The sequence below is a fragment of the Shinella sp. AETb1-6 genome (assembly GCF_009826875.1).
GTDB lineage: Bacteria > Pseudomonadota > Alphaproteobacteria > Rhizobiales > Rhizobiaceae > Shinella > Shinella sumterensis.
Genome location: NZ_WUMM01000005.1, coordinates 288,358 through 345,250, shown reverse-complemented (window position 1 = coordinate 345,250; position 56,893 = coordinate 288,358). Strand labels below are relative to the sequence as shown.

53 protein-coding genes and 1 pseudogene (2 of these 54 running past the window's edge) are annotated in these 56,893 nt (G+C 65.0%); 37 read left to right on the top strand and 17 right to left on the bottom strand.

Going from position 1 to position 56,893, the window contains the following annotated elements; all coding sequences use genetic code 11:
• The 5 genes from GR158_RS11475 to GR158_RS11455 all read left to right on the top strand — a co-directional run.
• Positions 1–693: the final stretch of a sugar ABC transporter ATP-binding protein gene (locus GR158_RS11475; protein WP_160871182.1), read on the top strand. The gene continues 801 nt to the left of window position 1, outside the view; the window shows 693 of its 1,494 coding nt (coding positions 802–1,494); the start codon falls outside the window, past its left edge; it ends in the stop codon at positions 691–693.
• Complete coding sequence (locus tag GR158_RS11470; protein ID WP_160871181.1) at positions 686–1,687, top strand: ABC transporter permease; 1,002 nt, start codon at positions 686–688, stop codon at positions 1,685–1,687. The genes GR158_RS11475 and GR158_RS11470 overlap by 8 nt, the downstream gene beginning before the upstream one ends.
• Before the next feature lie 29 nt (positions 1,688–1,716).
• Complete coding sequence (gene deoC / locus GR158_RS11465) at positions 1,717–2,670, top strand: deoxyribose-phosphate aldolase (protein ID WP_160871180.1); 954 nt, start codon at positions 1,717–1,719, stop codon at positions 2,668–2,670.
• Positions 2,671–2,679: 9 nt separating this feature from the next.
• Positions 2,680–5,061: an aldehyde dehydrogenase family protein gene (locus GR158_RS11460; protein WP_160871179.1), complete on the top strand. Its 2,382-nt coding sequence runs from the start codon at positions 2,680–2,682 to the stop codon at positions 5,059–5,061.
• A gap of 183 nt (positions 5,062–5,244) precedes the next feature.
• Complete coding sequence (locus GR158_RS11455; protein ID WP_160871178.1) at positions 5,245–6,090, top strand: amidohydrolase; 846 nt, start codon at positions 5,245–5,247, stop codon at positions 6,088–6,090.
• Positions 6,091–6,109: 19 nt separating this feature from the next.
• Here GR158_RS11455 and GR158_RS25130 read toward each other — a convergent pair whose 3' ends face one another.
• Together GR158_RS25130 and GR158_RS11450 are read right to left on the bottom strand one after the other, a co-directional pair.
• On the bottom strand, positions 6,110–6,274 hold the full coding sequence (locus GR158_RS25130) for a hypothetical protein (protein WP_202402243.1): 165 nt from the start codon (positions 6,272–6,274) through the stop codon (positions 6,110–6,112).
• 78 nt (positions 6,275–6,352) lie between these two features.
• Positions 6,353–7,039, bottom strand: coding sequence for a GntR family transcriptional regulator (locus GR158_RS11450; protein ID WP_134650968.1), 687 nt, complete (start codon positions 7,037–7,039; stop codon positions 6,353–6,355).
• A 258-nt stretch (positions 7,040–7,297) separates the two neighbouring features.
• On the opposite strand from GR158_RS11450, the gene GR158_RS11445 reads away from it, so the two are divergent.
• The 6 genes from GR158_RS11445 to GR158_RS11420 all read left to right on the top strand — a co-directional run bounded on the left by GR158_RS11445 (position 7,298) and on the right by GR158_RS11420 (position 14,138).
• Positions 7,298–8,398 carry an ABC transporter ATP-binding protein gene (locus GR158_RS11445; protein WP_134650969.1) on the top strand — a complete coding sequence of 367 codons (1,101 nt, stop codon included), beginning with the start codon at positions 7,298–7,300 and terminating at the stop codon, positions 8,396–8,398.
• A 1-nt stretch (position 8,399) separates the two neighbouring features.
• A complete protein-coding gene (locus GR158_RS11440; protein ID WP_160871177.1) occupies positions 8,400–9,323 on the top strand; it encodes an ABC transporter permease in 924 nt (307 codons plus the stop codon).
• Complete coding sequence (locus GR158_RS11435) at positions 9,316–10,119, top strand: ABC transporter permease (protein ID WP_134650971.1); 804 nt, start codon at positions 9,316–9,318, stop codon at positions 10,117–10,119. The genes GR158_RS11440 and GR158_RS11435 overlap by 8 nt, the downstream gene beginning before the upstream one ends.
• 36 nt (positions 10,120–10,155) lie before the next feature.
• Positions 10,156–11,196, top strand: a complete 1,041-nt coding sequence (locus GR158_RS11430; protein ID WP_160871176.1) for an extracellular solute-binding protein — start codon at positions 10,156–10,158, stop codon at positions 11,194–11,196.
• 71 nt (positions 11,197–11,267) lie between these two features.
• Entirely contained in the window at positions 11,268–12,449 is a 1,182-nt protein-coding gene (locus GR158_RS11425; protein ID WP_160871175.1) for a serine hydrolase, read from the top strand.
• 18 nt (positions 12,450–12,467) lie between these two features.
• Positions 12,468–14,138 (top strand): amidohydrolase, encoded by a 1,671-nt coding sequence (locus GR158_RS11420; protein ID WP_160871174.1) that lies wholly within the window; start codon positions 12,468–12,470, stop codon positions 14,136–14,138.
• Positions 14,139–14,778: 640 nt separating this feature from the next.
• Here the strand turns inward: GR158_RS11420 and GR158_RS11415 are convergent.
• From GR158_RS11415 to speB, 6 genes are all read right to left on the bottom strand, one after another.
• Positions 14,779–15,561, bottom strand: coding sequence for a carbon-nitrogen hydrolase family protein (locus GR158_RS11415; RefSeq protein ID WP_160871173.1), 783 nt, complete (start codon positions 15,559–15,561; stop codon positions 14,779–14,781).
• A 4-nt stretch (positions 15,562–15,565) separates the two neighbouring features.
• Positions 15,566–16,369: an ABC transporter permease gene (locus GR158_RS11410; protein WP_134650976.1), complete on the bottom strand. Its 804-nt coding sequence runs from the start codon at positions 16,367–16,369 to the stop codon at positions 15,566–15,568.
• Positions 16,366–17,220: an ABC transporter permease gene (locus tag GR158_RS11405; protein ID WP_160871172.1), complete on the bottom strand. Its 855-nt coding sequence runs from the start codon at positions 17,218–17,220 to the stop codon at positions 16,366–16,368. The genes GR158_RS11410 and GR158_RS11405 overlap by 4 nt, the downstream gene beginning before the upstream one ends.
• Complete coding sequence (locus GR158_RS11400; protein WP_134650978.1) at positions 17,217–18,251, bottom strand: ABC transporter ATP-binding protein; 1,035 nt, start codon at positions 18,249–18,251, stop codon at positions 17,217–17,219. Before GR158_RS11400 ends, GR158_RS11405 begins: the two co-directional genes overlap by 4 nt.
• A 93-nt stretch (positions 18,252–18,344) precedes the next feature.
• Positions 18,345–19,433, bottom strand: coding sequence for a PotD/PotF family extracellular solute-binding protein (locus tag GR158_RS11395; RefSeq protein WP_160871171.1), 1,089 nt, complete (start codon positions 19,431–19,433; stop codon positions 18,345–18,347).
• 69 nt (positions 19,434–19,502) lie between these two features.
• Complete coding sequence (gene speB / locus GR158_RS11390) at positions 19,503–20,555, bottom strand: agmatinase (protein WP_134650979.1); 1,053 nt, start codon at positions 20,553–20,555, stop codon at positions 19,503–19,505.
• A 172-nt stretch (positions 20,556–20,727) separates the two neighbouring features.
• On the opposite strand from speB, the gene gcvA reads away from it, so the two are divergent.
• The 7 genes from gcvA (at position 20,728) to GR158_RS11355 (ending at position 28,816) form a co-directional block, all read left to right on the top strand.
• Positions 20,728–21,744: a transcriptional regulator GcvA gene (gene gcvA, locus GR158_RS11385; protein WP_160871170.1), complete on the top strand. Its 1,017-nt coding sequence runs from the start codon at positions 20,728–20,730 to the stop codon at positions 21,742–21,744.
• A 16-nt stretch (positions 21,745–21,760) separates the two neighbouring features.
• Complete coding sequence (locus GR158_RS11380; protein WP_160871169.1) at positions 21,761–22,939, top strand: aminotransferase; 1,179 nt, start codon at positions 21,761–21,763, stop codon at positions 22,937–22,939.
• A gap of 52 nt (positions 22,940–22,991) precedes the next feature.
• Complete coding sequence (locus GR158_RS11375) at positions 22,992–23,204, top strand: heavy-metal-associated domain-containing protein (protein WP_160871168.1); 213 nt, start codon at positions 22,992–22,994, stop codon at positions 23,202–23,204.
• 72 nt (positions 23,205–23,276) lie between these two features.
• On the top strand, positions 23,277–25,763 hold the full coding sequence (locus GR158_RS11370) for a heavy metal translocating P-type ATPase (RefSeq protein WP_160871167.1): 2,487 nt from the start codon (positions 23,277–23,279) through the stop codon (positions 25,761–25,763).
• Positions 25,760–26,170 (top strand): Cu(I)-responsive transcriptional regulator, encoded by a 411-nt coding sequence (cueR, locus tag GR158_RS11365; protein ID WP_134650984.1) that lies wholly within the window; start codon positions 25,760–25,762, stop codon positions 26,168–26,170. The genes GR158_RS11370 and cueR overlap by 4 nt, the downstream gene beginning before the upstream one ends.
• A 128-nt stretch (positions 26,171–26,298) precedes the next feature.
• On the top strand, positions 26,299–27,732 hold the full coding sequence (locus GR158_RS11360) for an aldehyde dehydrogenase family protein (RefSeq protein ID WP_134650985.1): 1,434 nt from the start codon (positions 26,299–26,301) through the stop codon (positions 27,730–27,732).
• Positions 27,733–27,937: 205 nt separating this feature from the next.
• Complete coding sequence (locus GR158_RS11355) at positions 27,938–28,816, top strand: DMT family transporter (protein ID WP_246665619.1); 879 nt, start codon at positions 27,938–27,940, stop codon at positions 28,814–28,816.
• Positions 28,817–28,822: 6 nt separating this feature from the next.
• Here the strand turns inward: GR158_RS11355 and GR158_RS11350 are convergent, their stop codons facing one another.
• Positions 28,823–30,607: an IlvD/Edd family dehydratase gene (locus GR158_RS11350; RefSeq protein ID WP_160871166.1), complete on the bottom strand. Its 1,785-nt coding sequence runs from the start codon at positions 30,605–30,607 to the stop codon at positions 28,823–28,825.
• Positions 30,608–30,765: 158 nt separating this feature from the next.
• Between GR158_RS11350 and GR158_RS11345 the strand changes: the two genes are divergently transcribed.
• On the top strand, positions 30,766–31,668 hold the full coding sequence (locus tag GR158_RS11345; protein ID WP_134650988.1) for a DMT family transporter: 903 nt from the start codon (positions 30,766–30,768) through the stop codon (positions 31,666–31,668).
• A 6-nt stretch (positions 31,669–31,674) separates the two neighbouring features.
• Here the strand turns inward: GR158_RS11345 and GR158_RS11340 are convergent, their stop codons facing one another.
• The 4 genes from GR158_RS11340 to GR158_RS11325 form a co-directional block, all read right to left on the bottom strand.
• Positions 31,675–32,055, bottom strand: a complete 381-nt coding sequence (locus GR158_RS11340; RefSeq protein ID WP_134650989.1) for a cytochrome c family protein — start codon at positions 32,053–32,055, stop codon at positions 31,675–31,677.
• A 112-nt stretch (positions 32,056–32,167) separates the two neighbouring features.
• Positions 32,168–33,739, bottom strand: a complete 1,572-nt coding sequence (locus GR158_RS11335; protein ID WP_134650990.1) for a GMC family oxidoreductase — start codon at positions 33,737–33,739, stop codon at positions 32,168–32,170.
• A 77-nt stretch (positions 33,740–33,816) separates the two neighbouring features.
• Positions 33,817–34,347 carry a gluconate 2-dehydrogenase subunit 3 family protein gene (locus GR158_RS11330; protein WP_160871165.1) on the bottom strand — a complete coding sequence of 177 codons (531 nt, stop codon included), beginning with the start codon at positions 34,345–34,347 and terminating at the stop codon, positions 33,817–33,819.
• A 57-nt stretch (positions 34,348–34,404) separates the two neighbouring features.
• Positions 34,405–34,800, bottom strand: coding sequence for a VOC family protein (locus GR158_RS11325; RefSeq protein WP_134650992.1), 396 nt, complete (start codon positions 34,798–34,800; stop codon positions 34,405–34,407).
• A gap of 212 nt (positions 34,801–35,012) precedes the next feature.
• Between GR158_RS11325 and GR158_RS11320 the strand changes: the two genes are divergently transcribed.
• Positions 35,013–35,321, top strand: a complete 309-nt coding sequence (locus tag GR158_RS11320) for a ribbon-helix-helix domain-containing protein (RefSeq protein ID WP_134650993.1) — start codon at positions 35,013–35,015, stop codon at positions 35,319–35,321.
• Between the two features lie 2 nt (positions 35,322–35,323).
• Here GR158_RS11320 and GR158_RS11315 read toward each other — a convergent pair whose 3' ends face one another.
• Entirely contained in the window at positions 35,324–36,139 is an 816-nt protein-coding gene (locus GR158_RS11315; protein ID WP_134650994.1) for a MerR family transcriptional regulator, read from the bottom strand.
• A 189-nt stretch (positions 36,140–36,328) separates the two neighbouring features.
• On the opposite strand from GR158_RS11315, the gene GR158_RS11310 reads away from it, so the two are divergent.
• Positions 36,329–37,603 (top strand): 4-aminobutyrate--2-oxoglutarate transaminase, encoded by a 1,275-nt coding sequence (locus GR158_RS11310; RefSeq protein ID WP_134650995.1) that lies wholly within the window; start codon positions 36,329–36,331, stop codon positions 37,601–37,603.
• A 91-nt stretch (positions 37,604–37,694) separates the two neighbouring features.
• On the top strand, positions 37,695–39,176 hold the full coding sequence (locus GR158_RS11305; protein ID WP_134650996.1) for an NAD-dependent succinate-semialdehyde dehydrogenase: 1,482 nt from the start codon (positions 37,695–37,697) through the stop codon (positions 39,174–39,176).
• Between the two features lie 34 nt (positions 39,177–39,210).
• Here GR158_RS11305 and GR158_RS11300 read toward each other — a convergent pair whose 3' ends face one another.
• The 3 genes from GR158_RS11300 to GR158_RS11290 all read right to left on the bottom strand — a co-directional run bounded on the left by GR158_RS11300 (position 39,211) and on the right by GR158_RS11290 (position 40,932).
• Positions 39,211–39,606 carry a type II toxin-antitoxin system VapC family toxin gene (locus GR158_RS11300; protein WP_160871164.1) on the bottom strand — a complete coding sequence of 132 codons (396 nt, stop codon included), beginning with the start codon at positions 39,604–39,606 and terminating at the stop codon, positions 39,211–39,213.
• Positions 39,606–39,845 carry a type II toxin-antitoxin system VapB family antitoxin gene (locus GR158_RS11295; RefSeq protein ID WP_160871163.1) on the bottom strand — a complete coding sequence of 80 codons (240 nt, stop codon included), beginning with the start codon at positions 39,843–39,845 and terminating at the stop codon, positions 39,606–39,608. The genes GR158_RS11300 and GR158_RS11295 overlap by 1 nt, the downstream gene beginning before the upstream one ends.
• A gap of 70 nt (positions 39,846–39,915) precedes the next feature.
• Complete coding sequence (locus tag GR158_RS11290) at positions 39,916–40,932, bottom strand: fumarylacetoacetate hydrolase family protein (protein WP_160871162.1); 1,017 nt, start codon at positions 40,930–40,932, stop codon at positions 39,916–39,918.
• A gap of 131 nt (positions 40,933–41,063) precedes the next feature.
• On the opposite strand from GR158_RS11290, the gene GR158_RS11285 reads away from it, so the two are divergent.
• The 15 genes and pseudogenes from GR158_RS11285 to GR158_RS11220 all read left to right on the top strand — a co-directional run.
• Positions 41,064–41,600 carry a DUF2585 domain-containing protein gene (locus GR158_RS11285; protein ID WP_230639974.1) on the top strand — a complete coding sequence of 179 codons (537 nt, stop codon included), beginning with the start codon at positions 41,064–41,066 and terminating at the stop codon, positions 41,598–41,600.
• A pseudogene (locus tag GR158_RS25625) lies at positions 41,573–41,674 on the top strand (helix-turn-helix domain-containing protein); the annotation flags it as partial. The gene GR158_RS11285 and the pseudogene GR158_RS25625, both read left to right, overlap by 28 nt.
• Positions 41,675–41,770: 96 nt before the next feature.
• Positions 41,771–42,064: a DUF6074 family protein gene (locus GR158_RS11280; protein ID WP_134650999.1), complete on the top strand. Its 294-nt coding sequence runs from the start codon at positions 41,771–41,773 to the stop codon at positions 42,062–42,064.
• 104 nt (positions 42,065–42,168) lie between these two features.
• Positions 42,169–42,669, top strand: a complete 501-nt coding sequence (locus GR158_RS11275) for a heme-degrading domain-containing protein (protein ID WP_202402242.1) — start codon at positions 42,169–42,171, stop codon at positions 42,667–42,669.
• A gap of 188 nt (positions 42,670–42,857) precedes the next feature.
• Positions 42,858–43,061 (top strand): hypothetical protein, encoded by a 204-nt coding sequence (locus tag GR158_RS11270; RefSeq protein ID WP_160871160.1) that lies wholly within the window; start codon positions 42,858–42,860, stop codon positions 43,059–43,061.
• A 153-nt stretch (positions 43,062–43,214) separates the two neighbouring features.
• Positions 43,215–44,099 (top strand): AraC family transcriptional regulator, encoded by an 885-nt coding sequence (locus tag GR158_RS11265; protein ID WP_134651002.1) that lies wholly within the window; start codon positions 43,215–43,217, stop codon positions 44,097–44,099.
• Between the two features lie 165 nt (positions 44,100–44,264).
• Positions 44,265–46,436: a TonB-dependent siderophore receptor gene (locus tag GR158_RS11260; protein ID WP_160871159.1), complete on the top strand. Its 2,172-nt coding sequence runs from the start codon at positions 44,265–44,267 to the stop codon at positions 46,434–46,436.
• 221 nt (positions 46,437–46,657) lie between these two features.
• The gene (locus GR158_RS11255) at positions 46,658–46,876 is read left to right on the top strand and encodes a hypothetical protein (protein WP_160871158.1); all 219 of its coding nucleotides are present in this window, start codon (positions 46,658–46,660) and stop codon (positions 46,874–46,876) included.
• 157 nt (positions 46,877–47,033) lie between these two features.
• Complete coding sequence (locus GR158_RS11250) at positions 47,034–48,359, top strand: GGDEF domain-containing protein (RefSeq protein WP_160871157.1); 1,326 nt, start codon at positions 47,034–47,036, stop codon at positions 48,357–48,359.
• An 84-nt stretch (positions 48,360–48,443) separates the two neighbouring features.
• Positions 48,444–49,343 carry a LysR substrate-binding domain-containing protein gene (locus tag GR158_RS11245; RefSeq protein ID WP_160871156.1) on the top strand — a complete coding sequence of 300 codons (900 nt, stop codon included), beginning with the start codon at positions 48,444–48,446 and terminating at the stop codon, positions 49,341–49,343.
• Positions 49,344–49,517: 174 nt separating this feature from the next.
• A complete protein-coding gene (gene aldA, locus GR158_RS11240; protein ID WP_160871155.1) occupies positions 49,518–50,942 on the top strand; it encodes an aldehyde dehydrogenase in 1,425 nt (474 codons plus the stop codon).
• A 33-nt stretch (positions 50,943–50,975) separates the two neighbouring features.
• Positions 50,976–52,193: a mandelate racemase/muconate lactonizing enzyme family protein gene (locus GR158_RS11235; protein WP_160871154.1), complete on the top strand. Its 1,218-nt coding sequence runs from the start codon at positions 50,976–50,978 to the stop codon at positions 52,191–52,193.
• 10 nt (positions 52,194–52,203) lie between these two features.
• Positions 52,204–53,817, top strand: a complete 1,614-nt coding sequence (locus GR158_RS11230; protein WP_160871153.1) for a GMC family oxidoreductase — start codon at positions 52,204–52,206, stop codon at positions 53,815–53,817.
• 132 nt (positions 53,818–53,949) lie between these two features.
• The gene (locus GR158_RS11225) at positions 53,950–55,446 is read left to right on the top strand and encodes an NAD-dependent succinate-semialdehyde dehydrogenase (protein ID WP_160871152.1); all 1,497 of its coding nucleotides are present in this window, start codon (positions 53,950–53,952) and stop codon (positions 55,444–55,446) included.
• Between the two features lie 144 nt (positions 55,447–55,590).
• A protein-coding gene (locus tag GR158_RS11220) for an aspartate aminotransferase family protein (protein ID WP_160871151.1) crosses the window boundary here: on the top strand, positions 55,591–56,893 show its 5' portion. The gene runs 71 nt beyond the window's last position; the window shows 1,303 of its 1,374 coding nt (coding positions 1–1,303); its start codon is at positions 55,591–55,593; the stop codon falls past the right edge of the window.

Sequence of the window (56,893 nt, the reverse complement as noted above, 5' to 3'; positions counted from 1 at the left end):
GCGAACGGCCTCGATATCCGCGATTTCGAACTGCGGCGCGGCGAGATCGCCGGCCTCACCGGGCTGAATGGCTCCGGCCGCACATCCTTCCTCAAGGCGCTGTTCGGGGCCGACGCGCACGAGGCGCGCATGTCGCTCTACGGCAAGCCCTACAAGGCAAAGACGCCACGCGATGCCATCGCCGCCGGCCTTGGTCTCGTGCCGGAGAGCCGCAAGACGGAAGGCCTCATCCTCGACGCGCCGATCTATCGCAACGCCACCCTGCCCGCCATGCAGGGGCAGTTCCTCGCGCGGCACGGCGAGCTCAAGGCGAAGACGGTGCCGGTGCTCAGGCAGCTTTCCACCAAATACGGCTCACCGGAGCAGAAGGTCATCCAGCTCTCGGGCGGCAACCAGCAGAAGGTCGTGCTGGCCAAGTGGATCATCAAGGGCGCCAGGCTTCTGCTGCTCGACGAACCCTCGCGCGGCCTCGACATCGGCGCCAAGGCCGATCTCTACCGGCTGGTCGATGAACTGGCCGCCGATGGGGCGGCCGTCATCGTCGCCTCGTCCGAGCTGGAGGAGCTTTACGCCGCCTGCGACACGATCTGGGTGTTCCATGAGGGGCGCAACATCGCCCGCTTCGACCCCGCCACCACCGATCAGGACACGATCCTGAAACATCAGATTCTCGGAGACCACCATCATGACTGATACTGTGACGGGCGTTGCGCCGGCACGCACTTCCGGGCGTCGCGTCGCCGATCTTCTGATCGAGTACAATTTCATCGCGATCTTCCTCGTCGTCGTCGCGATCGCCGCGATCCTGTCGCCGAACTTCCTGACCTCGACCAACATTGCCAACCTGTTTCAGCAGGCGGCCGTGGTCGGCGTCGTGGCCGTCGGCATGACCTTCGTCATCCTGACGGGCAATATCGATCTTTCCGTCGGGTCGGTCGTGGCGCTGTGCGGCATGCTCGTCGCCGTCTTGCTTGCCGGCGGCATGCCGATCGTGCCCGCACTGGCCATCACCATCCTGACCGGCGCACTTGCGGGCGCCGTCATCGGCCTCATCACCGCGCTGGCCGAGGTGCCGAGCTTCATCGTCTCGCTTGCCGGCCTCGTGTCGTTCCGCGGCATCACCTACCTGCTGACGGATGGCGTGCCCGTCTCCGGCCTGCCGCCATCCTTCGGCGCGATCTCCTCGACCATGGTCCCGGTGCTGCCCGGCCTGCAGGTCAGCTCGATGGGGCTCATCTTCGTCGTGCTGTGCATTGCCGCCGGCGCGCTGCTGCGCCTCACGGTGTTCGGCGAATCCGTCTATGCAACGGGCGGCAATGCGGAGGCGGCAAGACTTTCGGGTTTGCCGACCACCCGCATTCTCGTCCTCGTCTTCACGGTGTCCGGCGTCATGAGCGCGCTCGCCGGCATTCTCCTCACATCGCGCCTGCGCATCGGCCAGCCGACCGCCGCACAGGGGCTTGAACTTGACGCCATCGCAGCGGTGGTGCTTGGTGGCACATCGCTTTTTGGCGGGCGTGGCGGCGTGCTCGGCACTTTTTTTGCCGTCATGTTGCTGCAAGTGCTGCGCAATATCTTCAACCTGCTCGGGCTCGGTTCCTTCTACCAGATGACCGTGACGGGCCTGATCATCGTCGCGGCCATCCTTCTCAACCGCTTCATCGACATCCGCAGAGGCCGGGCATGAAACCGCAAGAAAAATCGCTGGAAACCACCATGACAGATCACTTCCCCCGGCCCGAGGGCACGCCGCTGACGCTCGACTGGTTCGAGACCCATTCGGTCAACCTGTCGGCCGCGCAGCGTCGTGCCGCGACCCTGCCCACCCGGCGCGCGGTCAAGAAGGAGTGGCAGGCGGCGTGGCTGCTGCGCGCAATCACCTGCATCGACCTCACGACGCTGGCGGGCGACGACACCGAAGGCCGCGTCCAGCGTCTCTGCGCCAAGGCGAAGGCACCGGTGCGCGCCGATATTCTCGAAGCGCTCGGCATCGAGCGCCTGACGGTCGGCGCGGTCTGCGTCTACCCGACGATGGTCGGCCATGCCGTGAAGGCGCTCGAAGGCAGCGGCATCCCGGTCGCCTCCGTCGCGACGGGGTTTCCCGCCGGCCTCACGCCCCTGCCGCTCAGGCTCGGCGAAATCCGCTACGCCGTCGAGCAGGGCGCCAAGGAAATCGACATCGTCATCACCCGCGAGCATGTGCTGCGCGGCAACTGGTCGGCACTCTATGACGAGATGCGCCAGATGCGGGAAGCCTGCGGCGACGCCCATATGAAGGCGATCCTCGCGACCGGCGACCTCAAGACGCTTTCCAACGTCTACAAGGCCTCGATGGTCGCGATGCAGGCAGGTTCGGATTTCATCAAGACCTCGACCGGCAAGGAAGACGTCAATGCCACGCTGCCGGTGTCGCTCACCATGGTGCGGGCGTTGCGCGATTATAAGGACCGCACCGGCCAGATGGTCGGCTTCAAGCCGGCCGGCGGGTTGAAGACTGCCAAGGATGCGATGAACTGGCTGATCCTCATGAAGGAGGAACTCGGCACGCGCTTCATGATGCCCGATCTCTTCCGCATCGGCGCGTCCTCCATGCTCGGCGACATCGAACGCCAGCTCGAACATCACATTACGGGCCGCTACTCGGCCGCCAACCGCCACGCGCTGGCCTGAGGTTAGACCATGCCTTCCATCAAGGACATTATGCAGACCATGGAATACGGCCCCGCTCCCGAAAGCAACGCAGAGGTCAAGGCCTGGCTTTCCGCCCGCTCCGCCGGCATCGGCCATTTCATCGACGGCAGGTTCACGAGCGCCGCCGGCGATCTCATCGATGTCGTCAACCCCGCGACGGAGGACGTCATCGGCCGTGTCGCCAAGGGCACCGCTGATGATGTGGATGCGGCGGTCGCGGCTGCGCGCGCGGCGTTCCCCGAATGGTCGGCGCTGCCGGGCCATGAGCGCGCGAAATATCTCTATGCCATCGCGCGCCACATCCAGAAGCGCGAGCGCTTCTTCTCCGTGCTGGAGACCATGGACAACGGCAAGACGATCCGCGAGACCCGCGATATCGATATCCCGCTCGTCGCGCGCCACTTCTACCATCATGCCGGCTGGGCCGAACTCGTCGCCGACGCGTTCCCGCAACACAGGCCGGTCGGCGTCTGCGGCCAGATCATTCCGTGGAACTTCCCGCTGCTGATGCTCGCCTGGAAGGTCGCGCCGGCGCTTGCGGCCGGCAACACGGTCGTGCTCAAGCCGGCCGACCTCACGCCGATGACCGCGCACGCCTTCGCCGAACTTCTCGTCGAGATCGGCCTGCCCGCCGGCGTCGTCAACATCGTCCAGGGCGACGGCGAGACGGGAGCCGCCATTGCCGGCCATCCGGATGTCGACAAGGTCGCCTTCACCGGCTCGACGGATGTCGGTCGTATCATCCGCCGCCAGATCGCCGGCTCGGGCAAGAAGCTCAGCCTGGAACTCGGCGGCAAGTCGCCCTTCATCGTGCTGGAGGATGCCGATCTCGATGCCGCGGTCGAAGGCGTCGTGGATGCGATCTGGTTCAACCAGGGCGAGGTCTGCTGCGCGGGCTCGCGGCTCCTCGTCCAGGAAGGCGTCGCGCCGCGCTTTTTCGACAAGCTGAAAGCCCGCATGGCGACGCTCCGCATCGGCGATCCGCTCGACAAGACGATGGACATGGGCGCCGTCGTCTCGATGAAGCAGCTTTCGCGCATCAAGACCCTTTTGAAGGCCGGTGAAGAGGAGGGCGCAACGCTCAATCTCGCTCCCGTGGCCCTGCCGGAAAAGGGCGCCTTCTGCACGCCGGGCTTCTTCACCGACAGCCATCCCGCCAACAGCGTGTCGCAGGTCGAGATCTTCGGCCCCGTGGCAACGACGCTCACCTTCCGCACGCTGGACGAGGCCGTCGCGCTCGCCAACGACACCCGCTACGGCCTGGCCGCCTCTCTCTGGTCGGAGAACGTCAACCGCGCCATCGAGCTCGCCGCGCGCGTCAAGACGGGCGTCGTGTGGATCAACGCCACCAACATGTTCGATGCCGCCGCCCCCTTCGGCGGTTATCGCGAAAGCGGCTATGGCCGTGAGGGCGGCCGCGCCGGCATGCTCGAATATCTCACCACCGGCTGGGACAAGCAGGGCAAGGTCCGCGCCGTCTCGGCCGCCCCCATCGATGTGGCCCCTGCCACGGGCAAGGCCGACCGCACGGCAATCGACGTGACGGCAAAGCTCTATATCGGCGGCAAGCAGGCGCGGCCGGACGGCGGCCAGAGCTACACGGTCTATGGCAAGGCAGGTGCGGCCATCGGCGAGGCCGGCCTCGCCAACCGCAAGGATGTGCGCAACGCCGTCGAAGCGGCAAACAAGGCGACCGCCTGGGGCGGCGTGACCGCGCATAACCGCGCGCAGGTGCTCTATTTCCTCGCCGAAAACCTCGAGCAGCGCCGCGATGAATTCGTGGCGGCACTCGCTGCAACGGGTGCCGTCGCGAAACCGGAAGAGGAGTTCGAGGCGGCGATCCGCCGGTGCTTCTGGTATGCCGCGCAGGCCGACAAGTTCGACGGCGCCGTGACCGCGACGAAATCGCAGCACGTGACGATGACGGTCAACGAGCCCTTTGGCACGATCGGCGTCGTGGCGCCCGACGAGGCGCCGCTTCTCGCCCTCCTCTCCTTGATCCTGCCGGCGATCACCATGGGCAACCGCGTCGTGGCCGTCGCCTCGCAGGCGCATCCGCTCATCGCCGCCCGCCTCTACCAGGTCTTCGAAACGTCGGACATTCCCGCCGGCGTCGTCAATCTGCTGACCGGCGAGCGCGATGTGCTGGCAAAGACGCTTGCCGAGCACGACGACGTGGCAGCACTCTGGTACTGCGGAAGTGAGGACGGCTCGCGCATGGTGGAAGTGGCGTCGGCCGGCAACCTCAAGCCGGTCTGGTCCGATCTCGGCCGCCTGCGCGACTGGCTGGATCCGCGCTTCGGCCAGGGCCAGGAGTATCTGCGCCGCGCCAGCCAGGTGAAGACGATCTGGCTGCCTTACGGCGAATGACCAAGACAGGCGGGGAGCGACAGCCTCCCCGCCCCGCCGTCCCCGATCTCGACTTTTGACACCCTGGACCCGCGGCATATCGCATCCGCACGACCTCCAGTGACCAGCGCATCCCCGGCTTAATTCGTATTTGAATGATCAATTCCTCTGTGGCAGTGTGGCCGCGCGGAGGAGGCACGCATCATGATCATCGATACCCACCTGCATCTCGTCTATCGGGACCGTCTGACCTATCCCTGGCTTGCCGACGTGCCGCCTCTCAACGCCGATTTTACCCACGATCTTTACGCCAGGGAGGCCCGGCGTCTCGGCATTGCGGCCTCGCTGCATATGGAAGTGGATGTCGCCGAGACGGACATCGCGCGGGAGACGGAGGTCATCGAGGCGCTCGCCACCGCTGCGGACAGCCTGCTCGTCGGCGCCATTGCCAGTTGCCGGCCGGAGCTGCCGGACTTTCCCGCCTATCTCGAGCGCGTGCGCGCCAACCCCTTCGTGCGCGGTTTCCGCCGCGTGCTGCATGTCGTGCCGGACGATGTGTCGGAAGGGGCCTTGTTCCGCGAAAACATCGCAAGGCTTTCCGGCAGCGGGCTCACCTTCGATCTCTGCGTCAAGCCGCACCAGATCGAACGGGCGATCGCCCTTGTCGATCTCGCGCCCGATGTCTCCTTCGTGCTGGATCATTGCGGCGTGCCGGACATCGCCGGCGGCGGGTACGATCTCTGGAAGGGCCCATTGTCGGAGATCGCCCGGCGCCCCAACGTCACGGTCAAACTGTCGGGGATTCCGGCCTATGGCGCGGAAAACTGGACGCTGGAGGACCTGAAACCCTATTTCGCCCACGTCGTGCGCTGCTTCGGCTTCGACCGCATGGTCTGGGGCAGCGACTGGCCGGTCTGCACGCTCGGCGGCGGCCTCTCAACCTGGATCGGCGCCACGCATGCGCTTCTGTCGGGCGTCAGCCTGCCGGAAAAGGCCGGGGTGCTCTCGGACAATGCGCGCCGCTTGTGGAAGATCAGCCCGCGAGCGTAGCGCCGGCTTGCCGCAGCGGTCAGAGCGTCTGCGGCGCGATGAACTGATAGTAGGCCCACGCCAGCACGATCACGGCAAGCACGGCGAGCCAGATGTGCCCGGCCTGGAGCCGTTGTTCGGCGGCGGGTTTCTTTTCCGGCTGCGGCTTGCGTCGTTCGAACTTCACTACATTGTCGTCGTCCAAGGCGTTTCCTCCCGATGGCAGCACCGCTGACTTACCGGTGCTTCGCCATGCAATGCAAGAGCGGTGTGGCTTGCTCGCCTAATCTGCCCTGCCGGTGATCGCCACACGTTCGAAATGCCCGCGGCCGAGATGGCCCGCACCGTCACGTATGTCGGCGGTGATGGCGGCCTTCAGCGCCTCGGCGTCCTGTCTTGTTATGGCCAACAGCGCTTCGGCGTGGCGATCGACCTGGTAGGTTTGGGAAAGGTTTTCGCCGGCCCGTCGCATGAAGGGGCCAAGACGCAGCCAGAGGGATTCGATCAGCGGCAGCATCACGGTGCCCGGGCGCGCCTCATACAGGGCGCGGTGGAAGGCGAAGTTGGCTTCCACCAGCCGGCGGAAATCGCCCGCGGCCAATGCCTCGTCCGCCTGTCGGTCGAAGGCACGCATACGGGCGAGCGCAGGCGGGTCTATAAAGGGCATCGCCCGTTCGGCGGCGCGCGTCTCCAGCGCGATGCGCGCCTCGAGCACCTCATCGAAACCGGCGGAATCGAGATCCGGTACGCGGACCCGGCGATTGTCGAGCAGTTCCAGCGCACCTTCGGAGACGAGCCGGTGCAGCGCTTCGCGCACCGGCATGGCGCTGACGCCAAGCATGTCGGCAAGGCCGTTGATCGTCACCGGTTCCCCCGGTTCGAAACCGCCTGTCATGATGCTGTGCCGCAGGACACGATACACCCACTGCTTGGCGGATTCGCTCTCTTCCCGCCGCTCGGAAACCAGCATGCCCTTACCCTCCCTGTGCGGGTCCGCCAATCTGTGCCAAAAGCCGACTCAGGGCTGAATTCTCGGTAGATTGCACGCAGAACTGATAATGTTGCGAAGCCGAAAATGACCCTTTACAGATTTGATCAAATTATGATTTGTTGTGATCATAAGCAAGACAAGCATATCACATAAGAGCCGTGATCGACGGTCAGACAATGGTAAGCCGGCGATCCGGACAGAGGAAGTCTCGGGTGTCGGTCGACGAACGGGGAACCGATGACTGAATCGCGAACGACTGCGGCGCATGGCGGTGCCATTGGCCTGCACGGTATCAAGAAATGGTTCGGAAACTTCCAGGCCGTGGACAATGTCACGCTGGATATCCGCCCCAATGAATTCTTCACGCTCCTCGGCCCGTCGGGATGCGGAAAGACCACGCTCCTGCGCATGATCGCCGGTTTCGAAATGCCGACCGAAGGGCAGGTCCTGCTCGACGGGTCGGATATTTCGGGGCTTCTGCCCAACCAGCGCCCGGTCAACACGGTCTTTCAGAACTACGCTCTCTTCCCGCACCTCACGGTCGCCGAGAATATCGGTTTCGGCCTCAAGATGCTGGGGCGGCCGAAGGCGGAGATAACCTCCGTCGTCAACGACATGCTGAAGCTCGTTCATCTCGACGGCCGTGGCCACAATCCGGTCACCCAGCTTTCCGGCGGCCAGCAGCAGCGTGTCGCCCTTGCCCGGGCATTGGCCCCGCGACCGAAGGTCCTCCTGCTCGACGAGCCGCTGTCGGCGCTCGATCTCAAGCTTCGCAAGTCGATGCAGATCGAGCTGAAGCGTCTTCAGCTGGAAACCGGCATCACCTTTGTCTTCGTCACCCACGACCAGGAAGAAGCGCTCACCATGTCGGACCGCATCGCGGTCATGTCGGCGGGAACGGTTCGTCAGGTCGGCTCGCCCTGGGATATCTACGACCGCCCGGCCGAGCGTTTCGTCGCCGACTTCATCGGCGAGACCAATTTCCTTTCGGCCGACGTCGTCTCCGTGGCGGATAACCGGGCGCGGGTGCGGCTCTCTTCCGGCGCCGAAATTTCCGCAAGCTTCCCCGCGGATGTGACGCCGAACGGCTCCGTCACCGTCGTGGTTCGGCCCGAACATGCCCGCGCGGGCGCGCCGACCGGCACGTCGGCGCTGCGGGGCGTCGTGCATGATATCGTCTATCTCGGCACCGATACGCATGTTCACGTGCGACTGGACGACGGCACCGCTTTCATGGTGCGCCAGCAGAATGCGCGCAGCGGCCATTGCGGCTTTTCCAAAGGCGATACGGTTGGCATCGACTTCAGCGACGACGTCGCTCAGATTCTGAGGGACTGAGATGAAGGGCGCAGAACAGGTCGCGATCGAGGCCAGGAAACAGGATATCCGCTCCCGCTGGCTCCTGAGCGCGCCGGCCCTTGTCATCATCTTCGTGGCGGCGATCGGGCCGCTCTTCGTGATGCTGCTCTACTCCTTCATGGTCAAGGGCGATTACGGGGATGTGAAGCCCTGGGAATTCTCGCTCGATGGCTGGACCTCGGTCTTCTTCCAGCGGGATATCTTCGACGATACGCTCGGACTGGCCGATGCGCATATTTCGATCATCTGGCGCTCCATCCAGCTGTCGTTCTTCACCACCATCCTCACCCTGATCCTCGGCTTCCCGACCGCCTATTTCATCGCGACACGGCCGCCGCATACCCGCGAAATCTGGGTATTCCTCGTCACCATCCCGTTCTGGACAAACCTTCTCATCCGCACCTTCGCCATGCAGCAGGTCATCCGCAACGAAGGCCTTCTCAACAATGCGCTGATATGGCTCGGCATCATCAAGAGCCCGCTGCAGATCATCTATACCGACACCGCCAACCTGCTCGGCATGACCTATGTCTATCTGCCGCTCATGGTGCTGCCGCTCTATGCCTCCATCGAGAAGCTGGATTTCCGGCTGGTCGAGGCAGGATACGATCTTTACGCGACACGTTTCCAGGTGCTGCGCAAGATCGTCATCCCGCTGGTGAAGCCCGGCATCATTGCAGGCTCGATCCTGGTCTTCATCCCCTCGCTCGGCGCCTATGTCATCCCGCGCGTTCTCGGCGGCGGCAAGAACATGATGCTCGGCAACCTGATCGAGATGCAGTTCGGCGCCGGCCGCAACTGGCCGCTCGGTGCGGCTATGTCGATCACGCTGATGATCATCGTGATGGTCGCTCTCATCGTCTATGTCCGCAACGCCTCGCGCGGAGGGTCCGGACATGTTTAGATCGCGTTTCGACATCAAGTCGCAGCCGGGCTTCGGCTTCATCACGCTTTTCACCTTCTTCGCGCTTTACCTGCCGATCGGCGCGCTGGTCGTCTATTCCTTCAACGACGCGGAATCGCTGTCGCAATGGGGCGGCTTTTCCGGGCGCTGGTTCGTGGCGGCATGGCAGAACTCCGCCGTACAGGACGCGGCGATCCGCTCGCTCATCATCGCGCTCTGGGCGGCAAGCCTCGCGACGGTCGCGGCGCTGATGGCGGCGCTCGCCACGACCCGCACCGCGCCCTATCGCGGGCAGACGCTGAAATACGCGATGATCAACCAGCCGCTGATGGTGCCGGAAATCGTCACCGCCGTTGCGCTGCTGATCGTCTTCTCGCGCATCAAGGTCTGGACCGGCTATTCCGGCCTCGGATACCTCGTCCTCGCGCACACCGCCTTCTGCATTCCCTTTGCCTATCTGCCGATCCGCGCCCGGCTGGAAAGCATGGACCTCACGCTGGAACGCGCGGCAGCCGACCTCTACGCCTCGCGCTGGCAAACCTTCCGTCATGTGACGCTGCCGCTCCTGCGGCCGGCCGTCATCGCCGGCTTCATGCTGGCCTTCGTCATTTCGCTTGATGACGTTGTGATTACCGAGTTTGTCAAATCGGGCGGGCAGGATACGCTGCCCACCTACATGCTGGGACAGCTTCGCCGTGAAACCACGCCCGAGATCAACGCGATCGCCACCGTGTTCCTCGCGCTTTCGACCGTGCTGGTCGTGATCTTCTTCTTCATCAACCGGAAAAAACAATAGCCAAATCCGACAGACCAACGACAGAGAGGAACAGACATGAAATCGAAATGGATCACCACGACGGCAATGGCTGCGGTCGCCGCCCTCGCCTTCGCCAACAGCGCATCGGCCGCAGGCGAACTCAACATCTACAACTGGGGTGACTATACGAGCCCCGAACTGATCAAGAAGTTCGAGAAAGAGTTCGACGTCAAGGTCACCGTGACCGACTACGATTCGAACGATACGGCGCTTGCCAAGGTCCGCGCCGGCGGCCACGGCTTCGACATCGTCGTTCCCTCGGCCAACTATGTCCAGATCTGGGTCAAGGAAGGCCTCATCGAGGAGGCCCGCCCGGACCAGATGGAGAACTTCAAGAACGTCGACCCGCGCTGGGTGGACGTTCCCTGGGATCCGGGTCGTCATTACACCGTTCCGTGGCAGTGGGGCCTGACCGGCATCGGCGTCAACACCGCGGTCTACAAGGGCGATATCAACACGTCCGCCATCTTCCTCGATCCGCCGCCGGAACTGGTCGGCAAGATCAACGTCGCACCGGAAATGAACGACGTGCTCTTCGCCGCGATCAAGTATTTCGGCGGCGACTGGTGCACCACCGACAAGGAAGTGCTGCGCAAGGTCCGCGACAAGCTGGTGGAAGCCAAGACCAAGTGGCTCGCCATGGATTACAGCGTCACCGAGAAGCTGCCCTCCGGCGACTATGCCGGCGTCTACTACTGGAACGGCGCCATCATGCGCTCGCGCCTGAAGAACCCCGATGTCAAGATGGGCTATCCGAAGGAGGGCTTCCCCTACTTCATGGACAGCGCAGCGCTTCTCAAGGACGCGAAGAACCCGGAAAACGCCAAGCTGTTCATGAACTTCATCATGGACCCGGAAAACGCCGCGATGATTTCGGCCTTCGCGAAATATGCCAACGGCATCAAGGGGTCGGACAAGTTCCTGCCGGAGGATATGAAGACCGCGCCGGAACTGGTCGTTCCGCCGGAATACGAGAAGGCCGGCGAGTTCCTGCTGAGCTGCGAGCCGGAGACGCAGCAGCTCTACACCCGGATCTGGACCGAACTGCAGAAGTAACGCGTCGCATGTAACAAGGACAGCCATATGCGGGAAGGCTTGACGCCTTCCCGCAGACCGGCGGCATTCTCATGATCAAGACCTTCAAGGAAACGCACGGCTTTGCCCGTGCCGATGTCACGCTCGCCAACTGGCGCACCACTCCCTACAGCCGCTGGACGTTCCAGAACGTGCGCGATTTCGTGCCGACGGCCGTGATCGCCGCTGAACTGGTCAGCGCGGAGCAGCCGCTTGTCAGCGATGCCTTCCTCGATGCGGCGATGGAGACGGGCCTTGCCGGGGCGGCCACCGCACGCGCCTTCCTCGATTTTGCCCATACCGACGCGTTCGTCCTGATGCGCCGGGGCGAGATCGTCGCTGAATATTACGCCCCGCATGCCGATCCCAACGCGCCGCACCTCGTGTTCTCGATTTCCAAGTCGCTGACGGCCGTCGTCTCCGGCATCCTTGAAGCCGAGGGCATCATCGATCCCGACCGCCCCGTCACGGACTACCTGCCCGAGGCAAAGGGCAGCGTTTATGGCGACTGCACCTATCGCGACGTGCTGGACATGCGCGTGAGCCTCGACTTCGAGGAAGCCTATCTCGACCCCTACGGCGCGTTCGCCCGCTATCGCCGCGCCATGCTGTGGAACCCGCCGATGCCGGATGTGGAGCCGGAAACGCTGGCCTCCTTCCTGCTGACGCTTCAGAAGGCCGAACGGCCGCATGGCGGACCGTTCTACTACGCCTCGCCCAATGCCGATCTGCTCGGCGTCATCATCGAACGGGCGACGGGCGCGCGCTTTGCCGACCTGACCTCCGATCTGCTGTGGAAGCCGATGGGCGCCCGGAACAATGCCGAGGTCACGGTGGATGCCATCGGCACGCCGCGCACCGCTGGCGGCGTTTCCATCACGGCCCGCGATCTGGCCCGGCTTGGCGAACTGCTGCGCAATCACGGTGTGCGCAACGGCCGTCAGGTCATTCCGGAAGGCTGGATCCGCGACATGCAGGACAATGGCGACCGCGAAGCCTGGCAACAGGGGCGCAATGTCGACCTGCCGAATGGCCGCTACCGCAGCCAGTGGTATCAGTCCGGCGAGGCCGACGGCGCGTTCTGCGCGATCGGCATCCACGGCCAGTGGCTCTATGTCGATCCGAGCACCGAGACCGTCATCGTCAAGCTCTCCTCCCAGCCCGAACCGCTGGGCGACGAGGAGAACCAGGACGTCTTCACCTTCTTCCGCGCGCTTTGCCGCCGGGCAATCTGACCCTTCAAGGAGCATTCCATGCAGGCCGAGGCGAGCTTTATCATCCGCAATGCGCGGGTGCTGACGATGGACGACGCCAATCCGCGTGCAAGTGCCGTGGCGCTTGCCGGCAACCGCATCCTCGCCGTCGGCTCGGAAGCCGAGATCGATGCCTTCTCCGGTCCCGACACGCATGTCATCGACGCCAAGGGCGGGACGGTGCTGCCGGGCTTCAATGAGGCGCATATGCACATCTTCGGCGGCTCGGCCGAGCTGCGCGAACTCTCGCTCGCCGGCGTGAAGGGCTTCGATGCGCTGGCGAAGGCCTTGCGGGATTATGCCGCCGAATATCCCGACAGGGCGCTGCTGATCGCCCAGCATGCCGACTACACGGTCCTGTCCGACGACGAGCGCGTGACGCGCCACCACCTCGACCGCATCCTGCCGGACCGCGCGGTGCTGATCTTCGCACCCGACCATCACACCGCCTGGGCGAACACGCTGGCGCTGAAGGGCGGCGGCATCCTGGAAGGCCGCGATGTCGGTATCGGCAACGAGATCGTGATGGGCGATGACGGGCTCGCCACCGGCGAACTGCGCGAAAGCAACGCTATCCGTCCGGTCTCTGCGCTCGGCGAAACGGGCGGCCGCGAAATGCTCGGCGTCGGCACCGGCGGTGACCCGGAGCATGTGACGGACGAAGAGCGCGCCGGCGATATCGCGATCCTCAAGGAAGGTCTCGCCTACGTCGCCTCGCTCGGCATCACCTCGCTGCAGAACATGGACGGCAGCCTCTACCAGCTGGAAATGCTCGAGGAGATCGAGAAGACCGTGGGCTTGCCGGTGCGGGTGCGCATGCCCTTCCACATGAAGAACTTCATGCCGCTGTCCGAACTCGAGACGAAGGCCGCCGCCTGGCGGGCGCGCTTCGATACGGACCGGCTGCGCTCGGATTTCGTCAAGTTGTTCATGGACGGCGTGACGGAATCCGGTACGGCTGTTTTCGTCGACGACTATGCCCACCAGCCCGGCTGGAAGGGCGAGCCGCTTTTCACGCAGGAGCAGTTCGACGCCATCGCGATCGCCGCCGACAAGCTCGGCCTGCCGGTCGCGGTCCATGCCATCGGCGACGGCGCGGTGCGCATGGTGCTGAACGGATACGAGGCCGCCATCAAGGCGAACGGCAAGCGCGACAGCCGCAACCGCATCGAGCATATCGAGGTGGTTCACCCCGACGACATCCCGCGCTTCAAGGAACTGGGTACGGTCGCCTCGATGCAGCCGACACATCCGCCGGGCAGCGCCGGCCTGCCGCTCGAACCCTACCTCTCCTATATCGGGGAGGAGCGCTGGCCCTACGCCTTCGCCTGGCGCACGCTGGTCGATGCCGGCGCGCCGATCGTGTTTGCCACCGACTGGCCGGTCTCGCCGCTCGATCCGATGCATTCCATAGAGTGCGCCATGTCGCGCGGCGTCTGGGCAGAGGGCATGAAGGACGAACGTCTCTCGCTGCACGAGACGCTCGCCGCCTATACCAGGACCGGCGCCTGGGTCGAGTTCATGGAAGACCGCAAGGGCATGCTGAAGAAGGGCTACCTCGCCGATGTCGTCGTGCTTTCGGCCGATATCGAGGCGACGGACGTCACGGCGCTCGCGACGGTGCGTCCGGTCACGACGATCTGCGACGGGCGGATCACCTACCAGGCCTGATGAAGGGCCGCCTATAGCGGCAACGACCGTATCCACGCGGCGGTTTCGCCCGTGGTTTCAAAAAGCGTTCGGACGGGGCGCCGGAAGCTGCCTCGACTGAAATGTATTTAGGTGACACCTTCCGGCGCCCCGTTCGGCGGTTTTTGCCTGCGACTTCGGTCTCTCTGCGATGACGGGGTACGTGGGAACGGTGGCGCGCCCCTCCGCAGACGGGGTCATGCGCGCCCTCAGACTTACGATGCCGCAGCCATGACTGCCGGTCGGCATCGTCTTCCACTGCGCCGCGCGACAGGGACACGTCCCCCGGACGCCCCGCGGCGCATCCGTCCACTTGTGTGCCACACAGGCACGCCCGGCGAAGGCGTGGTCGAAAAGGCGGTCCGACGCCCCTCGCCCGTCCCTTGCCGGAGGGAGACCATTTTCCGCAGACCCGGTGCGTGAAGTCCTGCGTCCTTCCTTCACGCCCCGCGCCGACCCCGCCTCGCCGCAACGCCTTGCGGTGTATCCGAGGGCGGGATGAAACGATTATAGGCGCGACCTGACTGTGCGGGGAAATCGGCGCGGGATTTTGCTTGAAAATCAAAGGGCGCCTTGGGGGATTGTCCCCGGGAGCAGCCCTCTGGAACCCGCCGCCGAGCGCTCAGGCGGGGCGGTCGAGATCGGTGAGGTAGGTGTTTTCGGCGCGTGAGGCCTCGTAGTCGGCCGGCCGGATGTCGGCGAAAAGCAGGGCCTCGCCTTGCGCCGGGGCTTCGGCGAGCAGCGCGCCATCCGGGGCGGCGATGCGCGAGAGGCCGGCATAGGCGAAAAGGCCGTCGCTGTCGCAATGATCGACATAGGCGACGAAGACCTGGTTCTCGAAGGCCCGCACCTGGATCATGTGATTGGCGATGAAGGTGCCGGAGGCGCCCTCCGGCAGGGCGGTCGGGACGACGACGAGGTCGGCGCCGGCACGGGCGAGCCGGCGGACATTCTCGGGGAATTCCACATCGTAGCAGATCAGCATGCCGAGCCTCAGCCCGCCAAGCTCGACAAGGACGGAGGCCGGTGTCGCAGGCTTGAAGGCGGCGCGCTCGTATTCGCCGTAGAGATGGGATTTGCGGTAGACGGCATTGGTGCCGATGCCATCGGTGAAGACGGCGCTGTTATAGACCGCCGTGCCCTCGCGCTCGGCAAAACCGGCGATAATGGCGATGCCGTTCTCACGCGCGATGGCGCTGAGACGGGCGACGGTGTCGCCGGATGCCGGAGAGGCGAGGTCCGCGAAGGCCGCCTCGCCCGCGCCATAGCCGGTGACGGCAAGTTCGGGCACGACGAGCAGGCTCGCGCCGCCCGTTGCGGCATCGGCGGCGGCGGCCGCGATGCGGGCCATGTTCGCTTCGACATCGCCGGCGACGGCTTTCATCTGGAGGGCGGCGATGCGCATGCTCTTACTCCTGGTCGCGCGACGACATGGCGCCGAGCAGCTTGGGCAGGTCGCCGAAACGCGCGACGAGGCCGAATATGGTGGCCGCGATGGCGACGAACAGGATCGTGACCGAGGCCATGGTGGGCGTGTAACCGTAGCGCAGGGCGTTGAAGATCTTGATCGGCAGCGTTTCCATGGTGAAGCCGACGGTCATGTAGGCGACGATATATTCGTTGAGCGACAGCACGAAGGCGAAGGCATAGCCGGAGACGAGATAGGGCAGGATCAGAGGCAGGACGACGGTGCGGAAGACCGTGCGGTCGTCCGCGCCCATGGTCGCGGCGGCCTCCACCAACGAGCGGTCGATGGAGGAAAAGCCGAGCGACAGCGTCACCAGCGGCAGCGTCACGAAGAAGATGGCGTGGCTGATGACGGCCGTCGCCGGCTGGCCATAGAAGCCCGTCGCCGCCCAGAAGGTGAGCAGGCCGAGCGCCGTGATGACCGGCGGCAGGGTGAAGGGTGCGATGCCGAGCAGCTGGAAGATATTGGCCCAGGGCGCATGGCGCCGCCACAGGAACCAGGCGAGCGGCAGCGCGATGAGAAGCGCCACGGCCGCCGACAGCGCGGCGAGCGTGATCGACGCGAAAAGCGCGTTGCGCCATTCGACATTGGTGAAGATCTCTGCGTACCAGCCAAGCGAGAAGCCCTTGGGCGGGAAGGCGAGATCCTGCTTCTCGTTGACGGAGACACCGGCGACCACGATGATCGGCAGGGCGAGGAAGAGGCCGATCAGGCCGAAATAGAGGCGCTGGAGAAACACGGTCATGCGGTTTCTCCCTTGCGCCCGGCATAGACGGTGAGCCCGACGAGACCGAGCGTGACGAGCACGAGGAACACGGCCATGGCGGCGGCGAACGGCATGTTCGACTGGTAGATCGCCTGGTCGGTGATCAGCACCGAGAGCGTCCAGTGCTGCGGCCGGCCGAGGATCTGCGGCAGCAGATAGCAGCCGAGCGCGAAGATGAAGACCATGATCAGCGTGGCGACGATGGTGTTGCGCAGCGCCGGAACGACGACGGTGAAGAAGGCGCGGATCGGTGACGCCCCGAGCGTGCGCGCCGCTTCCGTCAGCGTCGGGTCGAGCCGCACGAGCGCGGGATAGAGCACGAGCACCGTATAGGGCAGCGCCTGGTAGGTCATCGCCGTGAGCACCGCGCCGAAGCTCGGATTGAGCGCCACCGGCTGCTCCATGATGCCGAGCATGACGAGGAGATTGGTGATGCCGGCGGTGCGCGAAAACAGGGTCGACCAGGCAAAGCCGATGATGACTTCCGAGAGCGACAGGATCGACAGAAGGGCGACGAGCCAGAGCACCTGCGTGCGGCGCCTGGCGCGCGACAGGAGATAGGTGAAGGGCACGGCGAGCACGATGCAGCAGATGGCCACCGCAATGGCGAGCATCAGCGAGAAGCCGAGCACCTTGCCGAAGAACAGGCTGAGGAAGCGCGCGTAATTGTCGAAGACGAAATCCGGCGTGTAGAAGCCGGACGGATTGCGCTTGAAGAAGGAGACCGCGATCATCGTCGCGAAGGGCACGACGAAGAAGACGATGAGCATGCCGGCCGGGAAGACCAGCGGGCTGTAATCGGTGAGTTTCTGCGGCGTCTCGCGTCTCATGCCTTGAGCACCACGCAATCATCGGGGTTGAGCGCAATGCCGACGCTCTGCCCGACGGCGACGTCGGGGCGGGCATTGGGCATGGACACGGCGACGATCTGCTTGCCGGCGGCCTCCACGAAGGTCTCGATCGTGCCGCCGAGATCGCGCACGAAGGTGACGGTGCCCGTGATCGGCGCATTGCCCGGTGCGGTGAGGTGCACATCCTCCGGGCGCACCGAGATGATGCCGGATGGCAGGCCGTTCGGTATGACGAGGCCGGGAACGGAGGCGCCGAGAACCTGCGTGCCGGCGCCGTCGGCCTTGAAATCGATGAGGTTCGTCATGCCGATGAAATCGGCGACGAAGGTATCGGCCGGGCGGCGGTAGATCTCGACCGGGGGCGCGGCCTGGCGGATCTCGCCGCCATTCATCACGACCACGGTGTCGGCCATGGTCATGGCCTCGCGCTGATCATGGGTGACGACAATGGTGGTGATGCCGAGGCGCTGCTGGAGCTGGCGCAGCTCGACCTGCATGGCCTCGCGCAGCTTGGCGTCGAGGGCGGAGAGCGGCTCGTCGAGCAGGAAGAGTTTGGGCGAGATGGCCAGCGCGCGGGCGATCGCCACGCGCTGGCGCTGGCCGCCGGACAGCTTGGCCACCGGGCGGTCGGCGTAGCCCGTCAGGTGGATCATGGCGAGAAGCTCGTCGACGCGCTTCTTCTGCTCGGCCTTGCCGACGCCGCGGATGCGCAGCGAATAGGCGATGTTCTCGCCGACGGTCAGATGGGGAAAGAGCGCCAGCGACTGGAAGACCATGCCGAGGTCGCGCTTGTGGGTGGGCACATTGGTGATGTCGCGGTCATCCAGGCGGATGGAGCCGCTGGTGGGAAGATCCAGCCCCGCGACCATGCGCATCAGCGTGGTCTTGCCGCAGCCGGACGGGCCGAGCAGGCAGACGAAGGTGCCGTGCGGCACCGTGAGTTCGACGTTCCTGACGGCGGTAAACGTGCCGAATTCTTTGGTGACGTTCTGGAGGGTCAGTCCGGACATTGGTTCTCCGCTCGGCGCGTTCGGTTCAAGGCACGCGGCCGCCAGCATAGGCTTCACGCTGGCGGCCGGGCAAGGTTTCGATGGATCGGGCTATCAGCCGGCGATCATTTCCGTCCACTTCTGGTTCAGCCAGTCGGATTTGGTCTGGTAGAGGTCGTAGCGCGGAATGATCGGCTCGATGTCCGACGACACGGCGGCGAACTCTTCCGCCGTCAGGTCGAGCAGATCGCGCTTGACGGTCGGCGCGGTGCCGACCTTGCGCGACAAGAGCGCCTGGATCTTCGGCTGGCTCATATAGTTGACGAAGGTATGGGCTTCCTCGACCTTGGCGGAGGCGCGCGACAGCGCCCAGCAGCCCGAATCCATGATGCCGCCTTCCTTGGGGAAGGTCGAGCGCACCGGCTGGCCATCGGCCGCGGCAAGGCCCGTCACGTCATGATAGTACTGGCCCATCGGGATTTCGCCCGACTTCAGGGACTGTTCGAACTGGGCTTCGTCGCGATACCACAGGCGCACGTTCGGCTTGACTTCGGCGAGCTTCTCGAAGGCCTTGAGGAGGCCGTCCTCGGTGTCGAGCGCGTTGGTGCCGCCGAAATGGGTCTTGGCGGTCACTTCCAGCAGGAACGAGTTGGAGACGAGCGCCAGCAGGCCGAGCTTGTCGGCATTCGCCGGATCCCACAGCGCGTTCCACGAGGTCGGCGCTTCCTTGTAGACATCCGTGTTGGTGACGAGCGTGATGTACCAGGCGACGGCGCCGATGCCGGCGATGCGGCCATCCGGGTACTTGTTGACGAAATGGTCGATGAGGTTGGAGGCGTTCGGGATCTTCGCCACATCGAGCGGCGCCCACAGCTCGGTGGACTGGCCCTTGAGCATGGCGACCTGCGACATCATCGAGACGTCGGCCGGGGCCTGGCCGGCCTTGGCGGCCTGCTCGAGCTGGACCAGCCATGCCTCGCCGGTCGGCTCGGCGACGGATTCGACGGCGATGCCGGTTTCCTTGGTGAAATCCGCAAAGATGTTCTTGTCGAAGGAATCCTTGAAGTAGCCGCCGTAGACGCCGACCTTCAGCGACTTGTCCTGCGCGCGCAGGACGGCCGGCATGGCCAGCAGCGAGGCACCGGCGACGCCGGCGCCCAGCACCGCGCGGCGGCTGACAGTGGTCTTGAGGATATCACGCATGGTCGTTTTTCTCCTGTTAGGCCGACCGGTCTGGACCCGCCGGCATGTTCCCGTTGTTGCTATTGTATGTCAGGCTTTCGCCGCCACGGAAGGGCTGAATACCATCAGGCTCAGAATTTCGAACAGCACCTGGGCGCCGGCATGGGCGCTGTTGGTCGTGGCGTCGTACTGCGGCGCGACCTCCACGACGTCGCCGCCGACGAGATTGATGCCCTTGAGGCCGCGGATGAGTTCCAGGACCTCGCGCGTCGTCAGCCCGCCGATCTCGGGCGTGCCGGTGCCGGGCGCGAAGCTCGGATCCAGGCTGTCGATGTCGAAGGAAAGGTAGGTCGGGCCATCGCCGACGATCGCCTTCGCCTTCTCGATGATGGCGGGGATGCCGAGGCCGGTGACCTCTTCCGCGTGGATGACGGTCATGCCGGAATCGTAGGAGAACTCCCACAGATATTCGGAGGAGCCGCGGATGCCGATCTGGATGGTGCGCTTCGGATCGAGCACGCCGTCGAGCACGGCGTTGCGGAACGGGCCGCCGTGGTGGAACTTCGTCTGGTCGAAGAGGCCGCCGGTGTCGCAATGGGCGTCGATATGGATCATGCCGACCGGCTCTCTCTTGCCGACGGCCTTCATGATCGGATGCGTGATCGAGTGGTCGCCGCCGACGGCGAGCGGAATGACGCCGGCATCGACGATCTGGTTGAAGCGCTTCTCGATGTCGTCGTGGCTGAGCTCGAGCCTATAGCGGCTCTGGAACGGCACGTCGCCGATATCGGCCACGCGCAACTCCTGCACCGGTGCGCAATCCAGCACGTGGTTGTAGGGGCCGATGCGCTCGATGGCGCGCATGGCGCGGGGCCCGAAGCGCGAGCCCGGACGGTTGGTGACGCCGAGATCCATCGGTACGCCTGTTATGGCCACCTGGAGATTGCCGAAATCGGGCGCTTCGGCGTCGACGGGCATATAGGGGGCGGAGAGGAAGGTGGGGACGCCGGCATAGGGCGCAAGACGCGTGCCGCTCTTGTTGAAAATCTTGTCCGCTACCTTGCGGAAAGCCGGGTCGAAGATGTCGCCGCCATGGCTCTCGCCGTATTTTGCCCTGAGCTCTTCGAGCTTCGTGTCGCTCATGATCCTGCCTCACCTGTTGAGATGCGGGCGGTCCGGGGCCGGTATGCGATAGCCTGATAACGTTCCCCGGGGCTTTGCCCTCGTTGACAGCATTATCGCGGCAATCCATATGGAAAATCAATTGACATTGTTGTAGCGGTATTCGTGAGAAAAACTCACATACAGGTTTGCCATGGCTTCGCGCCTTCCACCACTCAACCCGCTGCGCGCCTTCGAGGCGACCGCCCGCCGTGGCGCCGTCTCGGCGGCCGCGCGGGAACTGAACGTGACGCATGGCGCGGTGAGCCACCAGATCCGCGCGCTGGAGGAATCGCTCGGAACCACGCTCTTCGAACGCAACGGCAAGCGCCTGAAGCTGACGCCGCAGGGCGCGCTGCTTCTGCCGGCCGTCACCAACGCCTTCAGCGAGATCGCCGCGGCTACCGCGCTGATGAAACAGCCCGAAACGCGCGGCGACATCACCATCAGCTGCGTGCCCGCACTGCTGTCGCTCTGGCTTCTGCCGCGGCTGAACACGTTCACGGACCAGTTTCCCGGCGTGAAGGTGACGCTGATCGCCTCCAACGACCCCGAGCACCTGCGTTCGCTCGATACGGATGTGAGCCTGCTCTATGGCGATGGCAACTGGCCGGACTGCTGGACGCGGCTGTGGTCGAACCTGCGGCTTTTCCCGGTCGCCAGCCCGACGCTCCTCAACAGCCGGCCGCTGCGCTCCGTTCGCGATCTGGCCGATCACGCGCTGTTTCACGGCGATGACGGGCGCGAATGGAACACATGGCTGGCCGCCGCCGACGCCATCGACATGCCGCGTGACCGCCAGCATTTCATGAGCGATGCACGTCTTTCGACGGAAGCGGCGCTCTACGGACAGGGCATCGCGCTCGGCGACAACATCACGGCGAGCAACCTGATCGCCCGCGGCGAGCTTGTCGTGCCCTTCGACCTTTCGGTGCCGGCCAACGATGCCTTCTATGTCGCCTGCCGGCAGGCGCTGCGCCAGTCGCCCATCGTCAAGGTGTTCATCGACTGGCTCTTTGCCGCACTGGAAGAAACCCTGCCCGAGCCGCAGGCCTCCGCCCGCCTGCATCTGCGCGGGCGCGGCGGCCGTAGCGCCGATGCCTACCGCTCCACCACGACACCGGCCAAGCGCCTGATACCAACAAGCCCTCCGCGCAAGACCCGCGCCTGATATCAACGGACCGACCATGCCTCGCTTCAATCCTCTCGTCGAAACCCTCGCCGCCCCGCCGATCCCCTCCGTCTTCGCCTGGGCAGACGCCTATGACGGGCGCGGCGGCGCGATGATCGACTTCTCGCAGGCCGTGCCGGGTTATCCGCCGCATCCGGACATGCTGAGGCTGCTGGGCGAATACGCCGCCTCGCGCGCCTATACCGGCTACGGCCCGATCGAGGGCGAGGCGGTGCTGCGCAAGGCCTATGCAGACCATCTCTCGGAAAGCTACGGCGCGGCGCTTGCCGCCGGCAACGTCCATATCACCGCCGGCTGCAACCAGGCCTTCATCTGCGCCGCCATGGCGGTGGCGGGTGCGGGCGACGCGGTGCTGATGACCGATCCCTATTATTTCAACCAGGAAACGACGCTGGCCATGCTGGGCATCAAGACCCGGTTTGCCGCCTGCGACCCGAAAAACGGCTTCCTGCCCGACCTCGCGGCGCTGGCCGCCGGCGTCACGCCCGACGTGCGCGCCATCGCCCTCGTCTCGCCGAACAACCCGACCGGCGCGGTCTATCCGCCGGATATGCTGGGCGCGATCTACGATCTTTGCGTCGCGCGCGGTATCTGGCTGATCCTCGACGAGACCTATCGCGACTTCCTGCCCGCCGGCGCCGGCCGGCCGCACGACCTGTTCGGGCGCAAGGGCTGGGAGGATACGCTGATCGGCCTCTACAGCTTCTCCAAGTCCTTCTGCATTCCCGGTCATCGCCTTGGTGCGATCACGGCTGGCAACGCGGTGGTGACGCAGGTGGCCAAGATCATGGACAACCTGCAGATCTGCCCGCCCCGCTCGGCGCAGGCCGCCGTCGCGACGGCCATTCCGCTTCTGGCCGAATGGCGCGAGGAAAACCGCCGCGAGATCGCGCGCCGGGTGGAAGCGCTTCGCGCGACCATGGCAGCGGCGCCGGACTGGCGCGTCGGTGCGGTCGGGGCCTATTTCGCCTTCATCGGGCATCCCTTCGCCGGCACGCCATCGGCGGCGGTGGCGGAGCGCCTGGCCAAGGAGGCCGGCATTCTTTGCCTGCCGGGCAGCTATTTCGGGCCGGGGCAGGAAGGCTATCTGCGTTTCGCCTTCGCCAATGCGGATGTCGAGACGATCGGCAAGCTCGGCGCGCGCCTTGCCGGCTTCTCGATGGACGGGGCTTGACCTTCCCGCGCGGGAAGGCGCTAGCCTCGGTCCAACCATCAAGGAGTTTGCCATGCCTGCCGAAAACAGCCTCACCTTCACCGTTCCCGACATGACCTGCGGCCACTGCGTCAGGGCGATCACCGGCGCGGTGGTGGCCGCCTACCCTGACGCGAAGGTCGAGATCGATCTTGCCTCCAAACGTGTCACCGTCGAAAATGCCGGCGACCGGGCGGCGGTCGCATCGGTCATCGAGGCCGAGGGATATTCACCCGCCGATGCATAATCGGCGAAACGGGGCTTGACCTTGACATAATGGGAAGGTGCACGATCTATCCAAAAGGATGAAAGGTGCACCATGCTCACCACGACGGGACCGGGCGACCGGCAGACCATCAAGCTCTCCATTTCCGACATGACCTGCGCGTCCTGCGTGCGCCGGGTGGAGAAGGCCATCGAGACCGTGCCGGGTGTTTCCGGCGCCGCCGTCAATCTGGCGACGGAGAAGGCCGACGTGACCTTCGACGGCGCGCCTGACATTGCCGCCGTTGCCGCAGCCGTGCGCGGCGCGGGTTACGGCGTCGATGAGGACGTGCTGGAATTTCCCGTCGAGGGCATGACCTGCGCCTCGTGCATCGGCCGCGTCGAAAAGGCGCTAAAGGCGGTGCCCGGCGTGGTGGACGCCACGGCGAACCTCGCGCAGGAGCGGGCGCGCGTGCGCCTTGCCAGGGGTGCGGCGACTTTCGACGACCTTGCCGCCGCCATCGAGCGCACGGGCTACAAGGCAGTGCGCGTTGCCGCCGACGCACCCGCAGAGGACGACCGCCGCGCCGCGGAGGCAAGCGCGCTCAAGCGTGATCTCATCATCGCGGCCGTGCTGACGGCACCGCTTTTCGTGATGGAGATGGGGGCGCACGCCGTGCCCGCATTCGGCCATTACATCCACGACACCATCGGCATGCAGGCGAGCCGGGTCATCCAGTTCGTGCTGGCGACGCTGGTGCTCGTCGGCCCCGGCCGGCGCTTCTTCCTGAAGGGCATACCGAGCCTTGTCCGGCTTGCGCCCGACATGAACGCGCTGGTGGTGATCGGTACGCTCGCGGCCTGGATATTCTCCACCGTCGCGACCTTCGCACCGGCTCTTCTGCCGGGCGGTACGGCCAACGTCTATTTCGAGGCGGCAGCCGTCATCGTGACGCTCATCCTGGCCGGCCGCTTCCTGGAGGCGCGCGCCAAGGGCCGCACCGGCGAGGCGATCCGCCATCTCGCCGGCCTGAACGCCCGCTCCGCGCGCGTGATCCGCGACGGCAGGACCGAGGACGTTTCGCTGGAAAGCGTCGTGGCCGGCGATGTCGTTCTGGTGCGGCCGGGCGAGAAGGTGCCCGTCGACGGCGAGGTGATCGAGGGCGAAAGCTATATCGACGAATCCATGATCACAGGCGAACCGATGCCGGTCGCCCGCAAACCCGGCGACACGGTGACGGGCGGCACCGTCAACACGACGGGCTCGCTGACCTTCCGCGCCACGCGTGTCGGCGCCGATACGGTGCTCTCGCAGATCATCCGCATGGTGGAGGACGCGCAGGCGGCGAAGCTGCCGATCCAGGCGCTGGTCGACCGCGTGACGCAATGGTTCGTGCCGGCCGTCATCGCCGTGGCGCTCCTCACCTTCGGCCTGTGGCTGATCTTCGGGCCGAGCCCGATTCTCGCCCATGCGCTGGTGAATGCCGTGGCCGTGCTCATCATCGCCTGCCCCTGCGCCATGGGGCTCGCCACGCCGACCTCGATCATTACGGGCACCGGCCGCGCGGCGGAACTCGGCGTGCTGTTCCGGCAGGGCACAGCGCTCCAGACGCTCGAAGGCACCGATATCGTCGCCGTCGACAAGACAGGCACGCTGACGCTCGGCCGCCCGACGCTGACGCGCATCGTGCCGGCAGAGGGCTTCGGCCGCGATGAGGTGCTTGCCCTCGTCGCGGCTGCCGAGATGCATTCCGAACATCCGATCGCGGCCGCCGTCCATGGCGCGGCCGTTGCGGAGGGCGTGGCGCTGCCCGCGGCATCCGGCTTCGTGGCGACATCGGGCCAGGGCATCGCCGCCGAGGTGGCCGGTCGCAGGGTGGAGGTCGGGTCCACTGGCTTCATGGCGGGGCTTGGCCTCGACGTCGGGCCATTCGCGGCTGAGGCCGCGCGTCTTGCGGCCGAGGGCGCCTCGCCGCTCTATGCCGCCATCGACGGCAGGCTTGCCGCGCTCTTTGCCGTGACCGACCCCGTCAAGCCGACGACGCGCGAGGCGATTGCCGCGCTCAAGGCGCTCGGCATCGAGGTCGCGATGATCACCGGCGACAACAGGGGCACGGCACAGGCCGTCGCCGCCTCGCTCGGCATCGACCGGGTGATGGCGGAAGTGCTGCCCGATGGCAAGGTTGCCGCCGTGCGCGAACTGTCGGCGGGCGGCGCGAAGAAGGTCGCCTTCGTCGGCGACGGCATCAACGACGCGCCGGCGCTGGCGGCGGCCGATACCGGCATCGCCATCGGCACCGGCACCGATGTGGCCATCGAAAGCGCCGACGTGGTGCTGATGGCCGGCGACATGCGGGGTGTTGCGACCGGCATCGGCCTTTCGCGCGCGACGATGCGCAATATCAGGCAGAACCTGTTCTGGGCCTTCGGCTACAATGTGGCGCTCGTGCCGGTCGCCGCGGGGCTGCTCTATCCCTCCTTCGGCATCCAGCTTTCACCGGCGCTCGCCGCAGGAGCCATGGCGCTCTCCAGCGTCTTCGTGGTGACGAATGCGCTGAGGCTGAAGCGCTACAGGCCGTCCTTCAAGGGAGACAAGGCATGAATATCGGCGAAGCGGCGGAGGCCACGGGCGTGACCGCCAAGATGATCCGCCACTACGAGCAGATCGGCCTCATCAAGGCGGCCGGGCGCACCGGCGCGGGATATCGCGTCTATGGTCCAAACGACCTTTCGACGCTGTCCTTCATCCGCCGCTCGCGCGATCTGGGCTTCTCCATCGCGCAGATCCGCGATCTGCTTGCGCTGTGGCAGGACCGCGCCCGCGCCTCCTCCGAGGTCAAGCGCATCGCAAGCGACCATATCGCGGAGATGCGCGCCAAGATGCGGCTGCTGGAGGACATGGTGGGCACGCTGGAGCATCTTTCGGCGAACTGCCACGGTGACGCGCGGCCCGATTGTCCGATCCTGCAGCAGCTCGCCACGGGAAATGCCGAGACGTCCTGCTGCTAGCCGCCTTTCCATCGTTGGCACTTTCGGGGGCTTGCGCTTTTCGTCGCGCCGAAGGACATTCGCTGCCGGAAAGACGGACCGGCTCATGCAGGGTCGGCGCGATAAAACGGGAATGACGGGAGAAAAGCATGCTCGACAGGCGCAAGTTCTATATCGACGGCCAGTGGGTCGATCCGTTGACGCCGAACGATCTTTCGGTGATCAACCCGGCGACGGAAAAGCCGATCGCGGTCATCTCGATGGGCACGGCCGCAGATATCGACCGCGCCGTGGCGGCCGCCAAGAAGGCGTTCGCGACCTACAGCCAGACCAGCACGGAAGAGCGGCTCGCCCTGTTGGAAAAGCTGCTCGAAATCTACAAGCGCCGCTATGACGAGATGGCGCGCACCATCACGCAGGAACTCGGCGCGCCCATCACCATGAGCACCGAACAGCAGGCGGATGTCGGGGTCGGCCACCTCCAGGGCTTCATCGATGCGCTGAAGCGGCTGAAGAACCGCGAAGTGCTGCCGAACGGCGACGTGGTGCGCCGCGAGCCCATCGGGGTCTGCGGCCTGATCACGCCGTGGAACTGGCCGATCAACCAGATCGCGCTGAAGGTGGTTCCGGCGCTGGCGACGGGCTCGACCTGCGTGCTGAAGCCGTCGGAATTCACGCCGCTCAACGCCATGCTCTATGCGGAGATGGTGCATGAGGCCGGCTTCCCGGCGGGGACATTCAACCTCGTCAACGGCGACGGCCCGGAATGCGGTGCGGCCCTGTCGCGCCACAAGGACATCGACATGATGTCGTTTACCGGTTCCACCCGCGCCGGCATCGCCGTCAGCAAGGATGCGGCCGACACGGTCAAGCGCGTGACGCTGGAACTCGGCGGCAAGTCGCCGAACATCGTCTTCGCCGATGCCGATCTCGAGGACCGCGTGGCCGGCAGCGTGCGCGAATGCTTCAACAATTCCGGCCAGTCCTGCGATGCGCCGACGCGCATGCTGGTGGAGCGCTCGGTCTATGACAAGGTGGTGGAGATCGCCGAACGCACCGGCAAAGAAGCCAGGGTCGGCAATCCCGAGGAGGAAGGCGAGCATATCGGCCCGCTCGTCTCGCATATCCAGTTCGGCCGGGTGCAGGCGCTGATCGAGGCGGGCGTTGCCGAGGGGGCGCGGCTTCTCGTCGGCGGTCCCGGCAAGCCGGATGGTTACGAGACCGGCTATTTCGTCAAGCCGACGATCTTCGCCGATGTGAACAACACCATGCGCATCGCGCGTGAGGAGGTGTTCGGTCCGGTCCTGTCGATCATTCCCTTCGACACCGAGGAGGAGGCGATCGCGATCGCCAACGACACGGCTTACGGGCTTGCGGCCTATGTGCAGACCGGCGACCCGGACCGCGCGGAACGTGTTTCCGCCCGCCTGCGTGCCGGCATGGTGCATATCAACGGCGGCCCGCACCGCTATGGCAGCCCCTTCGGCGGCTACAAGCAGTCCGGCAACGGCCGCGAGGGCGGCATGTTCGGCCTGGAGGACTTCCTGGAGATCAAGACCGTGCACCGCCCCGAGGCGGCGTAATGACCCAAGGGCCGGGCCGCCCGCCGTCGCGGGTGGCCCGGCCTCCTCGTTCCGCGTCTTCGCCCGATGACCGGCCGTCGGCCAAAGCCCGTCGCTTTGCCGCCGCTCGCCGCAGACATCTCCGGAGAATACGCGGCTTGCCTCTGGCTGAAGCCGCTGCGCTCTGATAGCGCGCGCGGCATCGCCGCTCCCCTGGACGTCCGCCTTGTCCCCCGTTGCATCCCCATCGCATGCGCGACTCGCGCTCATCGCTCTCCTCGTTGGCGGCATCGCCATCGGCGGCTCGCCGATCTTCGTGCGGTTTTCCGAAGTCGGACCGATGGCGACGGCGTTCTGGCGCGTCGCGCTCGCGCTCGTGCCGTTCTTCATCGTCTCGCGCGCGCTCCCGCAGGCCGACGAGCGGCCATCCGGTCTTCGCGACCGCCTCTTCCTGTTCCTGCCCGGCATCTTCCTGGCCGCAGACCTGGGGTCCTGGCATCTCTCGCTGCACATGACCTCGGTTGCCAATGCGACGCTCTTTGCCAATGTTGCACCCGTCTTCGTCACGCTCGGCTCCTGGCTGCTTTTCCGCACGACCATCACGCCCGTCTTTCTTGCCGGGCTGGCGCTGGCGCTGATCGGCGTCGTCGTGCTGAAGGGCGGGCCGGCAGCGCTGGGCGGCGGGCAGATGGCGGGCGATGCGACGGCCGTCGTCGCGGCGATGTTCTACGCCGGTTACATGCTGTCGATCGGCCATTTGCGGGCGCGGTTCTCCACGTCGCGCATCATGGTGTGGACGACATTCGCCGCAATGACCTGCATGCTGCCGGTCGCCTTCTTCCTGGAAGCCGACCTGGTGCCGGCGACGCTCTTCGGCTGGGGCATGCTGCTCGGTCTCGCGCTCATCAGCCATGTCGGCGGGCAGGGCCTCGTCACCTACGCGCTCGCCTATCTTCCGACGGCGTTCTCCTCGCTGACGCTGCTTCTCCAGCCGGTCGTCGCCGCACTCCTCGCCTGGCTGCTGCTGGGCGAGCCTGTCGGGCTGATGCAGGCCATCGGTGGCGTGATCGTGCTCTTCGGCATCCTCGTCGCGCGCCGCGGCTGAAACGTATCAGTGGTTGTGGCGCGGCGGGGTTTCCGCGATCCTGCGGAAATCTGCCGCCCCGTCGATCACCGCACCATCCGAGAGCTGCGTAACGGTCCGGCGATAGAGGCGCTGCCACGGCGTGGCGTCTGCCGGAACGGCGGGAATGCCATCGGCCTTGCGCTTCTCGATCTCTTGCTCTGCCACCAGCATGTCGCAGCGGCCGTGTTCGAGGTCGATGCGGATGATGTCGCCGGTGCGCAGCCAGGCAAGTCCGCCACCCGCCGCGCTTTCCGGCGAGGCATTGAGGATGGACGGACTGTCGGCGGTGCCGGACTGGCGGCCGTCGCCGATGGTGGGCAGGCTGGTGACGCCGCGCCTGAGCAGATGGTCCGGCGGCTGCATGTTGACGACCTCCGCCGAACCCGGCCAGCCAAGCGGCCCGGCGCCGCGGATGACGAGGATCGTGCGCTCGTCGATGCCGAGCGCCGGGTCGTTGATGCGCGCGTGGTAATCCTCCGAGCCGTCGAAGACCGCCGCCCTGCCCTCGAATATGCCTTCGCGGCCGGGCTCGCTCAGATAGCGCTGCCGGAATTCCTCGGAAATGACCGAGGTCTTCATAATGGCGAAGTCGAAGAGATTGCCCTTGAGGACAAGGAAACCGGCGCGTTCCTTCAACGGTGCATCATAGGACCGGATCACCTCGCGATCGCTTGCGGCGCGTCCCTCCAGGTTTTGCGCCATGGTGCGGCCCGTGACGGTGGGACAGGTGCCATCGAGTTTTCCCGCCTCGAGCAGTTCGCGCATGATGGCGGGCACGCCGCCTGCACGGTGGAATCGCTCGCCGAGGAAGCGGCCGGCCGGCTGCACGTCCGCCAGCAGCGGGATATCGTAGCCGTACCGCTGCCAGTCATCGGGCTCCAGCGCGACACCGGCATGTTTGGCCATGGCCATCAGATGCGGCTGCGCATTGGTGGAGCCGCCGATGGCGGAATTGACACGGATGGCATTGAGAAAGGCCTGCCGCGTGAGAATGTGGGAGGGGCGGATATCCTCCAGCACCAATTCCACGGCGCGCCGGCCGGTGCGATAGGCGATCTGCCCGCGCTCGCGATAGGCGGCCGGAATGGCGGCACAGCCGGTGAGCGACATGCCGAGCGCCTCGGCCAGCGCGTTCATGGTGGAGGCCGTTCCCATCGTGTTGCAATGGCCGATGGAGGGTGCGGAATCCATCGCGGCCTGCAGAAATTCCTCTTCGTCGATGGCGCCGGCGGCAAGCTTGCGGCGTGAGCGCCAGATGACGGTGCCCGAGCCGACAAGATCGCCGTCGTGCCAGCCGTCGAGCATCGGCCCGCCCGACAGGACGATGGCGGGAATGTCGACCGTCGAGGCGGCCATCAGGGCCGAGGGCGTGGTCTTGTCGCAGCCGGTCGTCAGCACGACCCCATCCAGCGGATAGCCGTAGAGGATTTCGACCAGCCCGAGATAGGCGAGGTTGCGGTCAAGCGCCGCGGTCGGCCGCTTGCAGTTTTCGAAGATCGGATGGGTGGGGAACTCGATGGGAATGCCGCCGGCATCGCGGATACCGTCGCGCACGCGCCTGGCGAGATCGACATGGTGGCGATTGCAGGGCGTGAGATCGCTGCCGCTCTGGGCAATCCCGATCACCGGCTTGCCCGAGCGCAGCTCCTCCGGCGTGATGCCGTAATTCATGAAGCGTTCGAGATAGATGGCGGCCATGTCGACGTGGTCGCGGTTGTCGAACCAGTCCTGCGAGCGCAGCCGGCGTTTCGTCGTCTTGGTGTCCGTCATCATGAAGCTCCTCCGCAACGGCCGCACTGTTTCATTGCCGGCGACGGGTATCAACCGCCAGGTGGTGATGAAGGGGCTTATGGAGCCATCAAAAATAGTCGCTGGATCGGGGGCGCCGAATGTGCCACAGCGCGTCAACCGCCATCAGAGTTGCCGACATGACAGACACCGCCGCCGCCACGCCCGCCACCGGCTCCGCCCGCCTCGGCGTGCTGTTGATGCTGCTCGGCATGGTGATGTTTTCGCTGAACGACGTGCTCGGCAAGTGGCTGGTCTCGACCTATTCGGTCGGGCAGCTGATGCTGATCCGCAGTCTGGCCGCCATGGTCGTGCTGGCACCGTTCTTCTGGCGGGTCGGCTGGCGCCGGCTGATCGAGGTCGAGCAGCCGAAACTGCACCTGCTGCGCTCCGCGCTCTTCGCCTTCGAGGCATCGGCGTTCTATTTCGCGGTGGCCTATATGCCGCTGGCCGACGCGATGACCTACTGGCTTGCGGCACCGATCTATGTCGCCGCCCTCTCGCCGCTGATGCTGGGCGAGCATGTCGGCTGGCGGCGCTGGTCGGCCATTCTCGTCGGCTTTGCCGGCGTCATCATCGCGCTGTCGCCCTCCAGGGACAGCTTCACGCTGCCGGCCCTCATCGCGCTTGCCGGCAGCCTCGCTTTCGGGCTTGCCATGGTCTTCAGCCGATCGTTGCGCGCCACGCCCGACACGACGCTGGTGTTCTGGCAGGTGACCGGTGCGGCGCTCTTCGCGGGCGTCTGGTGTCTTTCCGATCCCGGCGGCTGGGCGCCCGTCAGTGCCGTCGATTTCGGCCTGCTCAGCCTGCTCGGCATCGTGGCGATGGCGGCGCATATGCTGGTCAACCGCTCGCTGAAGCTGGGCGATGCCGCGACCGTGGTGCCGCTGCAATACACGCTGCTGATCTGGGCGGTGCTGTTCGGCTGGCTGTTCTTCGGCGATGCGCCGCGCCCGGCCATGCTGATCGGCGCAGGCTTTATCGTGGCCTCCGGCCTCTTCATCTTCTTCCGCGAATTGCAGCTGAAGCGGCGTGGCGGCTGAGCGGGCTTACTGCGCCTTGACCGATTTCAGATAGGCGATGACGTCGGCGATGTCCTGCTCGGACTTGAGGCCGGAAAAGGCCATGCGCGTCTTGGGGATCATCTTCTTCGGGCCGGCGAGATAGGTGGCGAGCGTCGCCTCGTCCCATGTCAGGCCCTTGGCGCCTTCTTCCTTCATGGCATCGGAATAGTTCGTATAGTCGGCAAGCGCCGCCGCGGGCCGGCCGACGACGCCGTCCAGATGCGGGCCGACCTTGTTCGTCGCCTGCTCGGCATTGTGACAGGCGGTGCATTTCTTGAACACGACCTTTCCCGCCTCGGCGGAGCCTTCGGCTGCCAGGGCGGTCGAGGAAAGCGTCAGGAGGATCAGGGCGGCAAGCGTCTTCATGCGTCGTTCCATCGAAAAGGCGGCCGGCGTGAGCCGGCCGGAGTTGGCGCGGCCTGCCGGCCGCACGCGATCACCGGCCGCCCGAAGGCGACCGGGGAGGATCGCGGAAATATCAGATCGAGCCGGCGGCCATTTCCTTGGCGATATAATCGGCCTGCCGGATCGCAAGAGACACGATGGTGAGCGTCGGGTTTTCCGCGCCGCCCGTCGTGAACTGGCTGCCGTCCGACACGAACAGGTTCTTGATGTCGTGCGTCTGGCCCCACTTGTTGACCACGCCGTCGCTCGCCTTCTCGCTCATGCGGTTGGTGCCGAGATTGTGCGTGGACGGATAGGGCGGCGTGGGGAAGCTGCGCGTCGCGCCGACGGCTTCGTAGAGCGCCTGCCCCTGCTGGTAGGCATGGTTGCGCATCGCGACATCGTTGGCGTGATCGGTGAACCAGACGTCCGGGATCGGCATGCCGTACTGGTCCTTCAGTTCGCCGTGCAGCTTCACGGCATTCTGTTCCTGCGGCATGTCCTCGCCGACGATCCACAGGCCCGCCATGTTGGCGTAGCTGTCCATCGCCGAGGCAAACGAGCGGCCCCAGCCGCCGGGATCGAGGAAGGCCGCCATGAAGGGCACGCCGAGGGAGAGCGTTTCCAGCTCGTAGCCGCCGACGAAGCCGCGCGACGGATCGTGCTTCGCCTCGTCCCTGATGATGCCGGCCATGGTGGTGCCGCGGTACATGTGCACGGGCTTCTCGAACACGGCATAGACCGAGCCCGTCGTGTGGCGCATGTAGTTCTTGCCGACCTGACCGGAGGAGTTGGCAAGGCCGTCGGGGAATTTGGCCGAGGCCGAGTTGAGCAGCAGGCGCGGGCTTTCGATGGAGTTGCCGGCGACGGCGACGATGCGGGCCTTCTGGCTGTGCAGCTTGCCGTCCTTGTCGGCATAGACCACGGCATTGACCTTGCCGCTGGCATCATGCTCGATCTTCACGACATGCGACTGCGGGCGCACTTCCAGCTTGCCGGTGGCCTCCCCCTTGGGGATTTCCGTATAGAGCGTCGACCATTTGGCGCCCCATTTGCAGCCCTGGAAACAGAAGCCGGTCTGCTGACAGCTCATGCGGTCGTCGCGATCGGCGGAGTTGATCGCCATGTTGCCGGTGTGACATTCCTTGTAGCCGAGCTTGTCGGCGCCGGCCTTGAGGATCTTGAAGTTGTTGTTGCCCGGCAGGCCCTCGATGCCGTTGGTGCGGGTCACGCCCATCTTGTCTTCGGCCTTGGCGTAGTAGGGCTCCAGCTCGGCGAGCGTGATCGGCCAGTCGAGCAGGTTGGCGCCGTCGATCTTGCCGTAATGGCTGAGCGTCCTGAACTCGTGCTCCTGGAAGCGCAGCGAGGCGCCGGCCCAGTGGGTGGTGGTGCCGCCGACCGCCTTGACGATCCAGGCCGGCAGGTTCGGGAAGTCCTTGGCCACACGCCAGCCGCCACCCGTCGTGCGGTGATCGAGCCAGGCGAGCTGGGCAAAACTGTCCCACTCGTCGTTGATGAAGTCCTCATGTTCGTGCCGCGCACCGGATTCGAGCACGACGACGTCGATGCCCTTCTGCGCCAGTTCGTTGCCCAGCGTACCGCCGCCGGCGCCGGAACCGATGATGACGACCACGCTGTCGTCGTTGAGATCGTAAGGAGCTGCCATGGTTTCCTCCTGAAACGGGACGGTCGGCTTTGCGCCATGCGGCCGCGCCTCCTCCGGCGCTGGCCGTCAGACCGTCGTCAAAGCCATTCGATGTCGTCGAAACCGCGGGCGATGTACCCGCCCTTCGAGTAGGATTCGCCCTCGTAGCCGAAATGCGGCCAGAGTTCCTTCTGGTTGTAGAAGGAGACGACGAGATCGCCGCGCACCGCCTGGAAGAACGGTGTCGTCTCGATGTCGCGCAGGATCGCGACACGGTCGTCTTCCCAACCAAGGCCGCGATAACCGTTGGCGCCGGCGCGCTTGTCGAGATCGGCAATGCCGTCCTCGATCAGCGTCTTGTGCGCTGCGTCGGTACCGGCCTTTGTCTCGTGGCCCTTGACGGCGATGGCGTAGAAGCGATCGGAAATCGCGTCGTGCGGGTAGATGTCGCGGGCGAGCTTGATCAGCGTCGCCATGGTCTCCGGCTTCAGCGCCGTCGTCTCCATGGCCCAGGCCCGGTCGGGGCTGATGACGGCGTTGCCGGCGATGATGAGTGCGGCGCCGACCGTGCCGCGCTTGAGAAGCTCGCGCCGGGAAATGCCGGGGCGCTGCTCGTAGATGGTCGTCATGTCACGTTCCTCCCGTTGCATTCATGGCGGGCGGCCTCCCCCGGGCCGCCGGCCTCTTTACTTGTAGCGGCCGTGCCGCTGCAGAACCTCGATCTTGTAGCCATCCGGATCGGTGACGAAGAAGAAGCGGGCAAGCAGGCCGCCGTCCCGGTTGAATTCGACGATCTTGCCGGTGGTGAAGCCGAGCGCGGAGACGCGGGCATGCTCGCTGTCGAGATCGGACACCGAGACGGCGAGATGGCCGTAACCATCGCCGAGATTGTAAGGTTCGGTGCGGCCCTTGTTGATCGTCAGCTCGAGTTCGAATTCGCTTTCGGCATTGCTCATGTAGACGAGCGTGAAGGTCTCGAAATCCAGCCGCTCGGCGATTTCAAGGCCGAAGGCCCTGTTGTAGAAATCCACGGACCGGTCTTCGTCCAGAACACGGATCATGGAATGTATCGTCTTCGCCACGCCTGGTTTCCCCCGCTTGCAGTTCGCTTGTAGGGGGAGTGTGCGTCCGGAATCGGGGCTGCGGGTAGCAGCCCGTTACCGCACATGGATTTTCATTTCCGGAGTATATGGAGAAGGAATTTTTATCGGTTCGCACGCGCCGGGATGATTTGACCAAATACAAGCGTCGCCGCATAATCGAAGGCATAAAAACAAGACTGGAGGATATGCCAATGTGTGAGGTTTTCGCGGGCCAGGATCCGCAACGCTACCGGCCCGTCAACCGGTCGGTGCGCATCGGCGGGCATTCGACGAGCATCCAGCTCGAGGCGGCCTTCTGGGTGCTGATCGACGAGATCGCCAGCGGTCAGGGTATGTCGACGTCCCGCTTTCTCTCGACGCTCTATGACGAGGCGCTGGAGCGCAACGGCACGGTGTCGAACTTCGCGTCGCTGCTGCGCACGAGCTGTCTCATCTACCTGATGGGCGGCACCGCCAGGGAGGCCGAACCGCGCGCCTTCCACATCGTCGCGGCCGAGTAGCGTCAGAAGGTCGGCGGTGTGTTGATCCAGATCAGCACCGTCTCGCCGTCATGGCTGTTGTGCCAGGAATGGTGGCGGGTGCTCTCGAAATAGAGGCTGTCGCCGGGGCCGAGGTCGTGGAATTCGTGGCCGTCGAGCACGATCTCGACGCGCCCCGCCAGGACATGGACGAATTCCTCGCCGTCGTGCTGGTAGGCGCCGTCAGAGGTGGCGCCGGGCGCCAGCACGAAACGGTGGCAATCCATCATGTTCCGGCCATCGGCCAGCACCTGCACGGTCACGCCCGGCGATGTCTCCGGCCACAGCTTCCATTCCCCCGAGCGCACCACCGCACGGTTGTCGGTCTCCTCCTCGCCGGAAAGCTTGGAGACGGTCGTGCCGTAATAGTCGGCGAGATCGTGCAGCACGCGGAAGGTCACGCCCTGCGAGGTGCGTTCGAAGGTGGAGAGAACGGAGGTCGCGATGCCGATATCGCCGGCCACCTGCTCCAGCGTCTTGCCCTCGGCATGGCGCAGGCTGCGGAACTTGCGGCCGATGCCCTGCGGCGCATCGCCGTCCGACGCCTGCGTTTCCGCCGCAGGCTCTTCCGCCTCCAGCGCCTCGCGGATCGCGGCCGGGTTGAGGCCGCGCTCGGTGCGATACCAGGCAATGCGCTTGAGGCGGTTGACGTCGTCGGCGCTGTACTGCCGGTGGCCGGTGTCCGAGCGGCCGGGCACGACGAGACCCTGCGTCTCCCATAGCCTCAGCGTGGAGGCCGAGACGCCGGCAAGGCGTGCCGCCTCCGTCACCTTATAGTGCACCGGTTCCGGGGAACCCATCGCGCCAATCCCTGATTCTGTGTTCGTTTCGCTTATACACACCCACGCGGGCGGGCGGCCTGAAAATCGGTCGCATTTCCCGCGCAGAATGCCAGTTGCATTCTTGCAGAAAAAATGTAGGAATTCCACTCGAAGCTTGCAGAAAAAATGCAAGTTATTGATCGAAGCCTCCAGATTCAGGATAGCGCCATGACCGCCTCCCCGCTGACCGACCGCAAGAACGCCGCTATTTCGCGCGGCGTGGGCATGACCACGCAGATCTACGCCGACCGCGCGGAAAATGCGGAGATCTGGGACAAGGAAGGCAATCGCTACATCGATTTCGCCGCCGGCATCGCCGTCGTCAACACCGGCCATCGCCATCCGCGCGTCATCGAGGCCGTCAAGAAGCAGCTCGACCGCTTCACGCATACCTGCCACCAGGTCGTGCCCTATGAAAACTATGTGGAACTCGCCGAGCGCCTGAACGCCATCACCCCCGGCGATTTCGAGAAGAAGACGATCTTCGTCACCACCGGTGCCGAAGCCGTCGAGAACGCCGTGAAGATCGCCCGCGCCGCCACCGGCCGCCAGGCTGTCATCGCATTTTCCGGCGCCTTCCACGGCCGCACCTTCATGGGCATGGCGCTGACCGGCAAGGTCGTTCCCTACAAGGTCGGCTTCGGCGCCATGCCGGCCGACATCTACCATGCACCGTTCCCGGTCGAGATGCACGGCACGACCGTCGAGCAGTCGCTCGATGTGCTGAAGAAGCTCTTTGCCGCCGATGTGGACCCGAACCGCGTCGCCGCGATCATCATCGAGCCGGTGCAGGGCGAAGGCGGCTTCTATCCCGTACCGGTCAACTTCATGAAGGCGATCCGCGAAATCTGCGACAAGCACGGCATCCTGCTGATCGCCGATGAAGTCCAGACCGGCTTTGCCCGTACCGGCAAGCTGTTCGCCATGGAGCATTTCGGCGTCACGGCCGACCTCGTGACCATGGCCAAGGGCCTTGGCGGCGGCTTCCCGATCGCGGCCGTCACCGGCCGCGCCGACATCATGGATGCGCCCGGCCCGGGCGGCCTGGGCGGCACCTATGCCGGCAGCCCGATCGGCGTTGCGGCGGCCCATGCCGTTCTCGACGTCATCAAGGACGAGGACCTGTGCAACCGCGCGGAAAACCTCGGTGCACGCCTCAAGCAGCGCCTCGCATCGCTGCGCGACAAGGTCCCTGAAATCGTCGACATCCGCGGCCCGGGCTTCATGAACGCCGTCGAGTTCAACGACGTCGCGACGAAGCAGCCGAGCGCCGAATTCGCCAACAAGGTTCGCCTGAAAGCGCTCGAAAAGGGCCTGATCCTGCTGACCTGCGGCGTGCACGGCAACGTCATCCGCTTCCTCGCGCCGATCACCATCCAGGACGACGTCTTTGCCGAAGGCCTTGATATCCTCGAAGCGGCGATGATCGAAGCCCGCGGCTGAGCGGTACGAGACAGACGACACATGACCAAGCAAGCGACACCCGGAGCAGAGGCTCCGGGTGAAGGCGCTTTGCTGCCCGAAAGGAACGACAATGGCTTTCTATGATGCTCTGACCCGGCACTTCACGTCGGGCGACCTGCTGCGCGATGCCGGCTATGTGGACGGCAAGTGGATCAGCGACAGCGCGGCCGGAACCTTCGACGTGCTCAATCCCGCGACCGGCGAGACACTGGCGACCCTGCCGGAAATGGGGGCGACCGAGACGAAGGCCGCAATCGACGCCGCCTACCGGGTTCAGCCCGCCTGGGCCGCGCGGCCGGCAAAGGAGCGCAGCATTCTCCTGCGCAAGTGGTTCGATCTGATGATCGCCCATGCCGACGAGCTTGCCGCCATCCTGACCGCCGAAATGGGCAAGCCGCTGGCCGAGGCCAAGGGCGAGATCCTCTATGCCGCCTCCTATGTGGAATGGTATGCGGAAGAGGCAAAGCGCATCAACGGCGAGACGATCCCCGCCGCCAGTGCGGACAAGCGCATGATGGTGATCAAGCAGCCGGTCGGCGTGGTCGGCACGATCACGCCCTGGAACTTCCCGACCGCGATGATCGCCCGCAAGGTGGCGCCGGCGCTCGCCGTGGGCTGCACGGTGGTTTCCAAGCCTGCCGAGCTGACGCCGCTTTCGGCCATTGCGCTCGCCGTGCTGGCCGAGCGGGCCGGCATTCCCGCCGGTGTGTTCAACATCGTGCTCGGCACGGACGGTCCGGCGATCGGCAAGGAACTGTGCTACAATCCGAAGGTCCGCAAGATCTCCTTCACGGGCTCGACGGAAGTCGGGCGCATCCTGATGCGTCAGTGCGCGGACCAGATCAAGAAGATGAGCCTGGAGCTCGGCGGCAACGCGCCCTTCATCGTTTTCGACGATGCGGATCTCGACGCCGCCGTGGAAGGCGCCATGGCCTCCAAGTACCGCAATGCCGGACAGACCTGCGTCTGCGCCAACCGGCTCTATGTGCAATCGAACGTCTACGACGCCTTTGCCGAGAAGCTGGCCAGGAAGGTGGCCGAACTTTCCGTCGGCGACGGTTTCGCCAAGGGCACGACGGTCGGTCCGCTGATCGAGGAAGCCGCGATCGAGAAGGTCGAGGCCCATATCGCCGATGCCGTTTCCAAGGGCGCGACGGTGGTTTCCGGCGGCAAGCGCGTGGCCGGCAAGGGCACCTTCTTCGAGCCGACCGTGCTGAAGGGCGTCGCCCGCGGCATGACGGTCGCGCGGGAGGAGACGTTCGGCCCGCTCGCGCCGCTCTTCCGTTTCGACACGGTCGAGGACGTCATCGAACAGGCGAACGACACCGAATTCGGTCTCGCCGCCTACTTCTATGCCGGCGACCTGAAGAAAGTCTGGAAGGTGGCCGAGGCGCTGGAATACGGCATGGTGGGCGTCAATACGGGCCTCATTTCCTCCGAAGCCGCGCCCTTCGGCGGCATCAAGCAATCCGGCCTCGGCCGCGAAGGCTCGGCCCATGGTGCGGAAGACTATCTGGAAATGAAATATGTCTGCATCGGCGACCTCGCCTGATGAATGAAGGTCGCCCGCATGACGCGGGCGACCTTCATGCCCTGTCGACGTCGGTGCGGGCGAAATCGTCGCCTTTATAGAGCAGGGCAATGCCGTGCTGGTGGGCGCAGGCATAAGCGAAGCAGTCGCCGAAGTTCAGCGCCGCCGGATGGCGGCCCTTGCCGAACCGCTGGAACGCCTCGACGGCCGTCGCTGTGATGGCGGCATCGACGGCGAGCGTTTCGATTTGCAGCAGCCGGAGATAGGCCTCCACTTCGCCCAGCGCCGCCTTTGGCTCAAGGCCGGTCATGCGGGCATAGGCGACGGCGGCCTCCCAGATCGCCATGGGTGACGTCAAACGGCGGTCGGTCGCCATGAGGCGTCGACTAAGCGACTGAGCGTCGTTTTCGCTCGTCATCATTGCGACGATGGCGGAGGCGTCGACGAACATCAGTCCTCGTACAGGCTATCGATGAAGGCCTTGTCGGCGGCGGGACCGACAGGAGGATATTTCCGGTTCAGCGCGCGGGTCATCTCAAGCGCCTTGTCGACCAAAGAGGGCTCCTGCTCCAGCCGTTGCAGCTCATGCGCCAATGCCTGCCGCACCGCCTCCGTCTTGCTGACCTTGCGCAGTGCGGAGACGCGCTCGGCCAGACGGTCGACTTCGCGGTCCTTGACGTAGAGCGGCATGGTATATCCTTTCTTTCGCAGAAGTATATACCATGACCTTGCCGCCGCTGAAAGACCGGCGCGCGGCCGCTCAGCCTCTTTCGTAGTGCGTCACCGTCTGCTCGATGGCGCCGAAGATGGAGTGGCCGGTCTCGTCCTTCATCTCGATGCGCACGACGTCGCCGAACTTGAGAAACGGCGTCTTCGCCGCGCCGGTGGTGATGGTCTCGATGGTGCGCAGCTCCGCAAGGCAGGAATAGCCGGCACCGCCCTCGGCGATCGGCTTGCCCGGACCGCCGTCGAACCTGTTGGACACGGTGCCGGAGCCGATGATGGAGCCGGCGACGAGCGGGCGGGTCCTCGCGGCATGGGCGACGAGCTGCGCGAAGTCGAACACCATGTCGATGCCCGCATTGGCCTTGCCGAAGGGGCTGCCATTGAGCGAGACCAGAAGCGGCAGATGGAGTTTGCGGCCATCCCAGGCCGTGCCGAGCTCATCCGGCGTGACGGCGACGGGCGAGAAGGCGGAGGATGGCTTCGACTGGAAGAAGCCCAGCCCCTTGGCGAGTTCCGACGGCATGAGGCCGCGTAGCGACACATCATTGGCGAGCATGATCAGCCGGATGGCGGCCCCTGCCTCCTCCACGCTTGCGCCCATCGGCACGTCATCGACGATGACGGCGACTTCGCCCTCCATGTCGATACCCCAGGTCTCGTCCTGCACGACGATGGGGTCACGGGGACCGAGGAACGTGTCCGAGCCGCCCTGGTAGAGCCGGGGATCGGTGTGCGCGCCGTCGGGCAGCTCGGCGTTGCGCGCCTTGTACATGAGTTCGACATGATGGAGATAGGCGGAGCCGTCGGCCCATTGATAGGCGCGGGGCAGCGGCGAGCCGGCATCGTGTTCGTGAAAGCGCATGATGGGCTGCGAGCCGGTCTCAAGCCCCTCGGCGACCCGTGCCAGGCGCGGGGCAGCGTGTTCCCAGTCGTCGAGCGCATCCTGCAGCGTGCGGGCGATATGCCCGACCTCCGAGCAGCGCGTCAGGTCACGCGAGACGACCACCAGGCGGCCGTCACGGGTGGAACTTTTCAGTGTCGCCAGTTTCATAAGTCTCTCTCTCCCAGTCTTGTTTCCTGCCCTGCGATCGTGTCATCTACCGGTCGCATGAACCTTCCCGCGCCCTCCCCGGCGCACCGCTTTCAAGGACATTCCGCTTGAACCCTACGGTCCGAAACGCCCTGCTGATCGTCGCAGCCTTCGTCGCCGCGACGGCCACGATCCTTTATACGATGGGCCAGCCGCTCATCTGCAAGTGCGGATATGTCAAATTGTGGCACGGGGTCGTGGTCTCCTCGGAGAACTCGCAGCACCTCACCGACTGGTACACGCCAAGCCACATCATTCACGGCATCCTGTTCTTCGGTTTGTTCACCCTCATCCTGCGCAAGGCTAGCATCAATGTTCGCCTGACGCTCGCGCTCATTCTCGAATGCGCCTGGGAGATCGTCGAAAACACCGACATGGTGATCAACCGTTATCGCGAGGCGACGATCGCGCTCGATTACTTCGGGGACAGCGTCATCAATTCGAGCGCCGACATCCTGGCCATGGTGGTGGGCTTCTTCCTCGCAGCGCGCCTGCCGGTCTGGGCGAGTGTGGCGATCATCATCGTCTTCGAGGCGACGACGACATGGCTCATCCGCGACGGACTGGCTTTGAACATCCTGATGCTCGTCTGGCCGATCGACGCCGTGAAGGCATGGCAGGGCGGCTGAGACATCTGGCAGCACTCATGGGAGCCGGTCTTCTCGCGCGGCAGGACAGCCCGGACGGCAAAGGTTACGGGCGGATCGTATGATGGCGACACAGCGGATTTGCGATTGGAAACCGCGTGTTAACCACGGACTTCCTAATGATGGGCGGAGCAACAGGGAAATCCGAATCAATGCCGTCACCTGCCTCGGCCCAGCCGCGCCGCCGTTCCACCGCTATCGAAGCCGGCCCGGTCGTGCCGTTTCCGGCTGCGCGTCGCACCGCGCATGTCCGTCAATGCGCAGGCGAACTGGGCGGGCTGCATGGCGAGGACGCACGCCGCTACTGGTTGAAGGTCTGCCGCGAGCTTGCCGACGAGCTTTTGAAATTCGGTTCGAGCGAAAGCCAGGCACGATCCGCGGTGCTGGCCTTCCAGGATGAAGTGCAGCGCGAGCTTCTGCGCCAGCATGAAAGCGAACAGGACTGATCCGATTGGTTTGCCGTCACCGAGGGTGAGCCCCACCCTCCTGCCCTTCCCTTTCCCAAGAAGGCCGGCTAGGAACGGTCGGGAAAAGCACTGGGAGGATGGCTATGACGGAAGCGATTGCGGACGATATCCGCCGGCTTGAAGAACAGGAACGCCTGCTGCGTTTCAGCCGGTTCAGTCCCGATGATGCCTGGGCGCTCGGCAACCGCATTCGCGAGATGGCCATGGCGCGCGGCGCCGGCGTCGCGATCGATATTTCGCTGCGGGACCGGCCCCTGTTCCATTGTGCCCTGCCCGGCACCACCACGGACAACGGGGAATGGATCCGGCGCAAGCGCAACACCGTGTTGCGTCTGTGGAGCGCTTCCTATCTCGTCGGCCGACGCTTCGCGCTTTCGGGCCGCGACCAGGTGGAGGCGCGCAATCTCTCCTATGCGGATTTTTCCGTGCATGGCGGCAGCGTTCCGCTTTTCGTCGCGGATCTCGGTTGCGTCGGCGCGGTCACCGTCTCCGGCGTGCCGGAGCGCATCGACCATGCCATCGTCACCGACGCGATGGCGCGTTTCCTCAACATCGATCTCGGCGACAGCCGGTTGCCGGAGTAACACCCTCCCCCTGCCGCGGAATGGGATGACCGACGCCCTGACGTTGTCAGGCGGTCGGAACGCCCGAATTTATGGCGTGCGTGAGCCGTTACCCGGGAGCGCTGTGTTCGGCGGCAAAGCGGCAATCGCAGCATTGCCGGGCCGCTGAGCCGCCCTATGCTTCCTTGAAGCACTACCGGGAGAGACCAATGGATGTCGTCGAAATCGCCGATCTGACCGAATGGGATGCCAACGACCTTGGAAACCTCAATCTGGCCGTTCCGCTTTTCGCAGAAAGCGTGCCGTTTGTGCTGTTTCCCGCGCCTGGGGCGCGACCGGTCGTCACCGAAAAAATGGCAGCAACCGTAAACGACGTCCTTGCCCTGAAACGTAAGCATACGCTAACGCAATGACCGGCTTCGCGACGATTCCTGGCGTGGGTGCGGAGGCTAACGACAAGCGATTTCCCTTCCCAACCGGTCCCCTCGAATTGGGCCATGTTGCACGCGGCGCCGTTTGCCTGTAGAAAACTTGAGGGAGACAAGAAGGTATAACCGGACGGCAAGATGACCTTCCAGCCGCGCATGCAAAACAGGATCGAAGGCTTTTCCGTTGTGGGCGATCTCAGCCGGCGGCATTGGAACGGCATCGTCGCCGACGTCTGGAATGTGGAATGTGCACCGCATGCCGGCGGCTACTATGTCGGGCGCGATCCTCGCCTGTTCGTGCTGCTCGACAAGCGGGGCCCCGGATCCTCCCGAATGCGCCTGTCATCCGGCGGCAAGGAGACGGTCGCGGATTGGGGCTTGCAGCCGATTGCCTATATCCCGGCGGATTTCGAGCTTTGGGCCGAACTTGCCGACCACCGCTTCATGCGCCATCTCGACCTGCATTTCGATGTCGAGACGATCCGCCGGCGGCTGGCCGATGATCTGGACGCCGAGCGCCTGGCGACGCCGCAACTGTTTTTCTCCGACAACCGGCTTCTCTCCTTGGCGCACCTGATCGCTGCGGAATGCTGCAACCCCCTCCCCCTGCACGACCTCTATGGCGACGGCCTTTCGCTCGCCCTGCTGATCGATGTCATGAAACTGGCCAAGGTGCAGGGCCGCAAAAGGAGCAAGCTTGCCGGGTGGCAACTGCGTCGCGCGACCGACTTCATTGAAGAAAACTGCTTGCGCAATATCAGGCTTGAGGAACTGGCCGGGCTCGTGGGGCTTTCCCAATCGCATTTCAGCCATGCCTTCAAGGCCTCCACCGGCATGGCGCCGCATCAATGGCAGGTCAATGCGCGCCTGCGTCGCGCCAAGGCATTGATTCGACGTGGAAATTTGTCGTTGATCGACATTGCGGTCGAGACGGGCTTCGCTGACCAGGCGCATTTCACCCGGGTCTTCCGCAAGAACTTCGGCACCACGCCCGCCAATTGGCGCAAGTCCAATGGTGCCTGAAAGTGTTCCATCCGTGCCCGCGACCTCGGCTGAAAATAGCCCAAGAACGTTCAATTTTCGCGGAATGTGACAATCCCGAATATTAAAACTGAGTTAATTACTCATCTTATTGCCATTCGCTCGGCCGAACGGGGCCGAGCCTGAACTGCGTGGGATGTGTAGGGGATGATCACGTTGAAAAACCAAAAGAAAATCAGACTGGCCCTCGCCTGCGGGACCGCCGTCTGCGCCATGATCGCGTCGGCAGGCGCGTTCGCCCAGGAGCGTGCGACCCAGCTTGAGGAAGTGCGCGTCGAGCAAGGTGCGGAGCGTGCCGATACCGGTATCGAGCCGGTCAAGGGTCTTGTCGCAAAAACCACCCGTGCAGGCAGCAAGGCAGCCACGAAAATCAATGAGATTCCGCAATCGGTCACGGTCGTCGGCCGCGAGCAGATCGATGCGCAAAGCCCACAGAAGGTTGACGAGGCGCTGCGTTATGTTGCCGGCGTGAACGCATCGACCTACGGCACGGATGCGGATACGGACTGGCTGTTCATTCGCGGCTTCCAGGCGGAACAGTCCGGCATTTTCCTGGACGGGCTGTCACTCTATCAATCCGGCTTCGGCACATTCCTGATCGATCCGTTCTTCCTGGAGCGCATGGATGTGGTGAAAGGGCCGAGTTCCGCGCTCTATGGCAGCGGCAATCCCGGCGGTTTCGTCGATCTGATCAGCAAGCGGCCGACGGATGCGCCGCTGCGCTATGTCGAGACCGGCGTCAACAGCTTCGGCAACGGCTATCTTGGGCTCGACTTCAGCGATCAGCTCGGCGCGGACGACGCGGCCCGCTATCGTGTGACCGGCAAGGTTTCCGGCGGCGGTTGGGAAACGGACAAGGCGAAGGATTTCCGCGGCACGATTGCGCCAAGCCTTACCTGGCAGCCGGACGAGGATACGAGCCTCACCATCCTGAGCTCGTATCAGCATATCGACCTGACGCACACCAGCACCGGCTTCCTGCCCTATGTCGGCACGGTCATCGACGCGCCCGGGGGCATCCGTATCCCCCGTGACTTCTTCTATGGGGAAGAGAACTTCGACACCTACGATCGCCAGCAGGCCATGATCGGCTACGCTTTCGAACACCGGTTCGACAATGACTGGACGGTGCGCCAGAACCTGCGCTACGCGCATGTTTCGCTTGAGGAAGATGCGCTTTATGCCAACGGCATTACGGGTACGACGCTGAATCGGTTCCGCTTCGCCCACGATACGGATGTCGGGTTGTTTACCGTGGACAACCAGCTTGAAGGCGCTGTGCAGACCGGCGAAGTCGAACATAACCTCTTGTTCGGATTGGATTATCGCCGCTATGGAATTGATCAGGTACAGGCGTCGGGCAATGCTCCGGGCATCGATCTGCTCAACCCGGTCTATGGCGCGGCCCCCTCACCGCTCTTCCCGCCCTATCTGAACGAAGACCTCACCCGCAACCAGCTTGGTCTCTATGCGCAGGATCAGATCAAGTTCGGCGGCGGCTGGATCGTCACGCTGAACGGTCGCTACGACCTCGTTTCCACCGACATCGACAACCGCAACAACGGCACGTCGATGAGCAGCGACGACCGCGAATTCACCTGGCGCGCCGGGCTCGCCTATGAGTTTTCAAACGGCCTGACGCCCTATGTCAGCTACACCACTTCCTTCAACCCGACCACGTCGACAGATCCGGTCAACGGGCTGCTGCCGCCCGAAACGGGCAAGCAGCTGGAGCTGGGCGTAAAATACCAGCCGGACTTCATGGACGGCCTGATCTCGGCCGCCTACTTCGACATCACCCGGCAGAACGTGCCGACCGCGCTCATGGAGAACGGCGTTTCCCGCAACTTCGCCATTGGCGAGGTGGATGCGCGGGGCTTCGAGACCTCGGTCCAGGCGAACGTGACGGAGGGCCTGAAGCTCATCGGCGCGTTCACCTATATCGACATGGAAGTGACCAAGGCGACCGGCGGTGCATTCGACGGCACGCCGGCCGGCAATACACCGATCCAGGTTCCGGACGTGACCGCGTCGCTATGGCTGGACTATGCCTTCCAGAACGAGACGCTGGACGGCGTGAGCGTGGCCGCCGGCGTGCGGCATGCCGGCCAATCCTGGGCGGACCGGGCGAATACGCTCAAGGTGCCGTCGGCGACGCTGGTGGACGCGGCTATCCGCTACCAGAAGGACAACTGGGCCGTCGCGCTCAACGTCGCCAACCTGTTCGACAAGGATTATGTGGCGAGTTGCCAGGGGCTCGGCTCGTGCGGCTACGGCGCGGGGCGCACCTTCATGCTGAAGGCGAGCACGCGCTGGTAGTTCGGGCGGACGGTTTTCGTCCAGCATGACGTTTCAACGGAACGCCCGGCGGTTTTTCGCCGGGCTGGAGACGCTCATCCAACCGCATCATGCCTGCTCCCGAGCGGGGAGACGGTCGGTAATCTGCTGAAAATGGTTTCCCTCGTCCCCGCCAAGCGATATGGCTCAACTCATCGAGAGAGCAACGAGCCGCCGTGCTATGCTTATCAGAAGTGAGCGCCATGGATGAGACGACCGAGACGATGACGATCGCCAGCCGCGGCGATTTTGCCATTTGGGCTATCGAGCGAGCGAAGGCGATTGTCGCCGAACAGGGCGGCAACCTCGCGGTCGCCACCCGGGATCACGGCGACGAAGAGATTGCCACGTCAGCGAACGCGCTCGGCCAGGCCATCGTCGATGCGCTCCTGGAAGTCTTCGACGGCCTGACGGAACAGTAGGATAGAGCGGCTGCCGCTCTGCCTCGTCTCATCGTCGCCGCTTGGGCGCTCCCTCTCGTGTGACCGCGCCGACCCTATTAATTCTGCATTAATTCGGCTCGCGCATATTTGCAGCTCACGCGGAATGAAACCGCTGTCCGAGGCGAGAAGCGAGCGCATGAGAATGCCCGAAATCGCAGTGAAAAGCGCGCTCCCACAGGAGACGGAAGCCGTGGGCATTCCTGCGCATGGCCGTTCCCGCCAGGATGTCGATTTCTGGATGAACTGCGTTGGCGCGCCCCTGGTGCTCGTCGAGATGCAAGACCTGACCGTTCGTCAGGCCAACCGCAACGCTGCGATCCTCTTCGGCCGCGGCCTGGAAGCCTTCAACCACTGTCAAATGGAAGAACTTGTCGGGCCGGAAGCCACCATGATGCTCGGCCAGATCTGGAACGTCGCGCCCGTGGGAACGCCCGGCGAGCCGTTCATTATCCCGGCACAGGTGCAGGGCCAGGAGCGCTCGCTCATGGTGCAGGTCACGAAGATCGCGGTGGAGGACGAGACGCTTCGCCTCTTCACCTTCATGGACGCGCCGCCCCAGGGCTCGGTCACGCTCGCCGGATGGCAGGACAACATGCTGTCCATGCTCAACTGGCTGCCTTTCGGTTTCGAGATCGCCAGCTCCGACGACCAGATTCAGTTCGCGAACTCCACTTTCAAGGAGCTGTTCGGCTTCTCGCAGGACGACATCTCCGACATCGAGGACTGGTGGCGCGTCGCCTATCCCGATCCCGAGTACCGCGCCTACGCCCGCAAACAGTGGTACGATTCCATTGCCGCCGCCCGCGCCGAGCAGCGGGAGATGACACCTTTCGACCTCGATGTTGCCACGGCAACCGGCCGGACGCGGACGATCCAGTTCCGCCACCGCACGATCGGCAATTTCAACATCAATCTCTATATCGACGTGACGCAGGAGCGCGCCGCCGCACGCGAGCTGAAGAGGCTTGCCGAGACAGACGCCCTGACGGGTGCCATGAACCGTCGCCGCCTGATGGACGAGGCCGCGCGCCTGCAAGCCGAGAGCGAAAATCGCAGCGCCGCCTGTGCCTTCCTGATGCTCGACATCGACCACTTCAAGTCGATCAACGACCGCTATGGCCACAGCGTGGGCGACCGCGTGCTGGTGGACTTCACCAGGCGCTGCCTCGACGCGTTGGAGCCGCGGGATCGTTTTGGACGCATGGGCGGCGAGGAATTCGCCGTGCTCCTGCGGCGGCCGGATGGCGCCGCAATCGCCGACGCGGCGGAAAGGCTCCGCTCTGCCGTCGGCTCCACGCCCTTCCGGATCGATCACCACGACCTTGCCATTACCGTCAGCATCGGTGCCGTGCTGTGCGACCCCGAGACAAGCCTGGAAGCCGGTATTTCACGGGCCGACAACGCGCTCTACATGGCGAAGGAAGCCGGGCGCGACCGCGTCATCATGTGGAAAGCCCCCTAACCGGCCGCCAGCCGCCCATTTCGCTATGCCGTGCGCCGACTTGGCGTATGATACCGGCGAGTTCCAATGTCGCATGAGAGGACGATGCGCAAACTTCCCGGCCTGTCGGCCATGAAGGTTTTCGAAGTGGTTGGCCAGACCCGCAGCTTCACGCGGGCCGCCGAACGGCTGAACCTGACGCAGAGCGCCGTCAGCAAGCAGATCAAGAGCCTGGAAGACGATATCCGCGAGCCGCTGATCATCCGGCGCCATCACCGCCTTGAGCTGACGCCGGCCGGCGCCGCCTTGCTCGAAACCGTGCAGCAGGCATTCCACGATATCGAGACATCACTGCGCGGCATTGCCGACAAGCAGAACCGCAACCGGCTGCGCATCAACGTTCCCGCGACATTCGCCCGGCGCTGGCTGATGCCGCGGCTTGCCGATCTCAGGCGCACCCTGCCCGACATCGATCTCAGCATCGGTACCGAGGCCGCAGACAGCCTTGCGGAGCGCGGTCTTCTTGATTGTGCCATCCGCTTCGGCGACGGCGAGTGGCCCACGCTCGATGCCAGCCTGCTGATCAGCGAGGAACATATCGCCGTCGCTGCGCCCGGACTTGTCGACGGCAGGCCGCTTGCCACACCCGCCGACCTTGCGCAATTCACCTTCCTGCATGTGCTGGCTGCCCCCGACCAGCGCTATCTCACCTGGCGGCACTGGCTGGACGCAGCCGGCTTTCCCGAACTCGACACCAGCCACGGCCTTGAATTCGACGTGCTCGACCTCGCAATCGAGGCGGCGCGCGCGGGCCTCGGCGTCACCATCGCCGACCGCTCCATGGTGGCCGCCGATCTGGCTGCCGGCACGCTGCGCCAGCTCTTCGATATCGCCGTCGACGGCCATGAATCCTACTGGCTCGTCACCCGTCCCCGTGCCGTGGTCTCACCCGCACTCGCCGCATTCCGGACCTGGCTCTTCGCGCAAGCCGGGCGGGCCGGCTGAGGCCTCGAGCATTCCCCGGCGGAATACCTCACCCGAAAATTCCTCGTTTGCGCATTTCCACCACCCCCGCGACACTTGCCCGGCGGACTGGCGCGGGGAGAGGCGTCGTGCGCCGCTCGCTCATCCTCTCCCGGCCATCCTCCAGCGAAGAGGGCGCCAGCCGAGATGGGACACATGCGCGAATTCCGCAACTTCATTGCCGGCCGCTTCGAGCGGGCCGCCTCGTCCGAAGAGATTTCCGTGCGCAATCCCGCCACGGGCGAGGTCATCGCCACCCTGCCGGCCACAAGCGAGGCGGAGGCGCTTTCCGCTGCCATCGCCGCCCGGCGGGTACAGCCCGCATGGCGCGCCCTGCCCGCCATCGCGCGCGGCGACGCCTTACGCCGGCTGGCCGATGCGCTGACCGCCCGGGCCAGCGAGATCGGCGCGGCACTCGCCGCCGAATCCGGCAAGAGCCTTGACGATGCGACCGGCGAAGTGACCTACGGCGTCGAACTGCTGCGCTACCACGCCGAATGGGCGCGGCGCATCGAGGGCGAGGTCATCGAGAGCGACAATCCAGACGAGACGCTCATGCTGCGTCGCGAGCCCATCGGCGTCGTCGCCTGCCTCATCCCGTTCAACTATCCGATCTATACGCTGGTGCGGAAGATCGCGCCCGCGCTGATTGCCGGCAATGCGGTCCTCGTGCGGCCGAGCAACAACACGCCCCTCTCCGCCCTGGTCTTTGCGGAGGCGGTGCAGGCGGCGGGTCTGCCGGAGGGGCTCGTCAGCATTCTCGCCATGAACCACGATACCGCCCGTGCGCTCTGCACCCATCCGGCCGTGGGCATGATCACGTTGACCGGCAGCGTGGCCGCGGGGCAGGTTGTCCTCGATTACTGCAAGGAAAACATCGCCAAGCCCTCGCTGGAACTGGGCGGCAAGACGCCTGTCATCGTCGAGCCCGACGCCGATATCGACGCGGTGGCGGCGATGATCGTCGCAGCCAAGACGAACCATTGCGGCCAGGTCTGCACCAGTCCGGAACGGCTCTATGTGCACGAGGCGGTGCATGACCGTCTGCTCGCGAGGCTGAAGGAGGCCTTCGCCGCGCGGACTTTCGGCGACCGTGCGGAGGATGCCGCGCGCATGGGCCCGCTCGTCAGTGACGCCGCCCGACAGCGCGTCCATGCCATGGTGGAGCGCGCGCGAGCCACGGGCGCCCGCGTCGAAGTTGGTGGCTTCCTGCCCGAAGGCGCGGGTTTCTTCTATCCGCCCACGCTGCTTTCCGACTGCCGGCAGGATATGGAAATCGTGCGCGAGGAGGTGTTCGGCCCGGTTCTCGCCGTGCTGCGCTATGCCGCCTTCGAGGAGGCGCTGGCGCTGGCGAACGACCATCAATATGGCCTCAGCGCCGTGCTCTTCACCGAAAGCTATCGCAAGGCCATGCGTGCCGCAGCGACCGTCGAGGCCGGCGAACTCTATATCAACCGCCTGCCCGCCGATCCCTATCAGGGCTTCCATGCCGGCTGGAAGAAATCCGGCCTTGGCGGCGACGACGGCAAGCACGGCATGCTGGAATTCACGCAAACACGGCTTGTCGTGTTCAAGCACTGAGCGCCCATCGATTTCACGAAGACGGGGGAAACCATGAAGATCGCCTCTCTCACGACCCATATCGTCGCGGTGCCGCCGCCGCATATCGGCGGCATGTACTGGATCTTCGTGCGGCTGCGCACCGAATGCGGCATCGAGGGCGTGGGCGAAATCTACGCCACCGCCTTTCATCCGGCCGCGATGACGGCGCTGATCGACGACGTCTTCGAGCGCTACCTGCTGGGCCATGATCCGCACCGGATCGAGCGCTTCTGGCGAGCGGCCTATTCCAGCGGCTTCACCCAGCGCCCCGACCCCACCATGATGGGCATCATCTCCGGATTGGAGATCGCCTGCTGGGATATTATCGGCAAGGCCGCCGGCCGGCCGGTCTGCGACCTGCTCGGCGGCACGGTGCATGAGAAGTTGCGCGCCTATACCTATCTCTATCCCGTCAATGCGGCCGGCGAATACGATTACAACGACCCGGACCTTGCCGCCGACTATGCGGTGAAGATGGTCGAGATGGGCTTCACCGCCGTCAAGTTCGACCCGGCCGGCCCCTATACGGATTACTCCGGCCATCAGATCTCGCTCGCCGTGATGGACCGCTGCGAGGCGTTCTGCCGCAAGATCCGCGACGCCATCGGCTCGCGCGCCGACATCCTGTTCGGCACACATGGCCAGATGGTGCCCTCCTCGGCGATCCGCCTCGCCCGGCGTCTGGAGAAATACGATCCGCTCTGGTTCGAGGAACCGGTGCCGCCCGGCCAGGAGGCCGCGATGGCGGAGGTCGCGCGGGCGACCTCCATCCCGATCTCGACCGGCGAGCGGCTGACGACGAAGTACGAATTCCAGCGCGTTCTTGAGGAGAAGGCCGCCTCGATCCTTCAGATGAACGTGGCGCGTGTCGGCGGCCTGCTGGAAGCCAAGAAGATCGCGGGCATGGCGGAGGCGCAATACGCGCAGATCGCGCCCCACCTCTACAACGGCCCCGTCGGCGCGGCCGCCAGCATCCAGCTTTCGGCAGCGACCCCGAACTTCCTTATCCACGAGGCCATCGTGGATTTCTCGGGCTTCCACGCCGAGATCCTGAAGACGAAGCTCTGCGTGGAGGACGGTTACATCATTCCGTCGCGCGAGCCCGGCCTTGGCGTCGAACTCGATCTCGACGTGGTGGAGCGCCACTCGCCCTATACCGGTGCACGCCTTCACCTGCAGATGGCAAGCGAGCCTGCCGACGTGAAGGCGCTTGCCCCGGCGCGGGGCTGAGGGCGCGGCCATGCAATACGACTACATCGTCGTCGGTGCCGGATCTGCGGGATGCATCCTGGCGAGCCGTCTCAGCCAGGACGGCCGGCATTCCGTGCTCGTGGTCGAGGCCGGTGGCAGCGACCGTTCCTTCTGGTTCCAGATCCCCGTCGGCTATGCGCGCAGCTATTACGATCCGCGCGTCAACTGGATGTACCAGAGCGAGCCGGAAGGCGCACTGAACGGCCGGCGTGTCTACGTGCCGCGCGGCAAGGTGCAGGGTGGGTCGGGCTCGATCAACGCCATGATCTTCGTGCGCGGGGCGAAAGCGGATTTCGACGATTGGGCCCGCGCGGGAAATCCCGGCTGGGGGCATGACGACGTCCTGCCCTATTTTCGTCAACTCGAAAGCCATGCCGGCGGGGCGTCCGAGTGGCATGGCGCCGACGGACCGATCCATGTCACGCCGATGCGCGGCATGACGCATCCGATCACCGACGCCTTTCTCGAGAGCTGCCGCGCGCTCGGCCTGCCCATGAACGCGGATTTCAACGGCGCGGACATCGAGGGCGCGGGCGTCTACGATATCAACACGAACAACGGGCGGCGCTCCCATTCCAGTGCGGAATATCTGCGCCCGGCACTCGACCGTGCCAATCTGGCGATTGAACGGGACGCGCTGGTGGAGCGGCTGACCTTTGCGCAAGACGGCCGCGTCAGCGGCATCGAGGTTGTCCAAAACGGTGTGAAGCGCCGCTTTACCGCCCGTCGCGAGGTGGTGCTGGCAGCCGGCGCCATCGGCAGCCCGCAGATCATGCAGCTTTCCGGCCTTGGCGACGGCGACCGGCTGAAGGATCTCGGCATTGCCGTGCGCCGGCATCTGCCCGCCGTGGGCCAAAACCTTCAGGACCATCTGTGCGCCAGCTACTATTACCGCGCGACGATCCCGACGCTGAACGGCGCATTCGCCAGCCTGTTCGGCCAGGCGCGGCTCGGGCTGCAATATCTTCTGACCCGCAAGGGTCCGTTTGCGATGAGCGTCAACCAGGCGGGCGGTTTCTTTCGCGGCGCGCCGGACGAGGCAGCGCCGAACATCCAGCTCTATTTCAACCCTCTCTCCTACCGCATTCCAGCCGAGCCGAAGGCAGGGCTGATGCCCGAGCCCTATCCCGGCTACCTGATCTGCTTCAATGCCTGCCGGCCGCAAAGCCGCGGCAGTGTGACGATCACCTCTGCCGAGCCGCATGTCGCGCCGGCGATCCGGCCCAACTATCTCTCCACCGACAGGGATATTGCGGACGTGTTGCAGGGCAACCGGCTGGTGCGGCGGATCGCGGCGCAGGCCGCGCTCGCCGCCGTGACATCGGAGGAAGTGTCTCCCGGACCCACAGTTGATGGCGACGCGGCGCTGCTGGCCTATTTCCGCGACAATGCCGGTTCGATCTACCATCCGTGCGGCACCTGCGCGATGGGCCCGGATGCCGGCACGGCGGTCGTCGACAGCAGGCTACGGGTGAATGGCGTGGCGGGCCTGCGCGTTGTCGACGCCTCGATCTTTCCCAACATCACCGCCGGCAACATCAACGCGCCGACCATGATGGTGGCGGAAAAGGGCGCCGCGATGATCCTTGAAGAGGCACGCTAAGCGACACCATCGGGTAGAGAGATTGTCTACACGCCGAGACGCATTTGGCCCAAGTCTCTGCTGCCAGCCCACCCAATAGACAATTTGACCGCCATCCTCTGGCAGACTTTCGGCACATCAGAGGAGGCCTTCATGACCGCCACATTCGCCCGTCCCGCTTTTCACGAAGCCCTTGCCCGGCTTGCCGATCCACATTTGTTGCGCAGCCTCGCCTATGTCGATGGCCGCTGGGTGGCGGGGCGTGATGGCGCAAGCTTTGCGGTGACGGACCCCGGCTCGGGCACGACGCTCGGCTGGGTCGCGGCGCTCGACGGCGCGCAGGCGGATCAGGCGATTGCCGCCGCAAGCAGCGCCTTCCCGGCATGGCGGGACCGGTTGCCGCAGGAGCGTGCGAAAATTCTGCGCAAATGGCACGACCTGATGCTGGAGGCCCGCGAGGACCTCGCGCTGCTGATGACGCTGGAACAGGGCAAGCCGCTGGCCGAATCCCGCGGTGAGATCGACTATGCGGCGTCCTTCATCGAGTGGTATGCCGAGGACGGAAAGCGCCTCAACGCCGAAAGCGTCACCAGCCACCTTCCCGGCGCCGAGATGATCGTGCGCCGCGAGGCGCTCGGCGTCGCCGGCATCGTCACGCCGTGGAATTTCCCGTCCGCCATGGTGACGCGCAAGGCCGCGGCAGCGCTTGCTGCCGGCTGCACCGTCGTCGCCCACCCATCCCGTGAAACCCCGCTCTCCGCGCTCGCGCTTGCCGAACTCGGCGAGCGGGCCGGCCTTCCCGCCGGCGTCTTCAATGTCGTAACGGGCGACGCCGCGACCATCGTCGGGCGGATGAATGCCGATGCCCGCGTGCGTGCTCTCAGCTTCACCGGCTCGACGGAAATCGGCAAGCTGATCGCCGGCCAGTGCGCACCCACCATGAAGCGGCTCGTCATGGAACTCGGCGGCCACGCGCCGCTGGTCATCTTCGCCGACGCCGATATCGACAAGGCCGCCGATATCGCGATCAACGCGAAATTCGCGACCTCCGGGCAGGATTGCCTCGCCGCCAACCGCATCTATGTCGAGCGCCCAGTGCTTGCCGCCTTCACGGCCGCCTTCAAGGCCCGCATCGAAGCGCTGAAGGTCGGCGGCGGGCTGGAGGACGGTGTCGAGATCGGCCCGCTGATGCACGAACGCGCCGTCGCCAAGGTGGAGGAACAGGTGGCCGACGCTGTCGCGCGCGGCGCGACGCTGCTGACAGGCGGCAGCCGCCACCCGGCCGGCCCGCTGTTCTACACGCCGACACTCCTGGCCGGTGTGACGGACGACGCGCTGATCATGCGCGAAGAAACCTTCGGCCCGGTCGCCGGCATCAGCGTCTTCGACAGCGAGGCGGAGGTGGTGGCGCGCGCCAACGACACCGAATATGGCCTCGTCGCCTATGTCGTGACCGAAAACGGCGCCCGCCAGATGCGGCTTGCCCGCGCGCTGGAATACGGCATGGTGGCGATCAACCGCGTGAAGATCACCGGCGGCCCGATCCCCTTCGGCGGCTGGAAACAATCCGGCCTCGGCCGCGAAGGCTCGCGCCACGGCATGGAGGCCTTCACCGAACTGAAATATCTCTGCATCGACACGGCTGCCTGATCCCGGGCTTCAATTTCTCGGTCGTCATCCTCGGGCTTGACCCGAGGATCTATGCGCCGCCCGGGTTGTGGATCCTCGGGTCAAGCCCGAGGATGACGGAGGAAGAGTGCAACGTTTGAAACAACGACTTCGAAAGGAAAGACCATGCTGGACCAACGCAATGAACTGACCGCCTGGGACCGGGATCACTTCTTCCATCCCTCCACCCATATGGGCATGCATGCGCGCGGCGAAACGCCGACCCGCGTCATCGGCGGCGGCGAAGGCGTCTACATCACCGATACCAGCGGCAAGACCAGCCTGGATGCCTTTGCCGGCCTCTATTGCGTGAATGTCGGCTACGGTCGCCAGAAGATCGCCGACGCGATCGCCGAGCAGGCCAAGAACCTCGCCTATTACCACGCCTATGTCGGCCACGGCACGGAAGCGTCGATCACGCTTGCCAAGATGATCATCGACCGCGCGCCCGAGGGCATGAGCCGTGTCTATTTCGGCCTGTCCGGCTCGGACGCCAATGAAACCAACATCAAGCTCATCTGGTACTACAACAACATTCTCGGCCGCCCCGAGAAGAAGAAGATCATTTCCCGCTGGCGCGGCTATCACGGCTCCGGCGTCATGACCGGCTCGCTGACCGGCCTCAGCGTCTTCCATAATGCCTTCGACCTGCCGCGCGCACCCGTTCTGCACACGGAGGCTCCCTATTTCTATCGCCGGCCGGACCGCTCGATGGACGAGGAGCAGTTCGCGCAATACTGCGCCGACAAGCTGGAGGAAATGATCCTGGCCGAGGGGCCGGACACCGTGGCGGCCTTCATCGGTGAGCCGATCCTCGGCACGGGCGGCATCGTCCCGCCGCCGAAGGGCTACTGGCAGAAGATCCAGGCCGTGCTCGACAAGTACGACATCCTCCTGGTCGCCGACGAGGTCGTGACGGGCTTCGGTCGTCTCGGCACGATGTTCGGCTCGGATCATTACGGCATGAAGCCGGCGCTGATCACCATCGCCAAGGGTCTCACCTCCGCCTATGCGCCGCTCTCCGGCACCATCGTTTCGGATAAGGTCTGGGAGGTCCTCGTCAAGGGTTCCGACGAGCTCGGCCCGATCGGCCATGGCTGGACCTACTCGTCGCATCCGATCTGCGCAGCGGCCGGCGTCGCCAATCTCGAGCTGGTCGATGAACTCGGCCTCGTCGAGAACGCCGGAACCGTCGGCGCCTATTTCCGCAGCGAACTCGCCAAGGCCGTGAGCGGCCACAAGCATGTCGGCGACGTGCGCGGCGATGGCCTGATGGCGGCAGTCGAATTCGTCGAGGACCGGGACGACCGCGTCTTCTTCGATCCTGCGAAGAAGATCGGACCACAGGTCTCGGCCGCGCTTCTCGAGCGCGGCGTCATCGGCCGCGCCATGCCGCAAGGCGATATCCTCGGCTTTGCGCCCCCGCTTT

What these genes read in the sequence shown, in the direction of transcription:
- GR158_RS11445 (WP_134650969.1), top strand. Translation starts at nt 7,298, where the DNA reads ATGACTGAATCGCGAACGACTGCGGCGCATGGCGGTGCCATTGGCCTG.
- GR158_RS11440 (WP_160871177.1), top strand. Translation starts at nt 8,400, where the DNA reads ATGAAGGGCGCAGAACAGGTCGCGATCGAGGCCAGGAAACAGGATATC.
- GR158_RS11225 (WP_160871152.1), top strand. Translation starts at nt 53,950, where the DNA reads ATGACCGCCACATTCGCCCGTCCCGCTTTTCACGAAGCCCTTGCCCGG.
- GR158_RS11335 (WP_134650990.1), bottom strand. Translation starts at nt 33,739, where the DNA reads ATGGCAGCTCCTTACGATCTCAACGACGACAGCGTGGTCGTCATCATC.
- GR158_RS11260 (WP_160871159.1), top strand. Translation starts at nt 44,265, where the DNA reads ATGATCACGTTGAAAAACCAAAAGAAAATCAGACTGGCCCTCGCCTGC.
- GR158_RS11405 (WP_160871172.1), bottom strand. Translation starts at nt 17,220, where the DNA reads ATGAGACGCGAGACGCCGCAGAAACTCACCGATTACAGCCCGCTGGTC.
- gcvA (WP_160871170.1), top strand. Translation starts at nt 20,728, where the DNA reads ATGGCTTCGCGCCTTCCACCACTCAACCCGCTGCGCGCCTTCGAGGCG.
- GR158_RS11470 (WP_160871181.1), top strand. Translation starts at nt 686, where the DNA reads ATGACTGATACTGTGACGGGCGTTGCGCCGGCACGCACTTCCGGGCGT.
- aldA (WP_160871155.1), top strand. Translation starts at nt 49,518, where the DNA reads ATGCGCGAATTCCGCAACTTCATTGCCGGCCGCTTCGAGCGGGCCGCC.
- cueR (WP_134650984.1), top strand. Translation starts at nt 25,760, where the DNA reads ATGAATATCGGCGAAGCGGCGGAGGCCACGGGCGTGACCGCCAAGATG.
- GR158_RS11295 (WP_160871163.1), bottom strand. Translation starts at nt 39,845, where the DNA reads ATGCCGCTCTACGTCAAGGACCGCGAAGTCGACCGTCTGGCCGAGCGC.
- GR158_RS11245 (WP_160871156.1), top strand. Translation starts at nt 48,444, where the DNA reads ATGCGCAAACTTCCCGGCCTGTCGGCCATGAAGGTTTTCGAAGTGGTT.
- GR158_RS11290 (WP_160871162.1), bottom strand. Translation starts at nt 40,932, where the DNA reads ATGAAACTGGCGACACTGAAAAGTTCCACCCGTGACGGCCGCCTGGTG.
- GR158_RS11300 (WP_160871164.1), bottom strand. Translation starts at nt 39,606, where the DNA reads ATGTTCGTCGACGCCTCCGCCATCGTCGCAATGATGACGAGCGAAAAC.
- GR158_RS11275 (WP_202402242.1), top strand. Translation starts at nt 42,169, where the DNA reads ATGACGGAAGCGATTGCGGACGATATCCGCCGGCTTGAAGAACAGGAA.
- GR158_RS11415 (WP_160871173.1), bottom strand. Translation starts at nt 15,561, where the DNA reads ATGCGCATCGCCGCCCTCCAGATGAAAGCCGTCGCCGGCGATGTCGAA.
- GR158_RS11270 (WP_160871160.1), top strand. Translation starts at nt 42,858, where the DNA reads ATGGATGTCGTCGAAATCGCCGATCTGACCGAATGGGATGCCAACGAC.
- GR158_RS11315 (WP_134650994.1), bottom strand. Translation starts at nt 36,139, where the DNA reads ATGGGTTCCCCGGAACCGGTGCACTATAAGGTGACGGAGGCGGCACGC.
- GR158_RS11350 (WP_160871166.1), bottom strand. Translation starts at nt 30,607, where the DNA reads ATGACGGACACCAAGACGACGAAACGCCGGCTGCGCTCGCAGGACTGG.
- GR158_RS11380 (WP_160871169.1), top strand. Translation starts at nt 21,761, where the DNA reads ATGCCTCGCTTCAATCCTCTCGTCGAAACCCTCGCCGCCCCGCCGATC.
- GR158_RS11450 (WP_134650968.1), bottom strand. Translation starts at nt 7,039, where the DNA reads ATGCTGGTTTCCGAGCGGCGGGAAGAGAGCGAATCCGCCAAGCAGTGG.
- GR158_RS11345 (WP_134650988.1), top strand. Translation starts at nt 30,766, where the DNA reads ATGACAGACACCGCCGCCGCCACGCCCGCCACCGGCTCCGCCCGCCTC.
- GR158_RS11255 (WP_160871158.1), top strand. Translation starts at nt 46,658, where the DNA reads ATGGATGAGACGACCGAGACGATGACGATCGCCAGCCGCGGCGATTTT.
- GR158_RS11360 (WP_134650985.1), top strand. Translation starts at nt 26,299, where the DNA reads ATGCTCGACAGGCGCAAGTTCTATATCGACGGCCAGTGGGTCGATCCG.
- GR158_RS11310 (WP_134650995.1), top strand. Translation starts at nt 36,329, where the DNA reads ATGACCGCCTCCCCGCTGACCGACCGCAAGAACGCCGCTATTTCGCGC.
- GR158_RS11305 (WP_134650996.1), top strand. Translation starts at nt 37,695, where the DNA reads ATGGCTTTCTATGATGCTCTGACCCGGCACTTCACGTCGGGCGACCTG.
- GR158_RS11430 (WP_160871176.1), top strand. Translation starts at nt 10,156, where the DNA reads ATGAAATCGAAATGGATCACCACGACGGCAATGGCTGCGGTCGCCGCC.
- GR158_RS11410 (WP_134650976.1), bottom strand. Translation starts at nt 16,369, where the DNA reads ATGACCGTGTTTCTCCAGCGCCTCTATTTCGGCCTGATCGGCCTCTTC.
- GR158_RS11330 (WP_160871165.1), bottom strand. Translation starts at nt 34,347, where the DNA reads ATGACGACCATCTACGAGCAGCGCCCCGGCATTTCCCGGCGCGAGCTT.
- GR158_RS11375 (WP_160871168.1), top strand. Translation starts at nt 22,992, where the DNA reads ATGCCTGCCGAAAACAGCCTCACCTTCACCGTTCCCGACATGACCTGC.
- GR158_RS11370 (WP_160871167.1), top strand. Translation starts at nt 23,277, where the DNA reads ATGCTCACCACGACGGGACCGGGCGACCGGCAGACCATCAAGCTCTCC.
- GR158_RS11455 (WP_160871178.1), top strand. Translation starts at nt 5,245, where the DNA reads ATGATCATCGATACCCACCTGCATCTCGTCTATCGGGACCGTCTGACC.
- GR158_RS11435 (WP_134650971.1), top strand. Translation starts at nt 9,316, where the DNA reads ATGTTTAGATCGCGTTTCGACATCAAGTCGCAGCCGGGCTTCGGCTTC.
- GR158_RS11235 (WP_160871154.1), top strand. Translation starts at nt 50,976, where the DNA reads ATGAAGATCGCCTCTCTCACGACCCATATCGTCGCGGTGCCGCCGCCG.
- GR158_RS11320 (WP_134650993.1), top strand. Translation starts at nt 35,013, where the DNA reads ATGTGTGAGGTTTTCGCGGGCCAGGATCCGCAACGCTACCGGCCCGTC.
- GR158_RS11280 (WP_134650999.1), top strand. Translation starts at nt 41,771, where the DNA reads ATGCCGTCACCTGCCTCGGCCCAGCCGCGCCGCCGTTCCACCGCTATC.
- GR158_RS11265 (WP_134651002.1), top strand. Translation starts at nt 43,215, where the DNA reads ATGACCTTCCAGCCGCGCATGCAAAACAGGATCGAAGGCTTTTCCGTT.
- GR158_RS11420 (WP_160871174.1), top strand. Translation starts at nt 12,468, where the DNA reads ATGCAGGCCGAGGCGAGCTTTATCATCCGCAATGCGCGGGTGCTGACG.
- GR158_RS11340 (WP_134650989.1), bottom strand. Translation starts at nt 32,055, where the DNA reads ATGAAGACGCTTGCCGCCCTGATCCTCCTGACGCTTTCCTCGACCGCC.
- GR158_RS11230 (WP_160871153.1), top strand. Translation starts at nt 52,204, where the DNA reads ATGCAATACGACTACATCGTCGTCGGTGCCGGATCTGCGGGATGCATC.
- GR158_RS11250 (WP_160871157.1), top strand. Translation starts at nt 47,034, where the DNA reads ATGAGAATGCCCGAAATCGCAGTGAAAAGCGCGCTCCCACAGGAGACG.
- GR158_RS11395 (WP_160871171.1), bottom strand. Translation starts at nt 19,433, where the DNA reads ATGCGTGATATCCTCAAGACCACTGTCAGCCGCCGCGCGGTGCTGGGC.
- GR158_RS11425 (WP_160871175.1), top strand. Translation starts at nt 11,268, where the DNA reads ATGATCAAGACCTTCAAGGAAACGCACGGCTTTGCCCGTGCCGATGTC.
- GR158_RS11460 (WP_160871179.1), top strand. Translation starts at nt 2,680, where the DNA reads ATGCCTTCCATCAAGGACATTATGCAGACCATGGAATACGGCCCCGCT.
- speB (WP_134650979.1), bottom strand. Translation starts at nt 20,555, where the DNA reads ATGAGCGACACGAAGCTCGAAGAGCTCAGGGCAAAATACGGCGAGAGC.
- GR158_RS11400 (WP_134650978.1), bottom strand. Translation starts at nt 18,251, where the DNA reads ATGTCCGGACTGACCCTCCAGAACGTCACCAAAGAATTCGGCACGTTT.
- deoC (WP_160871180.1), top strand. Translation starts at nt 1,717, where the DNA reads ATGACAGATCACTTCCCCCGGCCCGAGGGCACGCCGCTGACGCTCGAC.